Annotated in this window: 53 protein-coding genes and 1 pseudogene (1 of these 54 running past the window's edge); 39 read left to right on the top strand and 15 right to left on the bottom strand. The window is 69.4% G+C overall.

Translation table 11 applies throughout. The features are described 5' to 3' along the window. The 4 genes from VHU88_05305 to VHU88_05290 form a co-directional block, all read left to right on the top strand. Positions 1–1,174: the 3' portion of a catalase gene (locus tag VHU88_05305; protein ID HEX3611084.1), read on the top strand. It extends 290 nt beyond the left edge of the window; only the last 1,174 of its 1,464 coding nucleotides appear in the window; its start codon lies off the left edge, out of view; it ends in the stop codon at positions 1,172–1,174. A gap of 112 nt (positions 1,175–1,286) precedes the next feature. Beyond that, a complete protein-coding gene (locus tag VHU88_05300) occupies positions 1,287–2,246 on the top strand; it encodes an aldo/keto reductase (GenBank protein HEX3611083.1) in 960 nt (319 codons plus the stop codon). Positions 2,247–2,257: 11 nt separating this feature from the next. Further along, entirely contained in the window at positions 2,258–3,163 is a 906-nt protein-coding gene (locus VHU88_05295) for an NAD(P)-dependent oxidoreductase (protein ID HEX3611082.1), read from the top strand. Then, positions 3,160–4,167 (top strand): hypothetical protein, encoded by a 1,008-nt coding sequence (locus VHU88_05290; GenBank protein ID HEX3611081.1) that lies wholly within the window; start codon positions 3,160–3,162, stop codon positions 4,165–4,167. Before VHU88_05295 ends, VHU88_05290 begins: the two co-directional genes overlap by 4 nt. A 102-nt stretch (positions 4,168–4,269) precedes the next feature. Here the strand turns inward: VHU88_05290 and fdhA are convergent, their stop codons facing one another. The 3 genes from fdhA to VHU88_05275 all read right to left on the bottom strand — a co-directional run bounded on the left by fdhA (position 4,270) and on the right by VHU88_05275 (position 6,433). Further along, complete coding sequence (gene fdhA / locus VHU88_05285) at positions 4,270–5,481, bottom strand: formaldehyde dehydrogenase, glutathione-independent (protein ID HEX3611080.1); 1,212 nt, start codon at positions 5,479–5,481, stop codon at positions 4,270–4,272. A 245-nt stretch (positions 5,482–5,726) separates the two neighbouring features. Continuing rightward, the gene (locus tag VHU88_05280; GenBank protein ID HEX3611079.1) at positions 5,727–5,924 is read right to left on the bottom strand and encodes a hypothetical protein; all 198 of its coding nucleotides are present in this window, start codon (positions 5,922–5,924) and stop codon (positions 5,727–5,729) included. Continuing rightward, complete coding sequence (locus tag VHU88_05275; GenBank protein HEX3611078.1) at positions 5,921–6,433, bottom strand: sigma-70 family RNA polymerase sigma factor; 513 nt, start codon at positions 6,431–6,433, stop codon at positions 5,921–5,923. Before VHU88_05275 ends, VHU88_05280 begins: the two co-directional genes overlap by 4 nt. 287 nt (positions 6,434–6,720) lie before the next feature. Here VHU88_05275 and VHU88_05270 point away from each other — a divergent pair, with 287 nt between their 5' ends. From VHU88_05270 to VHU88_05230, 9 genes are all read left to right on the top strand, one after another. Then, positions 6,721–9,312 carry a GAF domain-containing protein gene (locus VHU88_05270; GenBank protein HEX3611077.1) on the top strand — a complete coding sequence of 864 codons (2,592 nt, stop codon included), beginning with the start codon at positions 6,721–6,723 and terminating at the stop codon, positions 9,310–9,312. A 209-nt stretch (positions 9,313–9,521) separates the two neighbouring features. Beyond that, a complete protein-coding gene (locus VHU88_05265) occupies positions 9,522–10,553 on the top strand; it encodes a 2-dehydropantoate 2-reductase (GenBank protein HEX3611076.1) in 1,032 nt (343 codons plus the stop codon). Between the two features lie 83 nt (positions 10,554–10,636). Then, a complete protein-coding gene (locus VHU88_05260; protein ID HEX3611075.1) occupies positions 10,637–10,930 on the top strand; it encodes a hypothetical protein in 294 nt (97 codons plus the stop codon). A 229-nt stretch (positions 10,931–11,159) separates the two neighbouring features. Then, positions 11,160–13,589 (top strand): FdhF/YdeP family oxidoreductase, encoded by a 2,430-nt coding sequence (locus tag VHU88_05255; GenBank protein ID HEX3611074.1) that lies wholly within the window; start codon positions 11,160–11,162, stop codon positions 13,587–13,589. A 79-nt stretch (positions 13,590–13,668) separates the two neighbouring features. After that, positions 13,669–14,643 (top strand): zinc-binding alcohol dehydrogenase family protein, encoded by a 975-nt coding sequence (locus VHU88_05250; protein ID HEX3611073.1) that lies wholly within the window; start codon positions 13,669–13,671, stop codon positions 14,641–14,643. A gap of 247 nt (positions 14,644–14,890) precedes the next feature. Further along, entirely contained in the window at positions 14,891–15,655 is a 765-nt protein-coding gene (locus VHU88_05245; protein HEX3611072.1) for an SDR family NAD(P)-dependent oxidoreductase, read from the top strand. 69 nt (positions 15,656–15,724) lie between these two features. Then, on the top strand, positions 15,725–16,417 hold the full coding sequence (locus tag VHU88_05240; protein ID HEX3611071.1) for a TetR/AcrR family transcriptional regulator: 693 nt from the start codon (positions 15,725–15,727) through the stop codon (positions 16,415–16,417). Positions 16,418–16,720: 303 nt separating this feature from the next. Continuing rightward, entirely contained in the window at positions 16,721–18,865 is a 2,145-nt protein-coding gene (locus VHU88_05235) for a GAF domain-containing protein (GenBank protein ID HEX3611070.1), read from the top strand. 205 nt (positions 18,866–19,070) lie between these two features. After that, on the top strand, positions 19,071–19,709 hold the full coding sequence (locus VHU88_05230; GenBank protein ID HEX3611069.1) for an HD domain-containing protein: 639 nt from the start codon (positions 19,071–19,073) through the stop codon (positions 19,707–19,709). A gap of 429 nt (positions 19,710–20,138) precedes the next feature. On the opposite strand, the gene VHU88_05225 is transcribed toward VHU88_05230, so the two are convergent. After that, positions 20,139–20,402, bottom strand: a complete 264-nt coding sequence (locus tag VHU88_05225) for a hypothetical protein (protein ID HEX3611068.1) — start codon at positions 20,400–20,402, stop codon at positions 20,139–20,141. A 139-nt stretch (positions 20,403–20,541) separates the two neighbouring features. After that, positions 20,542–21,837: an ABC transporter permease gene (locus VHU88_05220; GenBank protein ID HEX3611067.1), complete on the bottom strand. Its 1,296-nt coding sequence runs from the start codon at positions 21,835–21,837 to the stop codon at positions 20,542–20,544. Positions 21,838–22,188: 351 nt separating this feature from the next. On the opposite strand from VHU88_05220, the gene VHU88_05215 reads away from it, so the two are divergent. From VHU88_05215 to VHU88_05190, 6 genes are all read left to right on the top strand, one after another. After that, positions 22,189–23,022 carry an alpha/beta hydrolase gene (locus tag VHU88_05215; GenBank protein ID HEX3611066.1) on the top strand — a complete coding sequence of 278 codons (834 nt, stop codon included), beginning with the start codon at positions 22,189–22,191 and terminating at the stop codon, positions 23,020–23,022. A gap of 90 nt (positions 23,023–23,112) precedes the next feature. After that, positions 23,113–23,733: a malonic semialdehyde reductase gene (locus tag VHU88_05210; protein HEX3611065.1), complete on the top strand. Its 621-nt coding sequence runs from the start codon at positions 23,113–23,115 to the stop codon at positions 23,731–23,733. A 61-nt stretch (positions 23,734–23,794) separates the two neighbouring features. Then, the gene (locus VHU88_05205; protein HEX3611064.1) at positions 23,795–25,267 is read left to right on the top strand and encodes an NAD(P)/FAD-dependent oxidoreductase; all 1,473 of its coding nucleotides are present in this window, start codon (positions 23,795–23,797) and stop codon (positions 25,265–25,267) included. A 135-nt stretch (positions 25,268–25,402) separates the two neighbouring features. Next, entirely contained in the window at positions 25,403–26,929 is a 1,527-nt protein-coding gene (locus tag VHU88_05200; GenBank protein ID HEX3611063.1) for an FAD-dependent oxidoreductase, read from the top strand. Between the two features lie 6 nt (positions 26,930–26,935). Continuing rightward, positions 26,936–27,250, top strand: a complete 315-nt coding sequence (gene fdxA, locus VHU88_05195; GenBank protein ID HEX3611062.1) for a ferredoxin — start codon at positions 26,936–26,938, stop codon at positions 27,248–27,250. Between the two features lie 15 nt (positions 27,251–27,265). Continuing rightward, positions 27,266–28,066: a thioesterase family protein gene (locus tag VHU88_05190; GenBank protein HEX3611061.1), complete on the top strand. Its 801-nt coding sequence runs from the start codon at positions 27,266–27,268 to the stop codon at positions 28,064–28,066. 29 nt (positions 28,067–28,095) lie between these two features. Here VHU88_05190 and VHU88_05185 read toward each other — a convergent pair whose 3' ends face one another. Both VHU88_05185 and VHU88_05180 read right to left on the bottom strand, forming a co-directional pair. Next, positions 28,096–29,352, bottom strand: a complete 1,257-nt coding sequence (locus tag VHU88_05185; GenBank protein HEX3611060.1) for a cytochrome P450 — start codon at positions 29,350–29,352, stop codon at positions 28,096–28,098. Positions 29,353–29,380: 28 nt separating this feature from the next. Then, a complete protein-coding gene (locus VHU88_05180) occupies positions 29,381–31,168 on the bottom strand; it encodes an AMP-binding protein (GenBank protein HEX3611059.1) in 1,788 nt (595 codons plus the stop codon). Positions 31,169–31,264: 96 nt separating this feature from the next. On the opposite strand from VHU88_05180, the gene VHU88_05175 reads away from it, so the two are divergent. The 13 genes from VHU88_05175 (at position 31,265) to VHU88_05115 (ending at position 40,745) form a co-directional block, all read left to right on the top strand. Then, on the top strand, positions 31,265–32,044 hold the full coding sequence (locus tag VHU88_05175; GenBank protein ID HEX3611058.1) for a PaaX family transcriptional regulator C-terminal domain-containing protein: 780 nt from the start codon (positions 31,265–31,267) through the stop codon (positions 32,042–32,044). Then, positions 32,041–33,234 (top strand): LuxR C-terminal-related transcriptional regulator, encoded by a 1,194-nt coding sequence (locus tag VHU88_05170; GenBank protein HEX3611057.1) that lies wholly within the window; start codon positions 32,041–32,043, stop codon positions 33,232–33,234. Before VHU88_05175 ends, VHU88_05170 begins: the two co-directional genes overlap by 4 nt. 230 nt (positions 33,235–33,464) lie before the next feature. Next, entirely contained in the window at positions 33,465–35,072 is a 1,608-nt protein-coding gene (locus tag VHU88_05165) for an ABC transporter substrate-binding protein (GenBank protein HEX3611056.1), read from the top strand. A gap of 84 nt (positions 35,073–35,156) precedes the next feature. Beyond that, entirely contained in the window at positions 35,157–35,702 is a 546-nt protein-coding gene (locus tag VHU88_05160) for a hypothetical protein (GenBank protein ID HEX3611055.1), read from the top strand. Then, the gene (locus tag VHU88_05155; protein ID HEX3611054.1) at positions 35,690–35,968 is read left to right on the top strand and encodes a hypothetical protein; all 279 of its coding nucleotides are present in this window, start codon (positions 35,690–35,692) and stop codon (positions 35,966–35,968) included. Before VHU88_05160 ends, VHU88_05155 begins: the two co-directional genes overlap by 13 nt. Before the next feature lie 84 nt (positions 35,969–36,052). Beyond that, positions 36,053–36,310: a hypothetical protein gene (locus VHU88_05150; GenBank protein ID HEX3611053.1), complete on the top strand. Its 258-nt coding sequence runs from the start codon at positions 36,053–36,055 to the stop codon at positions 36,308–36,310. A gap of 187 nt (positions 36,311–36,497) precedes the next feature. Further along, positions 36,498–37,739 carry a threonine ammonia-lyase IlvA gene (gene ilvA / locus VHU88_05145; GenBank protein HEX3611052.1) on the top strand — a complete coding sequence of 414 codons (1,242 nt, stop codon included), beginning with the start codon at positions 36,498–36,500 and terminating at the stop codon, positions 37,737–37,739. A gap of 122 nt (positions 37,740–37,861) precedes the next feature. Further along, positions 37,862–38,266, top strand: a complete 405-nt coding sequence (locus tag VHU88_05140; protein ID HEX3611051.1) for a hypothetical protein — start codon at positions 37,862–37,864, stop codon at positions 38,264–38,266. Beyond that, positions 38,263–38,679: a hypothetical protein gene (locus VHU88_05135; protein HEX3611050.1), complete on the top strand. Its 417-nt coding sequence runs from the start codon at positions 38,263–38,265 to the stop codon at positions 38,677–38,679. Before VHU88_05140 ends, VHU88_05135 begins: the two co-directional genes overlap by 4 nt. 248 nt (positions 38,680–38,927) lie before the next feature. After that, complete coding sequence (locus VHU88_05130; GenBank protein ID HEX3611049.1) at positions 38,928–39,161, top strand: hypothetical protein; 234 nt, start codon at positions 38,928–38,930, stop codon at positions 39,159–39,161. A 56-nt stretch (positions 39,162–39,217) separates the two neighbouring features. Then, positions 39,218–39,655 (top strand): hypothetical protein, encoded by a 438-nt coding sequence (locus VHU88_05125; protein HEX3611048.1) that lies wholly within the window; start codon positions 39,218–39,220, stop codon positions 39,653–39,655. A gap of 368 nt (positions 39,656–40,023) precedes the next feature. Further along, complete coding sequence (locus VHU88_05120) at positions 40,024–40,218, top strand: hypothetical protein (protein ID HEX3611047.1); 195 nt, start codon at positions 40,024–40,026, stop codon at positions 40,216–40,218. Between the two features lie 323 nt (positions 40,219–40,541). Next, positions 40,542–40,745 carry a hypothetical protein gene (locus VHU88_05115; GenBank protein ID HEX3611046.1) on the top strand — a complete coding sequence of 68 codons (204 nt, stop codon included), beginning with the start codon at positions 40,542–40,544 and terminating at the stop codon, positions 40,743–40,745. 693 nt (positions 40,746–41,438) lie between these two features. Here VHU88_05115 and VHU88_05110 read toward each other — a convergent pair. From VHU88_05110 to VHU88_05095, 4 genes are all read right to left on the bottom strand, one after another. Continuing rightward, positions 41,439–43,625, bottom strand: a complete 2,187-nt coding sequence (locus tag VHU88_05110; protein ID HEX3611045.1) for an FUSC family protein — start codon at positions 43,623–43,625, stop codon at positions 41,439–41,441. A 518-nt stretch (positions 43,626–44,143) separates the two neighbouring features. Then, positions 44,144–44,578, bottom strand: coding sequence for an alpha/beta hydrolase (locus tag VHU88_05105; protein ID HEX3611044.1), 435 nt, complete (start codon positions 44,576–44,578; stop codon positions 44,144–44,146). 689 nt (positions 44,579–45,267) lie between these two features. Then, positions 45,268–46,347: an NHL repeat-containing protein gene (locus tag VHU88_05100; protein ID HEX3611043.1), complete on the bottom strand. Its 1,080-nt coding sequence runs from the start codon at positions 46,345–46,347 to the stop codon at positions 45,268–45,270. 642 nt (positions 46,348–46,989) lie between these two features. Next, on the bottom strand, positions 46,990–47,370 hold the full coding sequence (locus VHU88_05095; protein HEX3611042.1) for a transposase: 381 nt from the start codon (positions 47,368–47,370) through the stop codon (positions 46,990–46,992). 1,931 nt (positions 47,371–49,301) lie between these two features. Between VHU88_05095 and VHU88_05090 the strand changes: the two genes are divergently transcribed. Next, entirely contained in the window at positions 49,302–49,538 is a 237-nt protein-coding gene (locus VHU88_05090; protein ID HEX3611041.1) for a hypothetical protein, read from the top strand. A 193-nt stretch (positions 49,539–49,731) separates the two neighbouring features. After that, complete coding sequence (locus tag VHU88_05085; protein ID HEX3611040.1) at positions 49,732–49,887, top strand: hypothetical protein; 156 nt, start codon at positions 49,732–49,734, stop codon at positions 49,885–49,887. A 304-nt stretch (positions 49,888–50,191) separates the two neighbouring features. Here the strand turns inward: VHU88_05085 and VHU88_05080 are convergent, their stop codons facing one another. Continuing rightward, positions 50,192–50,533: a metalloregulator ArsR/SmtB family transcription factor gene (locus VHU88_05080; protein HEX3611039.1), complete on the bottom strand. Its 342-nt coding sequence runs from the start codon at positions 50,531–50,533 to the stop codon at positions 50,192–50,194. 81 nt (positions 50,534–50,614) lie between these two features. Between VHU88_05080 and VHU88_05075 the strand changes: the two genes are divergently transcribed. Both VHU88_05075 and VHU88_05070 read left to right on the top strand, forming a co-directional pair. Beyond that, positions 50,615–52,456 carry a phosphoenolpyruvate carboxykinase (GTP) gene (locus tag VHU88_05075; GenBank protein HEX3611038.1) on the top strand — a complete coding sequence of 614 codons (1,842 nt, stop codon included), beginning with the start codon at positions 50,615–50,617 and terminating at the stop codon, positions 52,454–52,456. Continuing rightward, positions 52,453–52,671 carry a hypothetical protein gene (locus VHU88_05070; protein HEX3611037.1) on the top strand — a complete coding sequence of 73 codons (219 nt, stop codon included), beginning with the start codon at positions 52,453–52,455 and terminating at the stop codon, positions 52,669–52,671. Before VHU88_05075 ends, VHU88_05070 begins: the two co-directional genes overlap by 4 nt. A 784-nt stretch (positions 52,672–53,455) precedes the next feature. On the opposite strand, the gene VHU88_05065 is transcribed toward VHU88_05070, so the two are convergent. Continuing rightward, on the bottom strand, positions 53,456–53,650 hold the full coding sequence (locus VHU88_05065; protein HEX3611036.1) for a hypothetical protein: 195 nt from the start codon (positions 53,648–53,650) through the stop codon (positions 53,456–53,458). Between VHU88_05065 and VHU88_05060 the strand changes: the two genes are divergently transcribed. Then, positions 53,629–54,255 (top strand): hypothetical protein, encoded by a 627-nt coding sequence (locus tag VHU88_05060; GenBank protein HEX3611035.1) that lies wholly within the window; start codon positions 53,629–53,631, stop codon positions 54,253–54,255. The genes VHU88_05065 and VHU88_05060 overlap by 22 nt on opposite strands. Before the next feature lie 355 nt (positions 54,256–54,610). Then, on the top strand, positions 54,611–55,135 hold the full coding sequence (locus VHU88_05055) for a hypothetical protein (GenBank protein HEX3611034.1): 525 nt from the start codon (positions 54,611–54,613) through the stop codon (positions 55,133–55,135). A 342-nt stretch (positions 55,136–55,477) separates the two neighbouring features. On the opposite strand, the pseudogene VHU88_05050 reads toward VHU88_05055, so the two are convergent. Together VHU88_05050 and VHU88_05045 are read right to left on the bottom strand one after the other, a co-directional pair. Then, positions 55,478–55,757, bottom strand: a pseudogene (locus tag VHU88_05050) (ATP-binding protein). Between the two features lie 276 nt (positions 55,758–56,033). Next, positions 56,034–56,711, bottom strand: a complete 678-nt coding sequence (locus tag VHU88_05045) for a TetR/AcrR family transcriptional regulator (protein ID HEX3611033.1) — start codon at positions 56,709–56,711, stop codon at positions 56,034–56,036. A gap of 96 nt (positions 56,712–56,807) precedes the next feature. On the opposite strand from VHU88_05045, the gene VHU88_05040 reads away from it, so the two are divergent. After that, positions 56,808–57,671 (top strand): NAD(P)/FAD-dependent oxidoreductase (locus VHU88_05040; protein ID HEX3611032.1); only part of this gene is annotated, 864 nt, incomplete at its 3' end.

Here is a 57,671-nt window from a genome sequence, read left to right as displayed (position 1 = left end):
GGTGGCCGGGGAGCGCGGCTCCCCCGACACGTGGCGCGACCCGCGCGGGTTCGCGCTCAAGTTCTACACGTCCGAGGGCAACTACGACATGGTCGGCAACAACACCCCGGTCTTCTTCATCCGCGACCCGCTGAAGTTCCAGCACTTCATCCGCTCGCAGAAGCGCCGCGCCGACAACAACCTGCGCGACCACGACATGCAGTGGGACTTCTGGACGCTCTCACCGGAGTCCGCGCACCAGGTCACCTACTTGATGGGCGACCGCGGGATCCCCCTGACGTGGCGTCACATGAACGGGTACTCCAGCCACACGTACATGTGGATCAACGCCGCAGGCGAGCGGTTCTGGGTCAAGTACCACTTCATCAGCCACCAGGGCGTCGAGTTCCTCACCCAGGCCGAGGCCGACGCGCTGGCCGGCTCGGACGGGGACTTCCACACCCGGGACCTGTTCAACGCGATCCAGCGCGGCGACCACCCGGAGTGGACGCTCAAGGTGCAGATCATGCCGTTCGAGGACGCCAAGACCTACCGGTACAACCCCTTCGACCTGACCAAGGTCTGGCCGCACGGCGACTACCCGCTCACCGAAATCGGTCGGATGACCCTGGACCGCAACCCGACCGACAACCACACCGAGATCGAGCAGGCGGCCTTCGAACCAAGCAACATGGTGCCGGGCATCGGCCCGAGCCCGGACAAGATGCTGCTGGGCCGGATGTTCTCCTACCCGGACGCCCACCGCGCCCGCATCGGCGTCAACTACAACCAGCTGCCGGTGAACGCGCCGAAGTCCGCAGTGCACAGCTACAGCAAGGACGGCGCGATGCGCTACCACAACGTCTCCGACCCCGTGTACGCACCGAACTCCAAGGGCGGCCCGCAGGCCGACACCGCCCGCTACGGCGAGCCCGCGGGCTGGTACACCGACGGGGACATGGTGCGCGCCGCGTACACCCTCCGCGCCGCGGACGACGACTGGGGACAGGCCGGGACATTGGTCCGCGAGGTGTTCGACGACGCACAACGTGCGCGGCTGGTCGACAACATCGTCGGCCACCTCCTCGCCGGGGTCACCGAGCCCGTTCTGGAGCGCGCTTTCGATTACTGGCGCAACGTGGACCACGACCTGGGCGACCGGGTGGAGAAGGGCGTCCGCGCAGGCTCTACCTGAGCGCATCGGCGGACTCGCGAGATCGATTCTGACGCTGCGTCAGTACGGGCCCGACGCCGGAGGGGGGCGCCGGGATGCGTATCCAACCGAACTAACACGAGGGAGAGCAGGAATGCAGCACACACAGCTCCGGACGACCCAGCTGGGGGCCACGGGCCTCGAGATCACCCGCGTCGGACTCGGCGCCTGGGCCATCGGCGGCGGCGGCTGGGAATTCGGCTGGGGACCGCAGGAGGACGAGCAGTCGATCGCCACGATCCACCACGCACTCGAACAGGGCATCAACTGGATCGACACCGCCGCCGCATACGGGTTCGGGCACTCCGAGCGCGTCGTCGGTCGCGCGCTCGAGGGGCTGGCGCAGCGGCCGTACGTGTTCACGAAGGCGTCACTGCTCGAGGGCCCCGACCGACGGGTGGTGCACAGCCTGCGGCGCGACTCGATACTGCGCGAGGCCGAAGCCAGCCTCGACCGGCTCGGCATCGACGCCATCGACCTGTACCAGATCCACTGGCCGATCCCCCCGGCCGACATCGAGGAGGGCTGGTCGGCGCTGGCCGAGCTGAAGGAACAGGGCCTGGTGCGCCACATCGGCGTCTCCAACTTCGACGCCGAGCAGCTGCGCCGCATCTCCTCGATCGCCCCGGTGGAGACCCTCCAACCGCAGTACTCACTGGTCGAGCGTGAGGCCGAGCAGGAGCTCCTGCCGACCGCCGAGCGCGAGGGGATCGGCGTGATCGTCTACTCCCCGATGGGCTCGGGCATCCTCACCGGATCGATGACCCGCAAGCGGATCCAGGAGCTGCCGGACGACGACTGGCGCAGGCACGACGAGCGCTTCCAGGAGCCGCGGCTGAGCCGGACCCTCGCCCTGGTCGACCGGCTGCGGGCCGTCGCCGACCGCCACGGCACCACGCCGGGTGCGGTTGCCGTCGCGTGGACCCTGCGCAACCCGGCGGTCGACGGCGCGATCGTCGGCTTCCGGCGCCCGGACCAGGTCGATCCCATCCTCGCCGCGGCCGGGCTCGAGCTCAGCGACGGCGAAGCCAACCTGCTGCACGACGAGACCTGAAGGAGACCCTGATGACAACCGTCGGATTCGTCGGGCTGGGCGCGATGGGCAGCCGCATGGCGGGCCGTCTGCTCGAGGCCGGCCACCAGGTGTACGGAACCTCCCGCACGCAGGACAAAGCCGCGACGCTCGTCTCCGGCGGCCTGGTCTGGTGCGCGACGCCTCGCGAGGTCGCCGCCGCGGCGGACATGACTCTCAGCTCGGTCAGCGACGACGCCGCCGTCGAGGCGATCACCTCCGGACCGGACGGGATCCTGGCCGGCCTCGGTCGGGGAGACGTCTACATCGACATGAGCACGATCGCCCCCAGCACCAGCCGCCAGGTCGCCGGCCGGGTGCGGGCGATCGGCGCCCAGATGCTCGACGCGCCGGTCTCCGGCAGCGTCCCCGCGGCCGAGGACGGAACCCTCGTGATCATGGTCGGCGGCGAGGAGGCGACCTTCCGTACCGCGGAGCCGCTGCTGCGCGTGCTCGGCCGGACGGTCACCCACATCGGCCCGAACGGCCAGGGACTGCTGCTCAAGCTGGCCGTCAACCTCAACCTGGGCGCGCAGATGCTCGCCTTCAGCGAGGGCCTGCTGCTGGCCGAGCGCGGCGGGATCGACCGCAAGCTCGCCGTGGAGGTGATGACGGACAGCGCCATCGGCTCCCCGATGATGCGGGCCCGGGCGCCGTTGGTCCTCGACCTCCCCGACGAGGCGTGGTTCGACGTCTCCTTGCTGGCCAAGGACCTCGGCCTCGCGCTGACGGCCGGCCGCGAACTCGCGGTCCCACTGCCCGGCGCCACCACCACGGCGGACCTGCTCTCCTGGGCCGCGGCGCTCGGCTACGGGCGACGCGACATCGCCGCCCTGTTCGAGGTGCTCGGCCGGACCGCCACGTCCGAGGTGACCGTCTCCAACGCAAGAGCCGGATGAGCGCCGTCGACGTGGCCGGACCGCTGGCCGGGTCCCCCGTCCCGGCCCGGCCGCGTCGGCCCGCGCACATCCGCGCTGCGATCGTCTCCGCGCTGGCGATCGCGATCGGCTCGCTCTTCATGGCCGCGTACATGCTCGCGCTCGGCGATCCCGTGCCCCACCGGATCTCCGCCGCGACCGTCGGAGACGCCCGCGTGCGGATCGAGGCCGTCACCCGGATTGAGCAGGTGACCGGCGGCGGCGTCGACTTCCGCACTTACCCGTCCCTCGAGTCCGCACTCGGCGCCATGGCACGCCAACAGGTCTACGCCGTTCTCGACGCCAGGTCGCCGACCCCGGACCTGTACGTGGCCGGGGCGTCCGGTGCCTCCGTTGCGCGCGTGCTCTCCAGCGCCGCCGATGGGGACCCGCGGATCCGCGTCATCGACACCCACCCGCTCCCGCCGTCCGACCCGGTGGGGCTCGACGTCTTCTATCTCGTCATCGCCGCGACGATCCTCGGCTTCCTGACCGTGTTCCAGGTCCGCACGAACGCCCCCGGCCTCCCGCTGGTGGGCTGGACCGCATTCCTGCTGGCGTTCGCCCTGGTGGCGTCGCTTGCGCTCGCGCTGCTCGCGGGACCGTTGCTGCACCGTCTCCCCCTGCCTGTCCTGGAGAGCTGGGGGATCCTCGCGCTGCAGGTGATCACGGTGGCCGCATTCACCTCAACGATGGCCGTGCTGATCGGGCCCTGGGCGATCGTGCCGACCTACCTGCTGTTCATGGTGCTCGGCACCACCTCGTCCGGAGGGGCCGTGGCGCCGCCGCTGCTCCCCGGCCTGTTGGCGCTCCTCTCCCAGTGGCTGCCCTCCGGTGCCACCGTCGCGGCGCTGCGGAACACCGTCTACTTCCATTCCGCCCAGCAGGTGCGCCCGCTCGCCGTGCTCGCGGTGTGGGCAATCGCGACGCTCGCCGGGATGCTGTTCCTCTCCCACCGGCGCCGGGCAAGTCCCGGCATCCCCTGACCAGCAGGGCCGGCCGCTTCGCGTCTGACGCTCCATCAGCTCAGCCCGACGGGCCCACCCTGTCTGTGTCCAGGGCGGGCCCGCCGGGTTCCTCGCGATCGCCTACGCGCTGGCGAGCAGACCGTGCGGGTCGAGCACGAACTTCTTCGCGTCTGCCCGGTCGAACTCCTCGTAGCCCAGCGGTGCCTCCTCGAGCGGGAGCACCGTCGCGTTGACGTTGCGCGCGATGTGCGCCCGGTCGCTCAGGATTGCCTCCCGCAGCACCCGGTTGTATCGCATGGTCGGGGTCTGGCCGGTGGCGAAGCTCAGCGACTTGGCCCAGCCGATCCCGAAGCGCAGGGACACCGAACCGTGCCGGGCCGCCTCGTCCTTCGCGCCCGGGTCCTCGGTCACGTAGAGGCCCGGGATGCCGATCCCGCCGGCGGCCCGGGTGACCTCCATGGCCTGGTTCAGCACGGCCGCGTTCTCCTCGGTGCCGTCGTGGTGCCCCTTCGCCTCGAAGCCCACACAGTCCACCGCGGCGTCGACCTCGGGGACCCGCAGGATCTGCTCGATCTGTTCGGGCAGCGACCCGGCCAGCGGATCGACGGTCTCGCAGCCGAAGCTGCGGGCCAGCGCGCGGCGGCCCTCGTTCGGGTCACCGACGATCACAGTGGCCGCCCCGAGGAGCAGCGCCGCGGTCGCGGCAGCCAGCCCGACGGGTCCGCCCCCGGCGATGTAGACAGTCGACCCGGTGCCGACCCCGGCCTGGACACAGCCGTGGTAGCCGGTCGGGAAGATGTCGGTGATCATGGTCAGGTCGAGGATCTTCTCCATCGCCTGGTCCTTGTCGTCGTAACGCAAGGTGTTCCAGTCCGCGTAGGGGACCATCACGTACTCGGCCTGCCCGCCCGGCCAGCCGCCCATGTCCACGTAGCCGTAGGCCCCGCCGGGGTGGTCGTTGACGTGCAGGCAGACGTCGGTACGGCCCTCGATGCAGTTACGGCACCGTCCGCAGGCGACGTTGAACGGCACCGACACCAGATCGCCGACCTTGCGGTACTCGACGTCGCGCCCTACCTCCACGATCTCCCCGGTGATCTCGTGCCCGAGCACGAGACCTTCCGGCGCAGTCGTGCGGCCGCGGACCATGTGCTGGTCGCTGCCGCAGATGTTGGTCGCGACCACCTTGAGGATCACGCCGTGTGGGCACGACCGGTTCTCGTTGATCCGGGGCACCCCGGGGCCGGGCCGCAGCACCAGCTCCGGATAGTCGATCGACTCGACGGAGACCTTTCCCGGCCCCATGTACACCACTGCTCGATTGCCTGCCACGATCCCTGCCTCCTGTGATTGTCTGATGCGGGGTCACTTCGATGTCCTGGCTGGGCTCGCCGGTGCGACCCGCACGCTCCCGCCTCGCCAGCTTCGCGACGCGGGCAGGTTTCCTCGCCGTGGCCAGCACCCCTTCCGTCCGCGGCTGACAGGCATTTCCGGGTACCCGCCAGCTGCAACCGAGGCGGGCTGTGCGTGTCGGACCGTCGATTCATCGCCCGGACGCAGCACATGTGGCTCGAGGGTTACTCCGGCTCGGGGTCCAGGTACTCGAACCGAGCGGCGATGAGTTCGGGCAGGCCTGCGGGCACGGCACGGACAGCCTTCTGCAGCGCCCGGTCGACCAGCGCGCGGATCTTGACGGACCCACGCTCGAACGCCGCGTCGATCAGCGCCTCGGCCAGACCGACCGCGTCGCGACGCCGGGCATGCCTGCTCGTCACGCCAGGTCACCGGCGGCTCGGCGGAGAAGCTCTCGCAACCGGCGCCGGCCGCGGTGCAGGCGAGCGATCACGGTGCCGGGCGACGTGCCCACGATGTAGGCGATCTCCGCGTACGCGAAACCCTCGACGTCGGCCAGGTACACGGCCATCCGGAGCTCCTCCGGCAGTTCCTCCAGCGCCGCCTTGACGGCGCCGCCCGGCAGCCGCAGCAGGGCCTGCACCTCGGCGGAAGCCAACCCGGTCCAGTTTTGCCCACCTGCCCGCACGAGCTGCCGCCCGGTCACGTCCCCCGTGCATTGCCGCCCGGCCCGGCGCCCCCCTCGTTGGCAGCGCTCGAGGTGGCCGTCGACCAGGATCCGGTACAGCCAGACGCGCAGGCGGGTGCCGGACTCGAAGGATCCGAACGCGTTGTAGGCCCTCGTATAGGTCTCCAGGACCAACTCTCCGGCCGCCGCCCGATCGCCGGTGAACCGCAGCGCCGCACCGTACAGCTGATCCAGCAGTGGCATTACGTCCCGCTCGAAACTGACGTTAGGTTCTACGCCCGCGTCCCCCCGCTCGCGGGGATCGCCCGCAGCGGGAGGCGCCGGGGCTGTCGGTTGCCTCATGTCGCTCTCCCTCGTCACGGGAAAGCCTCCCGTTGCAGCGGGACGTTGTCGTCGCCGTCAGCGCCCGTTGTCGCTACCGGTTGGCGGGAATACCCGGTGGCGCCGGCGGTCGCGTGGAATTCGGCGGACGCCGAGGTGACGCGGCCCGCGCTCGACGCCGACGGGGTCGAACCACTTAACTCAAGGACGTGAGTGTGCTGGCCGGCCTGCGCGGCGCGTGGTTGCGGCAGGTTTCACCGACCCGGCGGGTCGCCGCGTGGGTTCTCGCCGGCGCCGGCCCGGCTTTGGTGACGCTCGGCGCGCTGCCGTTGCATTGGCTGCTGCTGCGGGGCGGCTACCTGTTCTTCATGCTGCTGGTGGCCATAGCCGTGGCGATGATCGGTGGCAGCCGGCCGGCGGTCGCCTGCGTGGTGCTGGCCGCGCTGGCCCGCGAAGTCTTCTTCGGTCCCCCGTTCCGGCAGGACGCTGACCTCCGGCCGAACCCACTCTCGCTGATCGGGTTCGGGCTCGCCGGAGGCGCGGTCGTGATCCTGATCGGCGAGCTCACGCGGCTCGCCGGGGAGCAGGCCGCGCTGCGGCGCGTGGCCACCCTGGTGGCCGGCGGCGCACGTCCGGCCGAGGTCTTCACCGCCGTCGCGGACGAGCTGGGCCGTCTGATCGGCGCCGAGGTCACGTTCGTCGCCAGTGTCGACCCGTCCGGCGCCGGCGTGGGCGACCCGCCCGCAGCCGGGACCCCCGCAGAGCATGGCGAGCCCGAGGCGCATATCACCGTCCTCGGCTCGTACGGCCGGGTGAATCGAGAAGTACCGGTGGGCTTCCGGATGAGGCTTGCGCCGGAGATGACCGCCGCAGTGGCCCTGCGGACCGGGCTGCCGGCCCGAATCAACGGCGCGGGACTCGCGAACGGCCCGTTCGGGCCCATCGTCGGCAAGCTCGGTCTACGGGCCGCCGTCGCCGCACCCATCGTGGTCGGGGGTTGCCAGTGGGGCGTCACGGTGGCCGCGACCTCGCGGGAGAACTTCCCGGCAGGCACAGAGTCGCGCATGGCGGATTTCGTGGAGCTCGCCGCGATCGCGATCGCCAATGCGCAGGCCGAACAGGAATTGCGCGAACTGGGCGACACCCAGGCGGCACTGCGACGCCTGGCCACGCTGGTGGCACGGGGAGAGAAACCCGAGGCGATGTTCGGGGCCGCAACCGGCGAGGCTCTACGGCATTTCGGTGGCGGCACCGCCTGGATGATCCGGTACGAGCCGGACGGAACCGCGACCCTGCTCGCCAACGAAGGCTCGCCGGGTCCGCGCTGGCGCGCCGGGGAACCGTGGGAGGGCCATCCGCCGGACGGCGTGACCGCGACGGTCCTACGTACCGGCCTGCCTGCCCGCGTCGAGGACTACCGCGACATCCCGGGAGGGGAGAGCAATCTGCGGGAGGGGGTGCGGGCGGCCGTAGCCGTGCCGATCCACGTCAACGGCAAGCTGTGGGGAGCGATAGCCGTCAGCTCCGGGGACGGGCCGATCCCGCCGGACGCCGAGGTGCGGCTGGCCCAGTTCACCGACCTCGTCGCCACCGCGGTCGCCAATGCGCAGAACTGGTACTCGCTGGAGGCCGGCCGCGACGAACTCGCCGGTCTCCTGCAGGAGCAGGCCGCGCTGCGGCGCATAGCCACCCTCGTCGCCCGGGAGACCCATCCGGCCGAGATCTTCCTGGCCGTCAGCGAGGAGGTGCGCGGCCTCCTCGGCGCCGACAGCGCCGGCATAGCCCGCTTCGAGCCCGATGGTGCCTCCGCCGTGCCTCTCGGCGGCGTCGGGGACGTGCCGCTCAACTTACCGGCCGGCACGGCCGTGCACCTCCATGACTACACGGCCCCGGCCCGGGTGTGGCAGACCGGCCGCTGCGCACAGGTCGACGAGGATGAGTGGAGCGGCGCTTCGGACCCGATGGCACAGCGCCTGCGCGAGCTGGGAATCCGGTCGATGGTGGCCAGCCCGATCACCGTCGAAGGCCGGCTGTGGGGTGTGGCCAATGCCTTGTCGAGGCAAGGACCGTTCCCGTCCGACACCGCCGAGCGGATGGCGGACTTCACCGAGCTCGTCGCCACCGCGGTCGGGAACGCCGAGAGCCGCGCCCAGCTGGCCGCCTCGCGGACCCGGATCGTGGCAGCCGCGGACGAGGCCCGTCGTCGGATCGAGCGGGACCTGCACGACGGCGCCCAACAACACCTTCTGGCGTTGGCGCTGCGGCTGCGCTCCGTGGCGGCGGCACCGCACGAGGGCGTCGACCTCCGTGCGGAGATCACCGAGGTGGCCACCGCGCTCGCAGGCGTGCTGGACGAATTGCAGGAGATCTCCCGTGGCATCCACCCGGCGATCCTGTCCAGCGCCGGATTGGCCTCGGCCCTGCGTGCCCTCGGCCGGCGCTCGGCGATACCGGTGGACATCGCACTGCAGATAGCCGGCCGCCTCCCGGAGGCGCTCGAGGTGGGCGCCTACTACGCCGTCTCGGAGATGCTGACGAACGCGGCCAAGCACGCCCGCGCCTCGGTGGTCCAGGTCGACGCGGAAGCCTCCGGCGGCACACTGCGGATCCGCGTGCGGGACGACGGTGTCGGCGGCGCCGACCCGCAGCGGGGTTCGGGGCTGGTCGGGCTCAAGGACCGCATCGAGGCCCTCGGCGGCACCTTCTCCCTGCTCAGCCCGGCCGGTGGTGGCACCACCGCGTACTTCGAACTTCCGGTACCGGCCGAGGACGGACGGACGGCACCCGGTCCCGGCGCGTAACTCCCGGGCACTGGTTCGGGATTCGACGCGCCCCGCGGGGCTGCGGCCATGCCGCAGCCGCGGCATACCCGCCAGCAGCCATGGCGGATGGCGGCTGCCGGAGGGCGTTGACGGCCGTTACCCGCGCAGACAGGGACGCCGCGCACCGTGAGTCTGAATCGCAGCGTCGTCCTTTGTCAGAAGAGAACCGATGACCGGAGGTTGAGCCCATGTACGTGGTTTGCGGTGCCGGTGCGATCGGCGGGGTCGTGGCCGCGAGGCTGGCCATGGCAGGCCTGCAGGTAATCCTGCTGGCGCGTGGTGCGAACGAGGAGCGAATCCGAGCCCACGGGTTGCGACTGCGCACGCCTACCGAGGACGTGGTGGTGACGGTGCCGACCGTGACCTCCCCGCAGGAGCTGGGACCGGCTCCGGACGCGGTGGCACTGTTGGCGGTCAAGTCGCAGGACACTTTCGGGCTGGCTCGCGAGCTGGCCCAGGCGATCGGCGCGGGCTGCCCGGTGGTTTGTCTGCAGAACGGGGTCGACAACGAGCGCACCGCCGCACGGTTCTTCGACAACGTCTACGCCACCGCCGTGATGGCGCCCAACGCCCATCTGCGCCCCGGTGAGTTCGAGGCATACTCCTCGCCGGTCCCGGGAGTCCTGGAACACGGCCGGTACTGCGGCGGTTCGGACGAGCAGTTGGCGAAGCTGGCGGCCGACCTGGGCACGGCCGGGTTCGAGAGTCACGTCGTGCCCGACGTGATGGCGGCCAAGTACGGCAAGCTGCTGAGGAATCTGGGCAACGCCGTCGAGGTGGTCTGCGGCCCGCGGTCACGGAACGGGCCGTTGACGACGGCGGCCCAGGACGAGGGCCGCGCGTGCCTGGATCGCGCGGGAATCGCCTACCGGCACAGTTCGGCGTGGTCCGCCCTGGTGACACCGCGTCAGATCGACGGCCTGGAACGGGCGGGCAGCTCGACCTGGCAGAGCATCGAACGGGGCCGGAGCACCGAGACCGACTACCTCAACGGGGAAATCGTCATGATCGCCCGCCGCGCCGGGGCCCGGGCACCGATCAACAGCGAACTGCAGCGTCTGGTCGCCAGTGTCGAGGCCAGACCCGAGACAGTCGGCACCTACGACGAGGCCGAGGTCGTGGCCCACGCCCTGGCGGTCGAGCCAGAACTCCCCCAACCCACCGAGCCGACCGGCCCGGCAACAGAGAAGGAATGCAGATGCGCAGAAATTCAGTTCTAGCCAAGGCCGCAGGAACGACGGTGGTGTGCATGCTCGCCACAGGACTCCTCCTAGGCGGCACCGCAGCTGCCGGCGCAGCGGACGTGCCGGCGTCCAGGGCCCTGACCCGCACCGTGGCGTCCGACCCGTCCGCTCCCGGCCCCGGCGGCGGACACGCCGGCCACGGGCACGGCGGCGACAGGGACCAAGGCGGCGACGACAGCGACAGCGCCAAGTACCTCTACGGTGACGACGGCTACCACGGTGACGACGGCTACCACGATGGCGACGGCTATCGGGGCGACGGCTATCGGGGCCACGACGGTGACGACGGCTACTACGGAGATTGCGAGTACCACTACTACCGGGGCTACTACAACCCTTACGACGACTGCTGAACCAAGCGTTTCCGTCGCGACCGAGGCGGTCATCGCCCCGGCCGCGACGGCACTTCGCCGGCAGGGCCTCAGCCCGTCGTGAGCCCGGCGGAGCCGAGGAATACCCGCTGGCAGGCATGGCGGATGGCGGCTGCCGGAGGGCGTGGACGGCCGTTACCCACGAAGACAGGGACGCAGCGCACCCGCGAGTCTGAATCGCTGCGCCGTCCCTCTTGTCAGGAGAGAACCGATGACCCGATCCGCGCACGACGAAACCCCCGTTCCGCCGGGTGAGAGCAGCATGCTGGGCGGATCACCGACCGAGGCCGCCAGCGGGCGCGGACCGGCCTCGACGGCCGGGTTCGCCCAGAAGGATTACCGCCACCCGACGGCGGGCTGGGGCGCGGCACGCAGCGTGGCAAAGGTTCTGGCCCGGACCCACGAGGTCGTCGAGGGTCCGCGCTCTCTGCTGACGATGAACCACGAGAACCGCGGCTTCGACTGTCCGGGCTGCGCGTGGCCCGACGCGACCAACGGCCTGCACCTGGACATCTGCGAGAACGGCATCAAGCACGTGACGTGGGAGATGACGCCGAAGCGGGTGGATCGCGCCTTTTTCGAGGCGCACACGGTGACTGAGCTGACCGCCTGGGACGACTTCTCGCTCGAGGACGAGGGCCGGCTCACCGAGCCGATGCGCTACGACGCCGCGACCGACAAGTACGTCCCGGTCTCGTGGGCCCAGGCCTTCGAACTCGTCGGCGCGACCCTGAAAAGCCTTGGCAGCCCAGATCAGGCGGCGTTCTACACGTCCGGGCGGCTGTCCAACGAGGCGACGTTCCTCTATCAGCTCTGGGCCCGGGAGTTCGGCACGAACAACCTGCCGGACTGCTCAAACATGTGCCACGAGGCCAGTGGCAGAGCCTTGACCGCGGCCATCGGCAGCGGCAAGGGGACGGTCGACCTGGTCGACTGGGCGCACGCCGAGGCGATCTTCGTGGTCGGCACGAACGCGGCATCCAACGCGCCGCGCATGCTGACCTCCCTGGCGGAGGCATTCCGGCGCGGCGCGGAGATAGTGCACATCAACCCGCTGATCGAGGCCGCGTCCCGCGAGACGATCGTGCCGCACGAGATCCTCGCGATGGCGCGCTTCCACCCGACCAGCACGGGGACGATGAACGTGCAGCCACGGATCGCCGGGGACATGGCCCTGTTCCGCGGTATCGCCAAGGCGACCCTCGAAGCTGCCCGGACCGAGGCCAAGGCCGTTGATCACGAGTTCATCGCGCGGCACACCCAAGGCTTCGAGGCGTACCAGAAGTTGTGCAGCGACACCCCCTGGTCCGAACTCGAACGCCTGGCCGGCGTCAACGAGGCGGTCATACGCCGGGTGGCGGAGGTCTACGCCCGGTCGAGCCGCACGATCATCAGCTGGTGTCTGGGCATCACGCAGCAGGAACACGGTGTCGACACCGTCCGCGAAATCGTGAACCTGTTGCTGCTGCGGGGAAACATCGGCCGGGAGGGCGCCGGTCCGTGCCCGATCCGGGGGCACAGCAACGTCCAGGGCAACCGGACCTGCGGCATCGACCACCGCCCCAAGGCCGCCTTCCTGGACCGGCTCGCCGAGGCGTGCGGGATCGACCCGCCCCGCGAGGAGGGCCTCGGCACCGTCGCCACGATCGAGGCGATGCAGCGCGGTGCGGTCAAGGTGTTCATCTCGATGGGCGGCAACTTCGTCCTGGCCGCGCCGGACACCGCCTACACCTTCCAAGCCATGCGGAAATGCGATCTGACGGTCCAGGTGAGCACCAAACTCAACCGGAGCCACCTCGTCCACGGCAAGGCGGCGCTGATCCTGCCGTGCCTGGGCCGCTCCGAGAAGGACGAGCAGCGGTCCGGAGTCCAGGCGGTCAGCGTCGAGGACTCGATGAGCATGGTCCACCTGTCGCGAGGCATGAAGCGGCCCGCCTCGCCGCGGCTGTGTTCGGAACCCGCCATCATCGCCGGGATGGCCCTGGCCAGCCTGCCGGCCACCTCGACGCCCTGGGAGCGCTACGTCGAGAACTACGACAACATCCGCGACAAGATGGCCGAGGTCCTGGACGGCTTCGAGGACTTCAACCGGCGTGTGCACACCCGCTTCGGCTTCCGGATAAAGCAGCCGGCCCGCGAGCTGATCTTTCTCACCGAATCGGGCAAGGCCGAGTTCTCCACCGCGGCGCTGCATGACGACGAGCTCGCGGAGGGCGTGCTGATGCTCGGCACGATGCGCTCGCACGATCAGTGGAACACCACCATCTACTCCAACGACGACCGCTATCGCGGCGTCAGAAACCTGCGCACGCTGGTTTTCATGAACCACCGCGACATGGCCGAGCGTGGCGTGCCCGACTTCGGCCTGGTGGACGTCACCAGCTATGCGAAAGACGGGTCGACGCGGCACGTCTACGCCTACCGGGCGATCGCCTACGACATCCCGGCCGGGAACGTGGCCGGGTACATGCCGGAACTGAACGCCCTGTGCCCGATCGGCGACTTCAGCTCCCAGAGCGAGCAACCGCTCACCAAGCACATCAAGGTCCGCATAGTCCCGAGCCACGTCGGCGCGAGTTCGCAGGTCGTGCGGCAGAGCGCGGGTCGGCCGCGATGGGCACCGAGTGGCGTGCGGGCTTGATGCCCATTCGTTCGACGGGTCGACCTGCGCGGTCGGCATCGGTGGGAGCAGAACCAACCCAGGACAACGGAGGTATCCGGTGCGTGCATTGCGTTTCGACCACTTCGGTGGTCTCGATGTGCTCGAGGTCGCGGAGGTGCCCGATCCGGTGGCGGACAAGGGTTTCGCGGTGATCGCCGTGAAGGCCGCCTCGGTCAATCCCTCGGATGTGAAGAATGTGGCCGGGGCGATGGATTGGACCGTGCTGCCCCGCGTGCCGGGGCGGGATTTCGCCGGGGTGGTCGTGGCCGGTCCGCCGGAGTGGGTCGGGGCGGAGGTCTGGGGTACCGGCGGGGACATCGGGTTCACGTTGGACGGCTCGCACGCACAGTTGCTGCGGGTGCCGGTCAGTGCGCTGGCCCGTAAGCCGGAGTCGCTGAGTTTCGACGAGGCCTCGACGGTGGGGGTGAACTTCGTGGTCGGTTGGGTCGGTGCGGTCGAGACCGCTGAGCTGGCCAAAGGCGAGACCATCGCGGTGTTCGGGGTCTCCGGTGGGGTGGGTGGCGCGGTGGCGCAGATCGCCCGCTCGCTGGGCGCGCGGGTCATCGGGGTCGACGTGGTGTCGCCCGCGCCCGCAACTCCGGCAGCGGCGGCCATCGATGAGTTCGTCCGTTTCGAGGTCGGGTCGCCCGACACCGCGGCGGAGATCAGAGCACTGACCGGCGGCGCCGGCGCGGAGGTCGTCTACGACGCGGTGGGTGGGGTGACCACCGCGTCCGCCCTGGACTCCTTGGCCCAACGGGGCAGGCTGGTCGTGATCAGCGCGGTGGGTACCCGGATCGTCGAGATCGACCTCGTGGACCTCTACCACCGGGAGCTTCGGATCCTCGGCGCGGACAGCGGAAAGCTGGATGTGACCGCCTCGGCCGCTCGCCTCTCGTTGCTGGCCACTCGGTTCGAGACCGGCGAGTTCCGTCCGCTCCCGGTGGCCCTGCATTTCGAACTGGCCCAGAGCCAACTCGCCTACCAGGCTGTCGCCGACCACACGCCGGGCCGCGTCGTCATCCGGCCGTGACCCGCGCCCCGATGAGCAGGACAAGGAAATGACGAGGACCACCGCAGCGCAGTTCACGATATCGCTGGGGATCGGAGTAGTGGTCGGCATCGGCTACGGAATGCTCAGGGTCCGCTCGCCCGCGCCTCCGCCGGTTGCCCTGGTCGGACTGCTCGGAATGCTCGTGGGACAACAGCTCATCAGCTGGTTGAGCCGGTAGCCGATCAACGTTGGGACAAGGCGGGGTCGAAGCACAGGGGGTGGAGCGATGCGAACGGTGTTCATCAGCGGGGCCAGTGCGGGGTTCGGAGTGACCGTGGCGGAGCGGTTCGCCGCGGTCGGGGACCGAGTGGTGATCGCGGCCCGGCGGGCCGACAGGTTGACGGCGTTGGCGGAGCGGCTGGGGTCGAATGCGCTGCCGCTGGTGCTGGACGTGTCCGACCGCGACGCGGTGCAGCGGGTCGTCGTCGGGTTGCCGGCGGCGTTCGCCGAGATCGACGTGCTGGTCAACAACGCCGGACTGGCGGCCGGTCTGGAGCCGGCGCAGGACGCCGACCTGGACGACTGGGACCGCATGGTCGACACCAACTGCAAGGGCCTGATGTACCTGACCCGCGCGGTGCTCCCGTCGATGGTGGCGCGCGGGCGCGGGCATGTGATCAACATCGGGTCGATCGCCGCCACGCACCCGTACCCGGGTGGCAACGTCTACGGGGCGACGAAGGCGTTCGTCCACCAGTTCAGCCGCAACCTGCGCACCGATCTGCACGGCACCGGGGTGCGGGTTACCTGCATCGAACCGGGCATGGTCGGGGGCACCGAGTTCTCCGCGGTGCGCTTCGGTGGAAGCGTCGAACGGGCAGCCGCGGTGTACGCGGGAACGACACCGCTGACCGCAGTCGACGTCGCCGAGGCGGTCGTCTGGGCGAGCGATCAGCCGCCGCACGTGAACATCAACCTGATCGAATTGATGCCCGTCGTGCAGAGCCCCGGGCCGTTGCGGATCTTCCGTGACGACCCCGGTGCGGGCTGAGCGACGCCCTCACTGCTGCCATATGGGCATCTGCCAATTAAAGCGGGGCGGACTCGGTATCGTGCTTACGTGCCCGCCAGTTCCCCGCCACCCTCCGAAGGGCGACGCAGCACCCGTCCCCGTGGTCGCCCCCGTAAGGACGACGGGGCGACGCCGGCTCCCGCGCCCGACGAGCAGCTGGCCGCCGCGCTGCACGCCTTCGCCACCCACGGCTATCAGGGCGTGTCGGTGCGCACGCTCAACCGCGAACTCGGCGTCAGCCACAACCTGTTGCACCAGCGATACGGCTCCAAGGATGCGATCTGGTACGCCGCTGTGGACTGGGGCTTCGGGCTCCTGGCCAGCCGGCTCGCCGAACGCATCGAGGCACACGAGGACCCGGGCACCCAGCTACGCGCGTTCGTGCGCGAGTTCGTCGCCTTCTCCGCCCGGCACCCGGACCTGGCCCGGGTGATCCACCAGGAAGGCAGCGAGCCGTCGCCGCGGTTGAGCTACCTGCTGGACACCTACGTGCGCCCGGTCATCGCCACACTGGCACCGATGTACTTCGAACTGGTGGGGTCCGGCCTGGCCCTACCGATCCCACCGGAAGCGTTCTACTACCTGGTCACCTCAGGTGGCGGCGCGAAGTACGCACTGCACAGCATGACCGCCGAGCTGTTCGGCGCCGCCGCGCTCGAGCCCGAACAGATCGACGACTACGCCGATGCGATCGCCGATCTCATCGTCCGCGGCATGGGCGTCAGGTCACAGACCGGGTAGTCGCGGATTCGCGGCCACTGGGCACGCGCCGTTGGCGATTCATGCAGCCGGAACACGAAGTTACAAACATTTAATTGGCAAATGTCCATTTGCCAGTAGCGTTGCACCGTGCGCTGCAGCTCCGCCCAGAGGCGCCGGTCGCCGCGCACGCGACGACGATCCCCGGTTCGCCCGGTCGCCGCGGCCTTCGAGCGTGGCTTCACGGTCACGGCGGTGGGCGCAAGGCTCGGTTGAGCCAGGTCGAATCACCGGCCCACTGATCCAGCGGGCTCCCACCACGTGCCCGAAGGAAGGCGGCCCGAGATGGGTGGCACCCCTGACCGGAGCGACCCGGCCCGTGGACGGCCGCGGACCTGGCGAGCGGGCCTGTCGGTGCACCGCAGCCTCGCCGGCGCACTGACCGGGGTGGTCCTTCTTTCGCTGCTGACCGCGGTTGTGGTCCGTCTTCGCGGAGTCCTGGAGCTGCCCAGCCAGATGCTGCTCTACCTGCTCGCCGTCGTGGTGGTGGCGTTGGTCGGCGGCGTGATTCCGGCGCTGGCCGCGGCGGTTGCGGCTGCGGTGTTGCTGGATCGCTACTTCGTCCCGCCGTTCTACGACTTCGACGTCGAGAACTCCATCAACATCATAGATCTGGTGGCGTTCGTCCTAGTCGCGGGCGTGGCTGGTTCGGTTGTCAGCCTGGCTGCCCGCAGCCGGGAGGCCGAGGTCCGCGCGGCCGCGAGCGCGCTTGACCGTGAGGAGTCCCGCCGACTCGCCGACGAGCAGGCTGCGCTGCGTCGAGTTGCCATAGCGATTAGCCGTGGGGTCAGTCCGGCAGAGATCTTCCCGATCGTTGCGCGGGAGGTCGGGACCCTCGTGGGCGCCGATGCCACCAACATTGTCCGGCTCGATCCTGATGGCGCACTCACCGTCCTCGCCCGCGTGGGCGACGGCCCCGACGCGATCCCGATAGGGAGCCGCTGGACGCTGGATCCGCCGTTGCCCTTGGCGGTCGCGTTGCGCACCGGCCGCCCGGCTCGCCTCGATGACTACAGCCAAGCCCCCGGCCCGTACGGCGAGCGCCTTCGTCAGTTGGGGATCCGGGCGGGCGTCGCCGCGCCGATCACGGTCGAGGGGCGTTTTTGGGGGGCAATCGCCGTTGGGAGTCGCGACGGGATTTTCGAGGCCGAGACCGAAGAACGGATGATCGGTTTCACCGAGCTCGTCGGCACGGCGATCGCGAACGCAGAGAGCCGCACCCAGCTCGAGGAGAGCCGCGACGAACTGCGCCGGTTGGCCGAGGAACAGACAGCACTGCGACGGGTGGCCACGCTGGTCGCCCAGGGGGCGCCCCCCGCCGAGGTGTTCCCCGCTGTCGCGCGGGAGGTCGGCGAACTTCTCCGGGCCGACGCCGCGTGCATCTTCCGCCTTGATCCCGACGGCGCGGTGGCCGTCGTCGCCCACACCGACGCCCGCTCCAGTGGGTACCCGGTGGGGAGCCGCTGGAAGCCTGAGCCGCCCCAGGCCCTGGCGGCGGTCCTGCGCACCGGCCGGCCGGCGCGCTGGGACGGGCACGGCGAACCCTCCGACGCGTTCGGTGAAGCCGTCCGCCGGATGGGAATCCGGTCGTCGGTCGTGGCACCGATCGTCGTCGAGGGGCGGGTGTGGGGCGCGATGGGCGCCGGGAGGCAGGACGGGCGTTTCCCGGGCGACACCGAGGAGCGCATAGCCGACTTCACCGAACTCATCGGCACCGCGATCGCGAACGCCGACGGCCGCGCCCAGCTCAGAGCCTCCCGAGCTCGCATGGTCACAGCCGCCGACGAGGCCCGCCGCCGCATCGGACGCGACCTGCACGACGGCACCCAGCAGCGACTGGTCGCGCTCGGCCTCGAGCTGCGCCTGGCCGAGTCCACCGTGCCAACGCAGCTGCCCGAGCTCCGGACCAGCATCGGCCGACTCGCCGAGGAGCTCACGGCGGCGAACGACGAGCTGCGCGAGCTGGCCCGCGGCATCCACCCGGCCATGCTGTCCGAGCACGGGCTCGGGCCGGCCCTGCACGCCCTGGCCCGCCGCGCGGCGATCCCGGTGAAAGTCGACCTGCGCACCCGCCGCGCTGCGGATCCCATCGCGGTGGCCGCCTATTACGTCGTATCCGAGGCACTGACCAACACCATGAAGCACGCGAACGCCTCACACGCCCAGGTCGCGGTCGAGGAACACGACGGGCAACTGCGGCTCTGCATCCGCGATGACGGGGTCGGCGGCGCAGATTCCTCGCACGGTTCAGGTCTGATCGGACTCCACGACCGGGTGCAGGCCCTGGGCGGGTCGATCGAGGTCCACAGTCCGCCCGGCGGTGGCACTGCCGTCCTGGCCACCTTTCCGCTGGAGAGCGACCTGCCGATCCCACTCGGGGTCGCCACGAGCCCCGGATCGCGGCGAGTCGGCCCGTTCTCTTCCTGCTGACCGGCACCGCAGGACTGGGGCCAGCGGGAGGGTGGGTTTGACGTCAGCCGTGAAGGCGTAGCGGCGGGTGGCGGTGATGCTTGAGCCGTGCCTCCCAGCGCGACCGGCAGGTCCTCCGCAGCCCACGCGGTGGCCGGTACCACGGGCTCGCCGGAAGCCGGGATCGGCCTGGCCGGCCCAACAACCACCTCGACCAGGAGGACCCGTGTCCATTCGCATCGCCGACATCGAGATCCCCGACACGACGCTCGTCGCCGAGGCCACCGAACTCGTCCGCGACGTGGCGAGCCCGTTGATCTTCCACCACTCCCGGCGGGTGTATCTGTTCGGCGCACTGCGCGGCCGCGAGCAGGGGCTGCACTACGACCCCGAACTGCTCTACGTCGGCGCGATGTTCCACGACCTCGGGCTGACCGCGAAGTACCGGCGCACCGACCAGCGGTTCGAGATCGACGGTGCCGATGAGGCGAGCAGATTCCTGCTCGGCCACGGCATCTCCGAGGAGGCCGCGACGCGGGTGTGGACCGGGATCGCGCTGCACACCACCCCGGAGATCCCGCTGCACATGGCGCCGGAGATCGCGCTCGTCACCCGCGGGGTCGAACTGGACGTGCTCGGTATCGGCTACCACGCGATCACCGATGAGCAGCGTGCGGCGGTCGTCGCGGCGCACCCGCGACCGGATTTCAAGCGGCAGATCCTCGAGGCGTTCACCGAAGGCATCGCCGGTCGCCCCGATACGACCTTCGGCAATGTGAAGGCCGATGTGCTCGAGCACTTCCTGCCCGGTTTCCGTCGCGGGGACTTCGTCGAGGTGATCCGAAGCTCCGACTGGCCGGAATAGCGGCTCGATGACGGGCCCGGATGGGCGTTGGAGCTCCGACCGAAGGGCCGCCACCCGCATCGGCATTGCGTCCGGCGGACACCTGTGTTCCCGCCCGCCTGCGGACCACAGACGATTGCCACAGGACAACGCGAAGGGTGCGGTGCCGCGATTTCCGTCCGGGCCCGCGCTCGCCACGCCGAGCAGCCGCTCGGGACCAGGGATCTGTATGCCGATGACGCGTCCGTGGTTGCCGGCCGGATCGGCCCGGCCGGCACGGCATCCGGGTGCACTCGTCCGGCCCGGCGGATGAGCGGTGCCTGTCCGCGGTGGCCAAGCTGCCTGCCCCTTCGGGGTTCGCGTGGTTCTGAGGCACACTCAGAATTGCGGCGCATGCAAGGCAAGGGCATCGTGACCACGCGGACCGACGGGTGGCCGTACCCGCCGAGTTCAGTCCGGCGAAGCGACGGCCGGCTTTTCGTGGTAGTGCTGGCACAGGTACCAGTAGGGGTCCTGCTTGCAGTAGTCGTAGTTCTGGCCCGGCGAGGGCGCGGGAGTCACCTCAGCCGTAGTAGGCGACTGGGGGTGGCCGGTGGTGACCGCCGGAGCCGACCAGGCCAGTGCGGCGGCGCCAAAGGTGCCTGCCGCGGCGAGCGTGGCGATGACACCACGCCGCATGAATGTCTGGATCCGGACAGGGCTGTTCGTGTTCACGCTGGCCACCTCTCGTGGTCGGGGTATGGTCTGTGCGCTGGAGCCGATTTCCCGGTACCGGATGGCATATGAGATCGGGAAACCCGGGCCTTGGGGACGAACAGCGCCGCCGGCAGTTCGGGCGGCTGGCACTCGGGATTCATTGGTAGCGCAGGGCTTCTATGGGTCGTAGCGCGGCGGCGCGGTGGGCGGGGTAGAAGCCGAAGAACAGGCCCGTGAACAGCGAGACGCCCAGGGCCAACCAGATCGACCAGGGGGCGACCACCGGCTGGATCCCGGCGATGGTGAACCGGGAGGCGACCAAGCCGATCAGCACTCCGAGCATCCCGCCCAGCATGGAGACGATCACCGCCTCGGTCAGGAACTGGGCGACGATGGTGCGGGCCTGGGCGCCGATCGCCTTGCGGATACCGATCTCGCGGGTGCGTTCGGTGACCGAGACCAGCATGATGTTCATGACCCCGATTCCTCCGACCAGCAGGGAGATCCCAGCCACTGCCGCCAGCAGGATGGTCAAGGTGCGGCCGGCCGAGGACGAGGCCCCCAGGATCGCCGCGGAGTTGAACACCACGACCTGGCTGTTCACGGCCGAGACGTGGTCGCGTTGGTCCATCAGGATCTGGACCTCGTCCTGCGCCGCCTGCAGGGTGGCCGGCGAGGTCGAGGAGACGGCGATCGCGCTGAGCTGGCCCTCCCCGGCCGGCGCGTAGCCGTACAGGGCGTCCTCGGCGGAGGTGACGGGGGTGACGATCTTGTCGTCGAGATCGGTGTTGCCGGAGTACCCCTTGGAACCGAGGATGCCGATCACCGTGAAGCCCTGACCGTTGATCAGGATCTGCCTGCCGATCAGCTCGGAGTCCGCGCCGGTCACCAGGTCGGCGGCCACGCTGGTGCCGACCACCGCCACCCGGGCGTGCGCGGCGTTCTGGGCGGCGGTGAACATCTGCCCGGCGCTGACGGTGTCGTTGTCAATGCCGAAGTAGTTGGCCGTGGTGCCGAGCACGACCGCTGTCGTGTGGGAGGAGTTGGCGTCGGTGGTGGCGACGTTGTGCAGCACGACCACCGGGGCGACCTGGGACACGTCCGGGACCGCGGCCCTGTCGGCCAGGGCCTGGGCGTCACTGAACCGCAGCTGGGGCAGGCTGTCGTGGGTGGAGTTGTCCGGCTTGGAGTTGATGCCGAGCATCCTGCGCAACCGCTGCTGCAACGCGCTGCCGTGGCCGCCGGTGCCGGTGGGCATCGGCAACACGTAGAGGGTGTTCGAACCCAGCCGACTGATCGAGGCCGCCACGGCCTGGTTGGACCCGGTACCGACCGCGATCAGCGTGATCACCGAGGCAACACCGATGACGATGCCGAGCATCGTCAACGCGGCGCGCATCTTGTTGGCGACGATCCCGCCCCAGGCGAAATTGACCGTCTGGCCGATCCTCATCGCGGTCCCTGTCCGTATGCCGCACGGGACTGCGCCTTGACCTGGCCGGTGCCGGGGCTGCTACCGCCGACCACCTGCCGCACGGCGGTGTCGAGCTGGGCCAGGGCCGTCACGCTTCACCTCCACGAGTGCGATCGAGACGGCTCAAAGCCTTACGGCGCGGCCGGCGCCTGTCATTGCGACCAGCGTCCCTTCGCACTGCTTGCGTGCCGGAACCCCCGCTACCGGCTAGCCGGCCGAGCGGATTCCCCGCTGCCCGCGATGCCTGCGGTCTGTGGGTGGGCGATCGTTTCGGGTGAACGTCACAACCGGTGGACCCGCCGCTTGCGCGGGAGGCAAGGAGAGCGAGCGATGCCCTACCTCTGCGTCGGCGAAGAGGACTACGAACCCGTCGAGATCTACTACGAGGATCACGGCCAGGGCAGCCCGGTCGTTCTCATCCACGGATTCCCGCTCAGTGGGCGCTCGTGGGAGAGGCAGGTCACGGCCTTGCTCGCGGCGGGGCACCGCGTGATCACCTACGACCGCCGAGGTTTCGGGGAGTCGAGCCGGCCGATCCACGGCTACGACTACGACACGCTCGCCAACGACCTGCACCAGCTCTTGGCGCACGTCGGCCTGTTCGACGTCGTTCTCGTCGGCATGTCGATGGGCGGCGGCGAGGTCGTTCGATACCTGGCGACGTTCGGATCCGAGCGTGTGCGCAAGGCCGTCATCATCTCGGGCGTTCCGCCGTTCCTGCTCAAGACCCCCGACAACCCGGACGGGGTCGACCGGAGCGTCTTCGACGGAATCCAGGACGCGATCCGGAGCGACCGACTCGCCTACCTGACGCAGTTCCTGGCCGACTTCTACAACCTCGACACGCTGCTCGGGAAAAGGATCAGCACCGAGGTCGTACGAGACAGCTGGAACATCGCATCCGGCGCCTCACCCGCCGGCACCCTCGCGTGCGTGCCCGCGTGGCTGACCGACTTCCGCAAGGACCTTCCTCGAGTGAACGTGCCGACCCTGCTCCTGCACGGTGACCAGGACCGGATCCTGCCGATCGCCGCTACGGCCCGGAAGACCCACGAGGCCGTCCAGGGCAGCGAACTCCTGGTCGTCAAGGGCGCTCCGCACGGCCTGCTCTGGACGCACGCCGCCGAGGTCAATGCGGCGCTGCTGCCCTTCCTCGAAGCCTGAGCCGAGCCACGCGCACATCATTTGGTTGACGGATCAACCACCTCAGTTATAGTTGACGTATCAACAGTTCGGTCCTACGGGGGCGCAGACATGACCATCCAAACCGACACCGCAAGGGCGCTGGGCAAGCTCGACGACGCCGGGCGCGCGGCGCTTTTCACCGAGGCCCGCACCGCGAACACGTTCGCGCCGACGCCGGTCAGCGACGCCGAGCTGTCCGAGATCTGGGAGCTGGCCAAATGGGCACCCACCGCGGCCAACACCCAGCCACTGCGGATTCTTTATGTGCGCACCCAAGCTGGACGGGACCGGTTGGTGCGGCACATGAATGACGGCAACAAGGCCAAGACCGCCTCGGCGCCCGCTGTGGCCGTCCTCGCGATGGACACCCGCTTCCATGACCACATCCCCACCCTGTTGCCGTTCCGGCCCGAGATGAAGGACGTCTTCGACGCCGACGAGGACATGCGGACCGGCACCGGGAGGTTCAACGCCATCCTGCAGGCCGGCTACTTCATCCTCGCGGTTCGGGCTCACGGCCTGGCCGCCGGCCCGATGGCCGGCTTCGACGCCGCCGGGATGGATGCCGAATTCTTCCCCGACGGCCGCTGGGGTTCCATCCTCGTCGTCAACATCGGACACCCCGGCCCCGACCCATGGTTCGAGCGGCTGCCCCGCTTGGCCCCCGAGGACACCATGCGCTGGGCATGACACGAGACACGACCAGCGGGATAGGTCCGCTCGCCCGCGGGTTCGTGGTAGAACGCCACCCGTGAGCACCCGTCGGGCCTGCGTCATCGGCGCCGGCATCAGCGGCATCTCCGCCGCCCGCGCGCTGCGTGGCCGCGGATTCGAGGTGGTCGTCCTCGAACGTGGCCGCAACCTGGGCGGGGTGTGGGACCCGGACCGGTCCTATCCCAACATCTCGACGCAGACCAACCGGGACCAGTACTCGTTCACCGAGCACCCGATGTCGGCCGACCTGCCCGAATGGCCGCAGGGCGCGCACGTGCACGCATACCTGGAGGACTACTCCAAGCACAACGGCGTCACCGACCTGGTTCGCTTCGGCCGCTCGGTCGTCTCGGTCCGCAGGGAGGGGACCGACCAGTGGACGGTGAGCCACGAGGGCGACGACGGAACAGAGCGCGAGCGGTTCAGCCACGTCGCGGTGTGCACCGGCATCTTCAACCGGCCCAATTTGCCGCAGGTGCCCGGCATGGACGAGTTCCGCGTCGCGGGTGGGCAGATCCTGCACACCTCGCAGGCCACCGACCCGGCGTTGTTGGTCGACAAGCGGGTCGTGGTGGTGGGCTTTCAGAAGTCGGCGACCGACGTGGCGTCGTACGCCGCCGAGCGCGCCCGTTCCACGACGTTGGTCTACCGGCGCGCGATGTGGAAGGTCCCCCGGTACTTCCTCGGCTTCGTCAACGTGAAGTGGTTGTTCTACTCCCGGTTCGTGGAGTCGATGTCCAAGCCGTGGGATGCCCGGCCGGGCGAGCGCCTGCTGCACTCGGTCGGCAAACCGGTGGTGTGGGGCTTCTGGCGGCTTGTCGAGTTGGCGATGAAGGCGCAGTTCCGGTTGGGCAGCGCGGGACTGGTGCCGGAGCACCCCTTCGAGACCCAGATCGGGTGCAACCTGTCGGTGTGCCCGAAGGGCTACTACGGCGCCGTCCGCGAGGGTCGGATCCGCGCCCTTCACGGCACCGTGGCGGGCTACTCCCCCGGTGCGGTGGTGCTCGCCGACGGTAGCCGCGTCCCCGCCGACCTCGTGGTCTACGGCACCGGATACCTGCCCACACTGCCGTTCCTGGAGGAGTCGACCCAGGTCGAGATCATCGGCGCGGACGGGTACTTCCGGCTCTACCGCAACATCCTGCCCCCGACGCAACCCACGTTGGGCTTCGTCGGCTACAACTCCAGCCTGTTCTGCCAGCTGTCCGCGGAACTTTCCGCCCACTGGCTGGCCGAGCTCTGGTCCGGGGGGTTCTCCGTACCGAGCCGGGACCTGATGCAACGTCAGGTGGAGGACCGACTCCAGTGGTACCGGCAGAACCGCCCGATGGACCTGGCCTCCTACAAGAACTCCTGCGTGGCCCCGTTCAACTACCGGCACTTCGACGAACTGCTCACCGACATGGGTGCGCCCACCCGGCATTCCGGTAACCGGATCGTGGAGGGTCTGCGCACGCTGACGCCCACTCACTACGCCGGACACCTGCGCCGTGTGGCCGGGCGGCATTGACGGTGTTGCCGGAGATTGCGGCTCGGCGAGCACCAGCCCAGTCGATATTACACTTTGTGGTCTCGTGACCAAACAGTGTATTATCCGTCCCAGGACGGTGGCGCACGGCCGCTGCACGGCGATCCGGAGCTCAACATGGACCAGCACGATGTCGTGATCATCGGCGCCGGAATGGGTGGGCTTATCACCGGAGCGCTCCTGGCGGCGTTGGACAACCGCAAGGTGCTGGTGCTGGAGAAGGAGTCCGAGATCGGGGGGCGGATCATCTCCTTCGGTGGTCTTCATGGCAGCTACACCGAGAAGGAGTACCGGCGGCTGATGCAGGGCGCCGCGGGTGTGCACATCGTGCGCAGCCGGCCCTCGGTCGGCGAGATCATCACCGAGCACAAGCTTTTCGAGAACTTCATCCTCGACTCAGCCTGGCACGGGGTGTCCGCGGGCAGTCGGAACCGGTACTCGGTGCTGGCGAAGGCGTTCGGTAAGTCGATCCCGACGGTCAATCAGGTGGGTCTGCTGGTCCGGCACGAAGGTGAGTTCGTCGAGCTTTCGGAGATCGTCAGGAGCTGGCCGGAGGAGTCCCGTCGGGAGAAGAACCGGGTGGCCGCCGCGCGGTTCCGCCTCTCTGCCAAGGAATCCGCGATCTACGACCACGTCGACATCCGTACCTACATGGAGTCGATGACCTCGGACAAACTGGTCCAGGACTACTACGTCACCCTTGCCAGGTTCCAGATGTGTGTGAACGGGGAACGCGACGCCTCGGCCGGTGAGTGGATCCGGTGCAACAACATGACCAGCGCCACCGGTTCGCACCTGACCGGAGGCGGGGGGATGGGCGACGTCGCCGGGGGTTTCAAGAACGTCGCGATCGCGTTCGCCGAGGTGATCACCGAGAACGGCGGGGAGATCCGCACCGACGCCCGGGTACGCCAGGTGTTGATCGAGAACCACCGCGCGGTCGGCGTCGAGGTCGAGTACGGCCGACACGATCGGACCTTGGAGACCATCCGCACCAAGACGGTGATCTCCAACCTGCCGATGGACACCGTGCATCAGATCATCCCGGCCCAGCACTTCCCGGACGAGATGAACCAACGTCTGGAGCATCTGCAGCCGATCGGCGGGATCCTGGCGCACATCTGCCTTTCCGAGCCACTGGAGAAGCGCTGGCCCAAGGGCTTGTTCCTGGCCCAGCTGGATCGGCCGCAGGTCCGGGGCGGCACCCCGTTGATGTCCTACGAGCAGACCTCGTTGATCGATCCCGATCGGGTGCTCGACGGCAGCGAGAAGGTTTTGCTGCAGACCTGGTTGGCGCTTTGGCGCCGCGGACCTGACGAGGCCCACGACCGCGACCTGGTCGACGCCCTGATCGACTCTCAGATGGAGTTCCTGCGAACGCAGTACCCGCAGTTCGACGATGTCGTCGAGTGGTACATGTGGGTACTCACTGACCGCGAGTACGGCGTCGCGCCTACCCCGGGTTTCATCGGCGACCGGCGCCCCCCGGTGTTCCACCCGACGATCCCGAACCTGTTCTTCACCGGCGACACCGTGACCCAGACCGACGTCGGCACCAGCGCCGCAGCGCATGGCGCGATCCTGTGCGCCAACGCGGTCACCGGCCGGGACTTCCTGACCCTGCTGCCCGAGTTCATGCGCTGATCGCCGATGACTTATGTGATCACCGAGGCGTGCATCGACTGCGTCGACGGCTCGTGCCTGCCGGCTTGTCCGGTCGACTGCATATACCAGGGCGAGCGGATGTTCTACATCCACCCGGACGAATGCGTGACCTGCGGGGCTTGCGAGTACGCGTGCCCGGTCGAGGCGATCTTTCATTCCGACGAGGTCCCCGCGGCCCAGGCCGGATACACCCTGATCAACGCCGAGTTCCTGCTCCCTTTGGGCTCCCCCGGCAGCGCCAAGCGGTACGGCCCGCTGGGTGGTGACCACCCCTTGGTGGCCGCCCGCCCCTGGACCTGACGTACCGTCAGCGCCATGTCCACGCTGAGCCTGGACGACTTGGCCCTGGATGCCACCGAGGCCGGGTTCAGCCGGGTGATCGGCCCGGACTGGACCTTCGCCGACCGCGTGTTCGGCGGCTACACCGCAGCGCTTGCCTTGAGCGCCGCGCGAACCGTCTCGTCGCATCCGTATGCGGTCAGCACGCACGTCATGTTCCTGGAGGCTGCGCGGCCCGGTCCGATCTCGCTGCACGTCACCGAACTGCGCACCGGCCGCAGCTTGTGGGCCGGCCGGGTGAACGCCGAGCAGGCCGGGCGTCCGATTCTCGCCTGCGACGTCTGGTTCGGCGACCGTCCGCCGGCCTCGCCCGCGGCCGCACCGCGCGGCATCGAGCCCAGCCCGGAGAACTGCCCGTCGTTGGACTGGCTCCCCCAGATGTGGCCCTGCATGGGCTTCCTCGACGAGCGCGCCGTCGACTATCCGGCTGACCCCGACCAACGCGGGGGCGGACGACGCGTGGCGCTGTGGGCGCGCCCCGGCAAGGAGATCGGTCCAGACATGTTCGCCGGCCAGGTCCTGGACCTGATGGTGGCCGACGCCCACCTCATGGACGCCGCCCTGCGTGAGACCGGGTTGCGCGACACCCTGGGGTTCAGCCTGGACATCAGCGTGGCGTGGGAAAGCCCGCGACCGAGCACCGGTTGGCTCCGGTTGGACGCGAAGGCGAGAACCGGTGACGACGGATTCGTCACCTGCGGGGGCACGGTGCGCGGGCAGGACGGAACGTTGCGCGCGACAGCGCTGACCCAGGGCCGGATGTTCGGTGGCTCATGACCGAGGTGGCTCACCTCGGTCGCCGACCCTCAGACCTTCGGCGGCGTCCAGGTGGCGGGCAGTTTGTTCATGTGGTTGAACAGGTTGGACAGGCCCTCCTCGGGCTCGCCGATGAGGATGTCGGGCAGCTGGGTGTAGACCTCTCGCAGCGCCGCCCGCAGCAGGGCCTTCCCGAGCGCCTGGCCGAGGCAGTAGTGCACACCGCCGCCGCCGAAGGACAGGTGACGGTTGGGTTTGCGGGACAGGTCCAGCCGGTCCGGGTCGCTGAACACGTCGGCGTCGTGGTTGCCCGAGTCGTACCAGAGCACGACCTTGTCCCCGGCCTTGATCGTCCTTCCGCCCAGCTCGTAGTCCTCGGTCGCGGTCCGCCGGAAGTGCACCAACGGTGAGCGCCAGCGCAGCAGTTCGTCGACGGCGGTGTCGATGCGTCCCTCGAAGTCCTCCAACAGCCAGGCCTTCTGCTCCGGGTTGCGTTGCAGTTCCAGCAGCGAGTGGGCGATCGCGTGCCCCGTGGTGTCATTGGCGGCTCCGGAGAGCATGACGAAGAACGAGGAGATCTCGTAGTCCTCCAACTGCCGGCCGTCGATCTCGGCCTGCACCAGCCAGCTCACCATGTCCTCCCCGGGTTCCTTGCGCCGCTTCTCGGCCAGCTCGAGCGCGACGTCGGTGAGGATGTCCGCCGCGTTGCCGAAGACGTCGAGAGGCTCCATGGTGGCTGTGTACTCCGGGTCGTTCCACGATCCCAACTGATCCGCGGCCCGAACGACCTTGTCCCGAAGCTCGGGGTCCTCCACGCCGATGTAGTGCGCGTAGATCAGTCCGGGCAGCAGTTTGGCCAGCTCCTTGACGATGTCGCCCGCACCTCGCGGGGCCATCGCGGCAACCACGTCGTGCGCGTGGCCGCGGATCCAGTCCTCCATGGTTCGCATCCGGGCGGGGCTGAACGCCTTCACCACCAGCGCGCGGAGCTCGTCGTGCTCGGGGTCGTCCATGGCCAGGAACGACATCGCCCCGTAGAGCACCACCTCAGGCATGTCCTCCATGAAGATGCCCTGCCCCGAGCAGAACACCGGGCTGCGTGCGGCCTCCAGGATATGGCTGTGCTTGGTCAGCGCCCAGAAGCCTCGGGTGTTCTCGTCCGGGGGCAGCAAGGCCGACTCGGCGGGCGGGTGCCAGGACACCGGGTCGTTCTCCCGAAGCCAGCGGAATCCCGCCATCCGCTCGCTGCGGGGCAGGCCCCAGAACGCGAAGGTCTCGACGTCGGTCCGCTGTGTCGTGGTCGTCATGTCGGGCTCCCGATCAGGTGACGGTGGTTCAGGCGTAGAGGCCGTCGATCTCGACGGCGTACTTGGCGGCGATCTCGCGGCGTTTGAGCTTGGCGGTGGGCGTCAGTTCCTCGCCGCCCAGCGGCCAGTCGTGGTCGAGGACCACGAAGCGCTTTATCTGCTCGACCCGCGACAGCCGAGCGTTGCCACGAGCGACGGCCGCATCCACCGCGTGCAGGATCTCCTGACGCCGACTCAGTTCAGCGAATCCCGGGTCATCGATGCCGAGGGTGGCTGCCAGGGCGACGAGCCCGTCACGATCGAGCACGATCAGGGCGACGTTGTAGGACCGTCGGTCGCCGAAGGCATACACCTGGGCCAGCAGTGGTTCCCCGGTCTTGATCGCCTGCTCGATGTTGGCCGGCGACATGTTCTTGCCTGCGCTGTTGATGATCAGCGCCTTCTTGCGGTCGACGATGCGCAAGTATCCGTCGGGATCCAGTTCGCCGATGTCCCCGGTGTGGAACCACCCTTCGGCGTCCAGAACCTCTGCGGTCCGGTCCGGGTCGCGGAAGTAGCCCGGCGTCACGGTCGGCCCGGACACCAGAATCTCCCCGTCCTCGGCCAGCCGCAGCTGCGCCCCGGCCAGCGCCGTCCCGGCCGTACCGAGCTTGACCCGCTCGGGCGGACCAGCGGTGACGATGATGACCTCCGAGGAACCGTAGAACTCGTTGATCGGAATGCCGAGCGCCGCGATCTGCTCGAGCACCTCCAACGTGCTCGGCGCGCCGGCCACCACGGCGAAGCGCGTCTGATCCAGACCCGTGATCTCGGCCAGGACCCGAACGGTCTCCCGGTCGGCCGCGTCGTCGCCGGGAGGAAGCGGTCGTCCGGTCTGCTCGGCCCGTACCCGAGCGCATCGGGCGTCCCACGCCTCCTGCAATCGCTTGCCGTCCGGGGACTCCCCGAGGAAGCGGTGCAGGCCCGACAGCACCTTCTCGTAGAACCGCGGGGTGCCGAAGTAGCGGGTCGGGCGCACAGCGCACAGCGCTTCAGACATCCGACCCAGGTCGGCCAGTGAGGTGACCTCGTAGCCGTAGACGAAGGCCGCGTAGTGCCCGTAGATCCGCTCCGCGACGTGTGCCATCGGCAGGTAGCACAGGGCCCGGTCCCCGGCCGAGGTCGGGAATCGCTGCCGGATCGAGGCCAGGCAGTGCAATATGGCGCCGTGCCGGAACTGCACGCCCTTGGGTGGCCCGGTCGTGCCCGATGTGTAGACCAGCGTGCAGATGTCCTCCCGCGTGGCCAAGGCGCCGTGGGCCGCCGCGTCGAAGCTCTCCGGGCACAGGAGTTCCAACTCGGCGAGGCTGTACTCACTCGGGCCTCCGGCTCTGTCCCCCAGCACCACGACGTGCTCGATCGCCGGGCACCCGGCCGCCAGTTCGCGAGCCTTGTCCGCCAACGCGGCCTCGGTCACGATCACCCGCGGCGCTGCGTTGGCGGCGATCTCGGCCAACTGCACGACCGGAGAGGTCACGTACATCGAGAACGGGACAGCCCCGAGCAGCAGCGCGCCCATGTCGACCAGGTGGAACTCCATGCAGGTCGAAAGCAACAGCGCCACGCGGTCTCCGGGTCCGACGCCGAGCCGCACCAAGCCGCCCGCGATCGCCCGGGACCGGCTCGCCCACTGCCCCAACCTCAACGAGCGGTCCGAGCCGAACTCGCGCAGGGCAATCTGGTTCGGCGCCGCGGCCGCCCGGCCGAGAAAGGCCGTCGACAAGGACGAAGCACCGAGTGCAACGTCGATGGCGTCGGGGACGACAGGGGTGGCCATACCGGCAACCGGCCTCTCCGGGCGGATACGCACAGCAGGAACGAACGCGCCGGCAACATAACACAATTTCGTCGCGTGGTGTAATACTGTGTGACCATGACTCAGCCTTTGGCCGCGACCACCACGCTGACCGCTCGTTCGGTGGTGATCAGCGCGCTGCTCGGCTACCACCCTCCGGAGTTGCCGATCAGTGCACTGGTCCGGATCGGGGGGCTGTTCGGCATCGCCGACGGCACCGTGCGCGTGGCGGTGGGCCGGATGGTGACCGACGGGGACCTGGTGTTCGCCGACGGGGTGTACCGGCTGACCGAGCGACTGATCGAGCGCCAGGCAGCCCAGGACGAGAGCTGTTCACCGCGCACCAAGTTCTGGCGCGGGAGCTGGGAACTGGCCATGGTGACCGCACCAACCCGTCCCAGAGCCGAACGCGACGCGCTGCGCAGGATCATGACGCAGCTACGCATGGCCGAACTGCGCGAGGGAGTGTGGACCCGCCCGGCGAACCTCGTCGCCGCCCGGCCGCAGGAGGTGCTGGCCCAGTGCACCTTCTTCAGCGGCCGCCCCGAGGAAGACCCACGGGAGTTGGCCGCATCTCTGTGGGACCTGGAAACCTGGGCCGGCACAGCGCGAGGTCTGCACGTGGAGCTGGCCACCTGCACCGGACTGGTGGAGGGATTCCTGCTGACCGCCGAGATCCTGCACCTGCTGCGCGCGGACCCGGTACTGCCGCCCGAGCTGCTGCCGGCCGACTGGCCGGGCCCGGAATTGCGCGCCGACTACGCCGAATTCAGCGTTGCCTACGCCGAACTGCTGCGCGACTACAGCCTGGGTGGAACGGCCGCCAACAGCACCACAGACCCTCCCGGACGACGATGAGCGAGACAGCCGCGCGCGACTGGGTCGGCGCCGGGCCGCTGCTGGACCCAGGCCTTGACGCCGAGATCACCTCGGTGCTCGAGGAACTGTCGAACTTGTTGCCCGAGCTGCGTTTCGGCCCCCCGGTCGACTACGCGACCTCGGTCGCCGCTGCTCAGACGGCAGGGCGGGAGTTGGACCGGGTAATCGGTGCGCTCGTTCCGGGTCCCGCGCACAGACTCCTGCTGGCCGCTCGTGCTCTGCATCGCACCTGCCAACGCCTGAGCCACCTGCAGATGACCCGGTCTTACGTGATGAATCAGATCCTGATGCGGGTGCTGACCAGGCTGGAGGAGGCGGCCTGTTCGGTCTCCGAACTGGTCGCGGTGGCGCCTGAACTGATCTGCGAACTCGGCTTCGACCGGGCCATGATCAGTCGCGTCGAGGGCGACGTCTGGTACCCGGAACTCATCTACGCCATCGGTGATCCCGGATCGGCCGAAGACTTCAACCGGGCGGATGCCGCTATCCCGCAGCGGCTGCTACCGGGCCTCTACGAGACGGAACTGGTCCTCGAGCGCAGGCCGATCCTGGTCACCTCGGTGCGCGACCCGGCCGAGTCCCGTTGGGGACATCCGACGTTGGTCGAGGCCACTGGCGTCCGAAGTTACGTCGCCGCCCCGATCCTGTCCGGCGGCGAGGTCGTGGGCATGCTGCACGGAGATCGTTACGGTCAACGCAAGGACGTCGACGAATTGGACCGCGATCTGCTTGCAGTCTTCGGCGAGGCATTCCGACTGGGATTGAGCCGAGCAGCGCTGAACGATCGGCTTGTCCTCGCCCAGGAAGCGACCCGGCGCGCCTCGATCTCGCTGTGCAACGCATCCGACGCGGTCCACCGGATGCCGCCAGTGCGGGTCGATCGCCGACCCGATGAGCAGCCCGAAGGACTGCTTGTCCGCACCGGCAGACGCGTCACCGAAACGCCGAGCCTGCCCGACTCACTGACGTCTCGCGAACTGGACGTCCTCAAGCTCCTCGCCGAGGGACGCACGAACGCCGCCATCGCCCGCCGATTGTCGATCACCGATCACACCGTCAAACAACACGTCACCCATGTGATGCGCAAACTCGGGGTGCGAAACCGCTCCGAGGCAGTCGTTCGTTGGTTCCTTTCCGCCGAGGCCCGCGACCACGCCGTAGTCCGGTGAGAGCACGGCCGCTGAGTGCCCGGCAGTGCTGGTTCGGCGGGAGGGAAGCAGGAACCAACATGTAAGGCTGAGAAAGATAAGCGGTTCTTCGGATGTGGCGGAATTCTCCTCGAAAGAGGATTGACCTACAGCCCCGAAGACTCGCCCCGGTGTCGCAGTCCATGCCGGGGCCGCCGCGCCGAATTGGAGTGCCCATGGGTTCGATACACAAGCGTCGGTGGATCTCCGCTGTGCCCCTAGGAGTGAGCGCGGCGCTGGTGCTCACCGCCTGCGGAAGCAGTGGCGACGCCAACGTCACACAGGCCCAGTCGAACACGAGCCCCGCGGCGGCTCCCGCTGCAGCTGCCCCGGCCGCCCCTGCCGCACCGGTCACCGCCACGAGTTCCGGCAGTTCGACCGAGGCTGCCGTGACCTCCGCACACACATCGACTAGGGCGACCAACTCCCTGCCGTCGTCCTCGACAACCGCCGCCGCGACCACCCAATCCACCGCGCTGAAAGCGCCGGCGGCGATCAGGGCAGCTGCGCTTCCTGGAAAGGCCGCCAAACCGGCGAAGGCCGACGCGGCCGCAGTCGCCGCGACCGCGGGCGAGAACGGTACCGCCCTGCGAGCGCTGGACTCCGGATCGGCGGTCGCCGAGAACCAACGCATCGCGACAGCCAAGGGCGGCGCCACCGACATCGGGGTGGCCAAGGACGGAATACACATGGGCACGGTGTCCATGCACGGGATGGCATTGGGAAACGTACTGATCGAGCCGATCGTGCGGGGTATCGAGTCCGAGTTCTCCGCCGAGAACGACCGCGGCGGGATCCTCGGCCGGCGGCTGACACTGACCGATTGCGATGACGGTCCCGGTGAGGTATCGCGAACCAAGGCCTGCATCAAGAAACTGGCCACCGTGGACCGGGTGTTCGCACTGCTGAACATCACATCCTGGGGCGCCGCCTCGGCGCACGACGATCTGAAGCAGTACCACTTGCCGTCGGTCGGCCAATGGGCCTACTCGCAGACCGAGTGGCAGGACCCGTTCATGTTCCCGACCCACATGTCGATGATCCACGAGGCCATGGCCGGCGGCCACTGGGTCGTAAACGTGATCCGACCGAAGACCTACGGACTGATCTGCCTGGAGTCCCCGGAGATGCAGCTGGCCTGCAACCAGGTGCAGAAGATCGTCGACTCCTCCGGGGCGAAGATGGTCAAGCGCCTGGACGTTTCGATCGCCGAAACCTCGATGAGCGCCTACGTGCTGGCGGCCCGGGCGGCGAACCCGGAGCACATAATTCATTACGTCGTGAACCCGGCCACCATGGCCAAGTTCGTGGTCGAGGCCGCCCAGCAGGGGTACTGGCCACCGAAGGGCATCAGCGGCAACCACCTGGCCGCCGAAGTTCTCGGCTCGATCTTCGGGCACTGGCCGGCCGGCAGGTACTGGACCAACACCACCTACAAGATGTGGGGTCCGGAGTTCATGGCGACGATCTTGAAGTACGCGCCCAGCAACCGTGGCGTGAACCACCACGTGGTCCAGTCGACATACGTGGGTGCCCAGATCCTGGCTCAGGCCGCCCGCGCGGTCGGCCCCAACCTGACCCGCGACCGGCTTATGGCGCAGCTCGGAAACGGTGACACCTACCGCTCCGAGGCTGCGATGGACCAGCGCTTCTCCTACCGGCCCACCGAGCGGTACGGGGACAACTGGAACCACGATTACGGGCAGGGCCGGGAGTTCATGTACAAGTACGTGAACGAGAACACGACCGCCAACCCCGACGGGTCACCGAGCGGCTTCGAACCGGACCCCGACCAATTCGTGCTCTACACGTGGAAGTAAGCCGAGCGACGATGAACGCGAGGAACGAGCGTTCGATCTTCCGAGGCGTCTGAACCGGCGGCCGCGCTGCGCTGCCTGGACCGCGTGCCGCAGGTCCGGGCGCAAGCCGGCCAGACTCTCGAGGGCATCCGTGACCTGGCCGCCCTGACGCGCGCCTTAGCGGTCGTGCTGACCGCCCGGATCCGATTGCCGGGGCCGGCCGCGCTGACGGCGGTGTGCGCGGCGATCTGCGCGGCCGCCGGGCCGGAGGAGGTATTCGCCGAACTCGCCGACTCCTCCGACCCGCTGCTGCGGCGCTGGGCGTTCGCCCACGCGCGGGACAACGGCCTGCTGGAGACCGCGGACCTGATCGGCCTGCTGGAGCGGGACGGCGACCCGCGCCTGGTGACCATGGCCGGCCGTTGGCTGCGGCAGGACGAACCGACCGCGCAACTGGTGGCCCTGCTGCGCAGTCGGCGTTCCGGGGCGCGGCTGCTCGCCGTCGAGCGACTACCCGACCCGCTGCTGTCCGAGCAGGACCTGCGCGCCGCGCTGGTCGACCGTTCCGGGCCAGTCGCAGGACGGCGCAGTACCGCGCCGGACGCCGCGGCATCGACGCCGCCGAGGCCTACCGGGAAGTGCTCCGCGTAGAGACCCCGGGCCGCGGGCAGCAGGCTGCGGCGCTCGACGGCCTCGCCGAGACCGGCAGCCGCGACGACCTGCCCCTGGTCGAGGCCCGTTTGTCCGCTCCGGGACCGCGGGTGCGTGTCGGCGCCGTGCGCGCCGTGTGCAAGCTCGCCCCGGCCGAGGCAGTCGGGCGTCTGCTCGCGCCGCTGCTGCTCGACCCGGTCGCCCGGGTCAGCGCCTCGGCCGCCGCGGGACTGACCCGCGCCGGCGTCACCCCGTACACGCTGTAGGCGGCGTGGACGGGCGAACACGCCTCCAACCGCACCGCCGCCGGGCGCCTCACGAGCGCGGCGGGCGGGTGGACGGCACTGGTCGTGCACCTGCGCGCCGCCGGCGACCCCGACGACCGTCTGGCCGCGGACGGCCGTAAAGGCCTGCACGACTGGGTGAGCAACCAGGCTCCGACCGTCTACCGGACGCCCGCCCCGGAGCAGGCCGAATCGATCAGCCGAATGCTTCCCGGCCTCGACCTTCCGCCGCAGGTCGCGCGCCGCATCTGCTTCGCCGCAGCCCTGCCCTACACCGCACCGCACCGCACCGCACCGCTACCGTATGCCCGCGACGACCGCTGACACCGAGGGAACTGACGCATCGTCAGCGCGAGGGTGTGGCGCGGATCCAGGAGACCCGCATGGACGCCAACGCCCCGGTACTCGGCCCTCGAGTTGAGACTGGTGGCGACGCGGGACGGCGGGCGCGGTCCGCGCCGGAGCGGGCCGGGATACGCTCGCCTGTCGGGCCCTCGACGAAAAGTGGATGATGACAGTCACCGCCGACCTGGTCGACGCTGCGGCGGCGCGCATCGCGGATCGCGTCGCCTCCACGCCGTTGCATCGCAGTGAGCGGTTGTCCACCTTCACCGGCGCGGAGATCTGGCTCAAGCGCGAGGATCTGCAGGCGGTGCGGTCCTACAAGGTCCGTGGCGCCTACAACCTGATCAGCTCGTTGGACGATGCGGCGCGCGCGGCCGGGGTCGTGACCGCCAGCGCCGGTAACCACGCGCAGGGTGTGGCGTTCACGTGCGAAGCCCTCGACGTACGGGGCCGGGTCTACCTGCCGCACAGCACGCCTAGGCAGAAATGCCGGCGCATCGCGGAGCTGGGCGGGGCGCGCATCGAGCTGATCCTCACCGGCGCCACCTACGACGAGGCAGCCCTCGCGGCCCGGGAGGACGCCGAACGCACGGGGGCCACCATGGTGCCCGCCTTCGACGACGTGCGCACCGTCGCCGGGCAGGGAACCGTCGCGCGCGAGATCGTGGCCCAACTCGGTCGCGAACCCGACGTTCTCGTCGTCCCGGTCGGTGGCGGTGGGTTGCTGGCCGGGTCGATCGCCTGGCTGGGCAACCGCGCTCGGATCGTCGGCGTCGAACCGATGGGCGCGGCGTGCGTCGCGGCCGCACTCGAGGCCGGCGAGCCGGTCGACCTGCCTCACCTGGACACCTTCGTCGACGGCGCCGCCGTGACCCGGGCCGGCACGGTCCCGTTCGCCATCATCCAGAATTCCGGCGCCGAACTCATCGACGTCCCCACCGGCGCAGTGTGCTCGGAGATGCTCGAGCTCTACCAGGTCGACGGCATCATCGCCGAACCCGCCGGCGCGCTGGCCTGCGCCGCCCTGACCGGCCGCCTGGTCTCCGGCATCACACCGGGCACGACCGTGGTCTGCGTGCTCTCCGGGGGCAACAACGACATCAGCCGGTACGCGGAGATCATCGAACGCGCAATGCTGCACGAGGGCCGCAAGCTCTACTTCCTGGTCGAGTTCCACCAGGAACCCGGTGCCCTGCGCAGATTCCTCGACGAGGTCCTCGGCCCCGACGACGACATCGTCTTGTTCGAATACATAAAGCGAAACAACCGCGAGACCGGACCGGCCCTGGTCGGCATCGAACTGGCCCGCCCCGAAGACGCCCCCGCACTACTCGCCCGCATGCGCACCACGCCGATCAACGTCGAGCAGGTCGACCCCGCCGGCCCACTGTTCCAATTCCTGATCTGAAACCCCGTCAGATGCCCGGGACCGCGGTGCAGGTGAGCCGGTCGCGGTGCGAGCCTGGCTGCTGCTCGGGGCCCGGGCAACCGGCTCCAGCCTGTATCACAGTGATGTGGTACATTGCTTGTGTGGATGCGCTGACGAGGATCAACGGGTTGCTGGACCGGACTGATGAGGAGACGGTCGGGACCTCGATGCGGATTCCTGCCGCGTTGCGGGACGCGGCGGCGCTGGCTGTCTCGGAGCTGGCTGTGGCGGCTTCGACGACGGCACTGACCACTGATGCGTTGCGCGGCCGACTTGAGGCGATCGTGGTCGAGGCTGCGCTGGAGATGCACTACGCGCAGTATCCGCTCGCCCGGCCGGACCTGGCCGAGTTGGCCGTCGCGGCGGCCGAGCTGGACGGGAACCCGTTGGCTGCGACACCCGAACTGATCCGGGCCGCGGCCATCGCCATCCTCGAGCGCCACCCGGGCGCGGATGCCGACGACGTGCTGCTGTGGGCGGAGGCCCGGGCCTCGAGCGCGGCGTGAGCCGCACCGTCCTGCTGGACAACGAGGCGGTGCAGGCCCTGATGGACCCCGACCATGCCAAGCATCGTCGGGCCCTCGCGTTCGTCCAGGTCACCGCCGGCCGGAAGAAGAAAGCCACGGCGATCGAGGTGGAGGTTCCGACAAGTGTCCGGGTCGAGGCGGGCTGGGACCGAACCGCACCGGAGGCCGCTTTCATCAACCTGCTCCGGATCCGCGACGTGGCGCTGGACACGAAAGCCGCCGACCTCGCCGCCGGGCTCGCCAAGACCCACGGCGTATCGGTGGCCCGCGCTCACATCGGCGCCGCCACCCGTGGCCGGGAGGGATCGGCGGAGATCACGATCCTCAGCAGCGACCCCGGCGACATGCGCGCTGTCGCCGGAACCAGCAACGTCACCGTCGTCCGCCTCTGACCCGACCCACCACCGGCGCCCACGACCGATGCGCGGGCCTGGACGGCTATCGGCTTGCCCATCGATCTGAGCATCCGTCAGAACAGTCTGAGGTCGGGTTGTCCCGTCGGTGCGGCGTCCACCGTGGCCTGGCACAGCGACGGCTGGGCGCCGCTGGCACGGATCCCCCAGTTCGGGCCGCGCGCCTGTTGGACAAAGGGCGCCCGGCCGGAGACCTTGATCGGGTCTGGTCCAACCGGGAGGCAATTGTGGCAGAAAGTCGTGCGCTCGCAGCGGCGGTCGTGTTGACGAGCCTGCTCGTCGCGCCGCTCGGTGGGGGCCGGGTTGCCGACGGCGCGCCCCCGGTGAAGCCGCCCGGCGTCCCGCTCGGTGTTTGCTCGGTCGTCGACTCGGTCGCCTCGGAACAGCAGCACCCGTGCCCGGATCAGGACCCGGACGGCCAGGACGACGGCGGCGGCCCCCTCGGGAGTCAGGGCACGTAAGGCCGGGCACCGTCGGAAACAATCGCCAACCCGGGATCCTCTGGTAGGAACGATCCATGGGGATCGGGATGCGGGTCGCGCGGTGGTTGTCGGTGGCGGTCGTGTGTGCGGGGTCGCTGCTGGCCATGTTGCCGGCCGGGGCGGCGGTGGCGTCGGCGAAGGGCTGCACGGGTCGTAACGGCCCGGGCGCGGTCAACTCGACGTGCATCACCGTGCAGGGCAGTGGGCTGCACGTGGATTCGGTGGAGGTGGCGATGAACTCGACCTCCCCGGGCGGGCCGGTCCAGTTGTGCGAGGTCGGCGCCGACCTGACCGGCACCCTGGCCGACCACCAACCATTCCACCGCCACGGGCAGTCCCGCTGCTCGAAGGTCGGGCACGCCTACGTCGAATTCCCCGTCAACCTCGACCTCGCACCCCAGAGCCTGCTCTGCGCCACCACCACCTTCGAAGGCCGCACCGCCTCACCGGCCTGCGAGAAGATCGAACCCTGAACCGCGGGTCTGGACCGCACCGCGACGTGGCATGCCCGACCGGGCTGTTGACGCTGGGTGCCGCCGAACCGATCGCCCGACCCGGCCTGCGGCGCCCGGGCGCGTCTGCGTGGAGCCTGCGCAGGGAGCAACGGCTGCGCCCGGTGATCGGTCAGGCTCGCGTCGCTGGAGGTGAACCGCCTTGCGGCGGGTTGTCGGTTCGCGGCGCCGACCATCGCCGTCTGCTCCAGTTCTCGTGCAACAGGGCCGAGGGTCGCGGGGTAGCCTGCCCGCATGAATCGAATGTGTGTTCGACTGCTGTTGTGACTGCGGGGCCTGGACAGTACAGCGCCGCAGAGTCGGCGTGGTGGGTCATCACCGATCAGTGGGTGATCCTGGCCGGCCCGTTCGCCCGCCGCGCGGCCGCCGACCGTGCCGTCGACGAGGTTGTCGAATGCCTGCTCGCCGGGCTGGTGCGGGAGCGCCGGTCGACCGCGTTCATCACCGCCCGGGTCTGCGCGGTCCGCGTCGCCCACGGGAGGAGGGCGTGGCCGCACGGGCACTTCGAGGCGCCCGGCCCCTGACCGAGCCCCTGGACACGCTGCGACGTCCGGCGCGGCGAGCGCCTCGACGGGCAGGTCGAACGCGTGACCGCTGCCCTGCCTGCGCAGGTACCGGTGTCGGCGGCACTGTGTTCCGTCGGCGCGGACGTTTCGACTGGCGGTCAGGCCATCACTTTCGACGGTGCTGGCGGTCTCGCAACCACGCCCCCACTCCCAGATAGGTCAGGCTGAGGATGGCGAACGCACAGATGACGATGAGCCCGACCTCCACCGGGCGACAGTAACCCTGACCCGCCGGCCGAATCGAGATCCGGTGTGGATCGCAGCGGGGTTACGCTGCGCAGATGCGGGACGTCTTCACCGGGTTCCTCATCCTGCGACTCATCGCGCTCCTCGCGCTGCTGACCCTGGGGTCAGTGGCGCTGGGCGTCTCCTCGCTCGCCCGCGGCTCGGACGCCGTCGGTGTCGTGCTCCTCGTCACCGCCGTGCTCCTGGCGGCAGCGACCGCATGGCTCCTCACGCATCGAACGACTGGGCGGTCGGGCTAGCCGCATTTTTGGGGCGGACGGGAAGCGCCCCGCCGACGACGGGACTGCTTCGGCTGTCACCCGGCGTCGGCGGATCGTTCTGACGTGACGTCAGAATTGGCTCGCCGGGGTCTGTCACGCCGCTGGTGCCAGACGGCACTGGTCCTGCCCGGCCCGTTGGGGCAGTGTGCGCCGCCATGATGCTGTTGAACTTCACGCTCGATGCCCTGGTCCGGGTTGTTCGACGCGCTGTCCGTTGCCGTTCAGGTCGTCCTGAAAGCTCACGCCAGGGCAAGCCGCAGTTCTGAACGCACTGGTGCGCACCGGACCTGACATGACCTCAGATCGTCACCTCACGGGACTCGTCTGACACCCCGTCAACTCGGAGGAGCAGCACCATGCCCGGAGCGGGCATCCGACGTACCGGCTCGAGCTCGACCGCCTGCCGAAACGTGCAGTGCCGAAACGTCCAGGATTCGAACCTGACGTTCCGACCGGTTTCAACCCGGCTCGGAATCGCGAGCAGGCACGCAAACTCGCTTGTCGGAGCAAGGCCCGCACCGACCGTGAAGCGGCTCAGCCTTGACGTGCGGAGTGCAGGTCACACGATCGACGGCGCAGGGTTCGACCGCTCCGGCCTTCCCTGTGTCGAGAAAGCCGTGTGCGAGCATGAGCGCCTGCCAAATCCGGCACCCAAGCCGGGCCGACCGGTTCTCAGCTTGCGGCGCCATCTGCCAGCAGCGTGATCCGGATGGCCGGCTGGCCCGCTGCGCTGGGTGCTTCGTATTCGGCGGGGGTGAGGATCCGATTCAGGTCTGCCCCTAGGCCTTCCAGCCAGACCCGCAGGTCGGCCAGGTGATAGAGGTTCTGGCCAAGGTCGGTGGGCCAGTCGGTGGGCTGATGAGCCGGGGGCGGGGCCCCCGGGGGCGGCTGCCGGTGCAGCAATCGGTCGGAGAGGTCCTGGAATCGCCCGGCGACGTCCTCGGCGGTGGCGGCGAGGGTGGCGACGCAGGGCAACAGCCCGCCGGCGGGGCAGGACCGGACCAACGCCTCCGCGCCACGGATTGCATGGTGGCCGGCGATCAGGGCGGCCTGCCAGTCAGTGCGACCTGGCGGATGGCGTTCGTTCTGGTACAGCGCAAAGGACGCCTCGGCCAGCTGTCCGGCCGCGCGGGCCCGGGGCAACGCCTCCCCGGGGGCCTGGCCGCGCGCCAGCACGGCCACCGTCTCGCGCACCACCTGCGCGGCCGCGGCCAGAAACGTGCCGGTGGCCCGGTGCAGCTCACCGGACCCGCCGCGCGGCCAGGCCAACAGCCCCATCACCGCACCGATCCCCGCGCCCACCACGACGTCGACCACCCTGGCCTCGGCCAGCCGCCAATCCACCGGCGACACCTGGGCGAACACCAAGGCCAGAACCAGCGTGAGCAGCGCCTGCGCCCAGCCCAGCCCGAGCAGCGGACCGGCCGCGAACCCGACCAGCATCGCCACCGGCAGCACCACCGCGAAGACCCCAGCCGGGATGCCGATCACCAAGAGGCCCGCCGCCAGCACCGACCCGGCCACCGTCCCGACCAGTGCCGGGCGCAACAGCATGCGAGTCTCGGCGGCCGAGGTGCGCGACAGGGTGAGGACGGTCAACAGCACCCAGAACCCGTGCGAGAGGTCGAACACACCGGCCAGCAGGCGAGCCACCGCCAACGCGCCGGCCAGCCGCAACGCGCCCTGGAAGTACACCGAGCGCGGAGTCAGGTGCTCGCGCAGCCGATGCCACCACAGCGACGGTGTGCAGCGGTAGGCGTACCAGAACTGGCCCGGCTGTGCCGAAGCCGGAGTGTGGTCCGGGCCGATCGGTTCGCCCGCCGCGATCCGGATCGCAGTCACCAGGGACTTGGTCCACTCCCCCAGGCTCAGCGCCAGCGAACCGACCGCCAGCCGCTGCGGCGCGAGCCCGTCCGGGGTCAGGGCCGCCCGCGCGCTGCGGAACTCGGCCAGCGCGGCGGCGACCCGGTCGGTGTCGGGGGCTTCCCCGCCGCCGTGCAACCAGTCGGCGGCGGTCCGCGCGCACGAGGCCGCCTGGCGCAGCAAGGCGGCCGCCGCCGGCAGCTGCACGGCGTCTCGGTCCTCGGTGCCGGCCAGCTCCGCGGTGCGGCCCAGCAGCAGCCGTGCGGTGCCGGCCGCCGCGGTCAACGCCCGGTCGCGCCGGTTCGCCGACGCCGGTCGCTGCCCCAGCGGCAGCCGCGAGGGCCGCAGCACCTCGGCCGCCTCCACCGCGCTCGGCAACAGCCCGGCCAGCCGCTCCCGGGCTGCGGGATCCCCCGACCAGCCGGCCGCGAGGGTATCCAGGCAGTCCGCGAGCGCGGCGACCGCGTCGGCCAGCCGCCGCTCGTACGGCAGCGGGGTTGGATCCGGCCAGAGCAGCAGCTCGGCGGTCGCCAGGAGCAGCACCGCCACCGTGAGACCGGCCAGCCGCCACCCCAGCGCGCCGGGTTCGTACGGCGGGAAACACGGCAGGATGTACAGCAGCTGCATCCCGGCGGCCAGCCCGACCAGTCGGGGACCACCGACCCCGACCAGGCTGACCACGAACCCCAGCACGAACATCCCGGCTACCGCGCCCGCGGTGCGCACCGACAGCAGCGTGCCCAGCGTTACCAGCACCCAGCCGACCGGCAGTACCGCGACCAGCGTGCGGGCGCGCTGCGCGGGACTGCCGGGAATCTGCGCCAGCGCTCCGAGCGCTACCACCCCGAACAGCGCATAAGGGGCCATCTGGGCGTTGCCCAGCGCGTACCGGCAAAGGTAGAACGCGGCGCACCCGACCAGCGTGACCCGGGCCGCCCGCCGAACCACTGCCAGTCCCGGATCACGCCGCAGCAACCACGCCGGTGGACAGGGCACCGTCCCATCCTGCGCCAGACCCGTCCCGCCGGCCAGCGGGGCCGCGCCCTCCAACCAAGGTGCCCCCGACCTGTCTGGGCCACCGCCTCGTCAACGACTGCGCAGGACCCGAGGCTGCACCGAAGCTTGCGGCACGGCGGGTGATGGACGCCGCGGTCGACGGGAACAGGTTCGGTGTGCGCGCGTATCTGGGCCGCTACTGCGACAACGACCCGAAGGCCGTGTCGAAAGCCGCCATGCAGATCAGGCGGATGGCCGGGCCGCGTGGTGGCCGACCGTGACTCCACATTGGTGGTCGGTCAGGTCGACCGAGCCGGTGGTTCCTGGTGGCTACAGCAGGTTGGTAGTGAGCCAGGCGAGTACTGCGTCGGCGACTTGCCGCCATCCGCTGTCGATGGCCAGTGAGTGTCCGCGGCCTTCGAACTGTTTGAGTTCGGTGACCGCGGTGGAGTCGCGGTATTGCTTGAATGTCGAGCGGGTCACGACATCGGGGACGGCGTGGTCTGCGGTGCCGGAGATCAGCAGCGGCGGACCGCGAGTGTTGTTCGCGGTGTCGACCTTGGCTTGGGAGTGCAGAACGAAGTTCGCCGCGGCGTCTTGGAACAGGGGCCGCGCGGGTGCGGGATGGTCCACTTCTCGTACAGGGCAAGGGATTCTTCTTCGCTCACCGCGTTGCCGAAGCCGAACCGGGATTCCTTCTCGGTGAGGGAGTCGGCCTTGTGGAGGTTGGCGGGGTTGCCGAGTCCGGGAAGACCCGCACGTACCTGCGCGAGTGGCAACGGCAGCACGCCTTTGATCTGGGCGGGATCGATGGCGACGCCGGCTGCACCGAGACCTTGGCCGAGGAGCTTTTCGCTGAACAGCCCGCCGAAGGAGTGCCCCACGATGATCGGCGCAGCGTCGAGGTCGGCGATGTGCTGAACCACATCGCGACCAGCGGCGGCCACGGACACGGGGGCCCGCAACCTCGAACGCTGAGGACACGGACCGGTCGGTTCGTGGACGCTGCCCGGCACCGACCCGGGTTCGGGCTCAACCGGGTCGGTGGAGGAGCGATGCAGATTGGCCGGCGGACGGCCGAGGGGTGATGCGACCGGCTTCGAGCCGCGCTGCTCGGTGACCGGCGGGTGGCCAGGATCAGGCGGAGGACTCGGGCAGCGGACAGGCGACCTGAGCGTGCAGCTTGGGAGGTGGGCGAACCCACGGATCCCGGCACGCACGGATCCGCAGCCACCTTTCGCAAGCGCACCCCACGCAGCCGGCCACGTAGCCCCCGCCACCGTCGCAGCCACAACGGCCCCCGAAGGCGCAGGTGGCGGATACAACTCTCCTGTCAACGGCGTCGCCCGGCCCGGCCCGGCGTCAGCAGCCCCCGAAATACAGGCCGCTGCTTGTTCAGGAGGGAACGGACGGGCTGGTCGTGATCGTTGGAGGCGCAGGTTGCAAGTGCCGCTTTGCACTCGGTGTCGAGGGCCTCGCCAAGTTCGGCCCCGGCGCCATTGGTGTAGGAGGCCTCCTGTGCCGTGGCCTTGACCGGCTGCAGACCGCGTGCCTTCCTGAGCCGGCAGTAACGGAAGACCCTCGCGCGCGCCGGGGGCAGTTCGTCGCCGGATGGAGAACCGGTGTGTTCAAACCTGCTCGATCATGAAGAAACACGCGGGGCCAGCTCCATCTGCCGCACCCGTTGGTTGCTGCGGTCGGCGATGTAGAGGTTGCCCTCACCGTCTACCGCCACCCCGGACGGGGCGTTGAGTTGGGTGCTGCCGGACGGCCCGCCGCCGCCGTTGTAACCGGCGGTGCCGGTACCCGCCACCGTGGTGATGACCGGGGGCGTGGCGGTCAGATCCACCATCCGCACCCGCTGGTTGCTGCGGTCGGCGATGTAAAGGTTGCCCTCCCCGTCTACCGCCACCCCGGACGGGGCGTTGAGTTGGGTGCTGCCGGCCGGCCCGCCGTCGCCGTTGTAGCCGGCGGTGCCGGTGCCCGCCACCGTGGTGATGAGCCCCGCGGTGCTCACCATCCGCACCCGCTGGTTGCCGCGGTCGGCGATGTAGAGGTTGCCCGCGCCGTCCACCGCCACCCCGGACGGGTAATAGAGATCGACGGTGCCGGCTGCGGCCGGCCCGCCGTCGCCGTTGTAGCCGGCGCTGCCGGTACCCGCCACCGTGGTGATGAGCCCCGCGGTGCTCACCATCCGCACCCGCTGGTTGGCGGTGTCGGCGATGTAGAGGTTGCCTGCGCCGTCCACTGCCACCCCGTACGGGTTATACAGTTGGGCGCTGCCGCCCGGCCCGCCGTCGCCGTTGTAGCCGGCGGTGCCGGTACCCGCCACGGTAGTGATGACCGGGGGCGAGGCGGTCAGATCCACCATCCGCACCCGATGGTTGGCGGTGTCGGCGATGTAGAGGTTGCCCGTGCCGTCCACCGCCACCCCGTACGGGTAATAGAGATCGACGGTGCCGGCCGCGGCCGGCCCGCCGTCGCCGTTGAGGCCGGCGCTGCCGGTACCCGCCACCGTGGTGATGAGCCCCGCGGTGCTCACCATCCGCACCCGCTGGTTGGCGGTGTCGGCGATGTAGAGGTTGCCTGCGCCGTCCACTGCCACCCCGTACGGGTTATAGAGATGGGCGCTGCCGCCCGGCCCGCCGTCGCCGTTGTAGCCGGCGGTGCCGGTACCCGCCACCGTAGTGACGGCCCCGATAGCGACAGGTGGTGTACCCATGAAGGCTCACCTCATCAAGTTCCATAAACATTCAGGGAAAACGGTGCACGGATGGCTGATTTCGTCGACCCAAGTTGGTCCCACCTCGCTTGAGAAAATCGGCTCCACCCAGGGCGTCCGACCTGAGGTGACGGGTCGTCAGGTGCGTTTCGGCCTCGCGTGCGTGGGCCAAGGTCCTGTCTGGGTCTGGACAATATCGCGGGTAATCTCAGTAGTGATGCGCCGGTCTCCCGCGCGGGTTCGGTCGCGGCATCGTGTGGCGACTTGCGGTCCTCCGAACCACCGGGCCGGGCCGGCGCCGCCTTCGGCGTGCAGGACCTCGTAGGCCTGCCAGAGGGCTTTGTCTGTCAAGCGGCTGGATTGCCGTCGCCGTAGGGTTTCTGGTGGCGGGTCCGGGAAGTGACTTCTCCGAAGTGCTGGCCGTCGGGGTTGGGCCAGCCGCGCCGGATTTCGTAGTCGCCCCCGCTTGTCCTCCCGGGCCCGTCCCGGCGCGGCGTTCGTCGGCGAGCATGATCCGCCACACGTGGTCGGCCAGTCGCCGCTTCGAACAGCGCATGACCTCGCTGTGCGTTTTTCCGCCGATCTTCTTGTCGTAATAGGCCCGGCCGGTGCCGGCGCGCATCCAGATCTGGGTGACTGCCATCAGGTGCAGCGCGGGGTTGAGTTGCCCGTCCCCGCCACGGGCAGGCGATGACGTTTGCGCTCAGCGCTCAGCGCTCTCCGCTCTGCGCTGGCGGCTTCGACCGGTGCAGCACCGGCGTAGTTCACGAACGCCGACGCGGTCGGGAACCGGGCTGCGCCGCGCGTGCGCCCGAGCAGCCCGGCGGCGATCACCGGCCCGATCCCGGTCACCTCGACCAGGCTGGTGCCGTACTCGGCAAACACGACCGAGATGCGTTCGGTCAGCTCCTGCACGCTCTTGTCGCAACCCCGGATCTCGGCTACCAGGTCCCGGCACATCTGCTTGCGGGCAGTCTCGGCCGGCCCGACCGGCCGCACGCTCGCGAGCACCGCGGTGGCCACGGCGGCGCTCAGGTCGGTCTTTGCCCCGCCAGGCGGTCGGGGCGTCGGTGTTCGGCACGTCCTGGACCACCTCACCTCGCGCGAGCAGCCACTGGGCCAGGTGCCCGGCCCGGGCCACGGGCGTTCTCCACCGGCCACCGCCGGTGCGGGAACGCCTTTGCCCAACGCAGCAAGCTGCGATAGCCGGGCGCGCCCGCCCAAGCCACCTGCGACTTTGGTCAGCATCCGGGCCAACGTCGTCGTGCGACGCCCATGACGCAAGATCAGATCGTCGGCTGCTCGGCAAACGTCTTGCGCGTGCAGGCGTTGTTGCCGCAGAAGAACCTGCGCATCCTCAGACGTAGAAGTACCGGCCGGCCGCAGATCGGGGCATCGTCCAACGTTCGCCGGTACCGGCTGTGCACGGGGGTCGACGGCACACCGCATATGGGCCACGCCCCGATCTGCGCCCGAAGGCTCGCGTCGAGGACCAGTCCGGAACGGCGGTCCTGGACCGCGTCGACGCTCCCCGACTTCAGGTGCGGCAGAAGCTGACCCAGATCACATGACCGAACTCAAGCCGGCCTCGGCTCCGGATCCGCGGACACGCCGTGCCGTCGAACACGCAATGTGCGCCAGAACCCGAAAATTGAGCAGGTATCGACCCGTTGACATCTTTCGAGCTCTCGGGCACCCATATCGCCCAACTGGCCCTCATCACATCGGCCAGGAGGCTGGGTCTCGGTCGACCGGGTCGCGGTGCCGGGGCCCGTGCGGCCGTCGATTGCCTCCTCACCCCGAACGCAGTGCTCTCGGGGTGTTGGGTGAATCCGACGCACGCTTTCTGGCCGCGAACTGTGCGGGTTCTGCAGCAACGGGCGCTTGTGTGGCCAAGACCGCACCCCTTGGCGTTGGTGTCGTGCCGAATGCATGACGCACTCCATACCTGTGGGTAACGCCGCCTTATCCGCAGCCACGTTCGATGGGCCGTGTCTCCCCAGAAAGTCCACGGAGCCCCGCGCGGCCGACCCTGATTCGGGTCCGAGGGGATGCGATCGCGGACCGAGCACCGCCCCCAACACCCGGCCGGGCGGAGGTTCTCGACCGCTCGCCCGGCGACCGTCGCCGGGCCCGTACGGGGAGGTGCCCAGCGGGCCGGGCCCGCTCAGAAATGGACCTGCGACCAGAAATCGATCCCGCGGGCCAGGGAGAACACGGCCCGCAACCCGCAGAGCAGCAACATGTGAGGACCACCATGAACGACCCGCTCTCCGCCGGCACTGCGTTGATCGTGTTCCTAGCTGTCACCGCCTCCATCCTTGGGATGACACTGATGTGGGCCACCGCCAACCGGCACCCCGTGAGGCCGCGCCACCGACAACTGCGCGACCGACCCGCCTTGCCAAACGCGCACACCCGCGTCGGCTCGCCCGGCGTATCCGGCACCCGATCTCGCACAGTGGCATCCCCACCCACCGTGCCCACGTCCGGGGCCTGACCCTGCGCTCAGGGATGCCCGGTCCGGCCCGCACCACGCAGGCCCCGCACCACGCAGGCCCCGCACCACGCAGGCCTGAGACACCCGCCGGTGGCAAACTCCGTCAGTGAATCTGTCGCACAGTCAGATCGGAGTCGGCGCCGCGGCGTCGAGGCCTTCGCGGGGTCCGCCGGTGCAGGGGATGCGCCCTTTGACCCGCCCGGGGCGCCTGCCTGTCGGCTCAAGCGAGTCGTCGTTGTGACACGACACGACCAGCAAAGTTACTGACGGTGCGTCACCCAACAGCGCTAAATGACGCGAGGTCCGCGGCAGCTTCCGAGCCGCCCATCGACCTTCTGGCCGGATCTCGATAGCCGACGCCGCGGCCATGCGGTGAGTGCCGGCCGCGCGCCTGTTGGACAAAGGGCGCCCGTCCGGAGACCTTGATCGGGTCTGGTCCAACCGGGAGGCAACCGTGGCAGAAATTCGTGCTCTCGCAGCGCTGGTCGTGTTGACCGGCCTGCTCGTCGCGCCGCTCGCCGCCGGCCGCGCCGGCGACGGCCCGCCCCCGGTGAAACCGCCCGGCGTCCCGCTCGGTCTTTGCTCGGTGGTCGACTCGGTCGCCTCGGAACAGCAGCACCCGTGCCCGGATCAGGATCCGGACGGCCAGGAGGACGGCGGCGGCGGCCCCCTCGGGAGTCAGGGCGCGTAAAACCGGGCACCGTCCGAACCGACCGTCCGACCCGGCCTGCGGCGGCCGGGTGCGTCTGTGCAGAGCCTGCGCGGGGAACGACGGCTGCGCCCGGTGATCCGTCTCCAGTTCGCTGAAGCCCTCCCCGTCGTAGGAAACCGCGCCGAAGGCGCGAGGAGCGTCGTGGGGTAACCTGTCCGCATGATTCGAACATGTGTTCGACTGCTGTTGTGACTGCGGGGCCTGGACAGTACAGCGCCGCGGCGTCGACGAGGTTGTCGAATGCCTGCTCGCCGGGCTGGTGCGGGAGCGCCGGTCGACCGCGTTCATCGCCGCCCGGGTCAGCGCCGCGATCGCGCGACTCGGGTGAACATTGTCGCCCTTGGGGGTCAGTCGCAGCGTCAGGTTGACGAGGCGCGACCCCAGCAGGTCACTACTTAGGCAGGTTGGAGCGCCCCACCCTGGGGTGCGACCGGGAAGCAGCCATCGACAGCCGGCGTGGGCGGCGGTGCGCAGCTACGGCTTACCTGCGATGTGACGGGTGGTCAGTTCGACGAATGCTTCCCGCGTCCCGGCGACGAGCATCCGGCCGGACGACGACAGCGGACCCGCGATTCGGGCGTGGGCGTCGCGGCCGGTTCGGCGCTGAGGCCGATCCGCCGGATTTGGCGGGCTCACGCGGACTTCACCAAGGACTCCCGCAACTGCTCCAGCAACTCGTTGCGGTCGGCCAGCATCTCGGTGAGAATCCGCCGAGCCGCCCGCAGCAACTCGGCCACGTCCCCACCGGCCAGGGCATAGACCACCGTCGTGCCCTCCCGGGTCGAGGTGACGATCCCCGAGCGCCGCAGCACCGCCAACTGCTGGGACAGGCTCGAGGGTTCGATCTCGATCTCGGTCAGCAGGTCCCGCACCGGCTTCGGCCCGTCCTGCAGCAGCTCGAGCACCCGGATGCGGACCGGGTGCCCGAGCATCCGGAAGAACTCGGCCTTGGCCTGGTACAGCGGAACCGGCACCGAACCACCTCCTGGACACATTGTACTCTTCCGAATATACAGAGTTGCAGGATTCTTCAAGTGCAAAGGACGGAACACGTGGTGAGTGTCGAGGCGGTCCTGGACGCCGCCGGGCTGAAGAACCAGCACGTCCGCGACTTCGTCGAGCATTGGGCCTGGCACACCGGCTCAGCGGCGGTCGAGGTCGTCGAGGCGACCGACGACGCGCGCCTGCTCTCCGAAGCCCTGGCGGCCGGGGAGATCCAGTCGGCCGGCGAGGGTCGCTACTACGCCCGCAGCCATCGCAAGGACACCGCGCGCTCGGAGGAACGCACCTTCGTGGCCAGCGGGGACCTGGCGGACAAGGGCGTCTACAACAACTGGCGGCCGGCCGGCCAGATCCAACCCCTGGTCCTGGACCAGATGCGCGGAGCCTGCGCCGGTCGCACCCTGTACGCCATCCCCTACCTGATGGCCCCGCCCGGTTCACCGCTGCAACGTTGGGCAAGCGGCGTCGAACTGACCGACAGCCGCACCGTGGCGCTGCACATGATCCGCATGGCCCGGGTCGGCGTGGAACACGTCAACAACCTTGAGCACCCCAACGACTTCGTGCGGGCCGTGCACGTCACCGGCGAGCTGGACGAACTCGGGCAGGGCACGCAGCAGGACCGACGCCACTTCGTCACCGTCGCCGACCAGAGAACGATCCTGCACTACGGCTCCTCCTACGGTGGCAACGCGCTGCTCGGCAAGATCGCCCACGGGCTGCGGCAGGCCTCCTACGACGGCCGGCGCTCCGGTGTGTTCCTGGCCGAGCAGTTCATGCTGCTGGGCGTCACCGACAAGCAGACCGGCCGCAAGTACCACATCTGCGGCGGCTTCCCCTCGGCCTCGGGCAAGACCAATCTGGCGATGATGCTGGCCCCGGACGAGCTCGGCGATCGCTACCACGTCGAGTTCTACGGTGACGACATCGCCTGGCTGTGGGTCGACGAGCACGGTGTCCTGCGTGCCATGAACCCTGAGTTCGGGGTGTTCGGGGTCGCCAAGGACACCAACGCGATGACCAACCCCACCGCGATGCAGGCCGTCGGACCAGACACCGGGGTGCTGTTCACCAACGTGGCCCACAACGAGTCCGACGCCGATGTGTGGTGGGAAGGACGAACCACCCATCCGCCGGCCAACCCCGCCGGCTGGCGGGACTGGACCGGGCAACTGGTATCGGCCCGTCGGGCCGACGAGCCGTGGGCGCACCCCAACAGCCGGTTCACCACCACCCTGGCCAACGTGCCGAACATCGCCACGGACTTCGCCGACCCCAAGGGCGTGCCGATCGACGCGATCATCTTCGGCGGCCGCACCCGCGACCGGGAGCCGCTGATCCGGGCGATCCACGACGTCGCCGAGGGCGTTTACGACGGGCTCACGCTGGGCGCGGAGGCGACCTTCGCCGCCGAGGGTGTCGAGGGCCAGTTGCGCTACGACCCGATGTCGATGCGGCCGTTCCTGTCCTACCCGGAGGCGGACTACGTGGCGCACTGGCTCAGGATCATCGGCGCGGCCGCGGAGAAGCCGATCTTCGCCCACGTCAACTGGTTCGCCCGCGGCGCCGACGGCCACTTCCTGTGGCCCGGATACCGCGACAACCTGCGGCCGCTGCTGTGGCTGCTCGCGCTGAAGAACGGTGAAGTGACGGGGCGCCAGACCCCGGTCGGCATCGTCCCTACCGCCGAGGAACTCGAACTGGCCGGGATGGAACTACGACCCGGCGACCTGGACCGGCTCCTGTCCATCGACGTCGAACGCTGGCGTCAGGAGATGGCGCACCGCCAGACCCACCTGGAGCAGTTCACCGGGCTGCCCGAGGAGATCTGGGCCGCACACCGCCGCGTCACGGCAGCGCTGGACGCCGCGGCGACCGACCGGGAACCGACATGAGCGAACTGACATCCCGTCAGGTCCGGGAAATCAGCAACTGCCGATCCCCGCACGCGTCAGTTCTCGCCGTGGCCGAGGCCGACGGCTCGGGACTGGCGCTGATCGATCCCGACGGTTGGGGCGCACGCATCGTGGTCGAGCACTACATCCAGGACGAGCAAGCTTCGTGGCACCTAGCGCGGCAGCGCGCCGAAACCGCACCCTCCGATCGGTAGCTCACTTCAGCCCGCGGCTGCCGAGCACCGGACCCCCGGCAACGTCACGATCCTCCGACGCAACCAGCCGACGAGGAACCCGGCAGCACCCTGCACTGCGGCCTCCGCCCGCCCGCCTTCAGGGCGGAGGCCGAGCTACCGCCTGACACGAACCGGACCGGTGCCCTTGGACGAACCACAACGACCGCGGCGGCGCATCCGACCGCAGCCCGTGCCAGGCCCCGGTCCTCACGTCCTGCCGACCGTCACCTTCAGTCGACCGTGTTCGCACGCCTGCTGGCCATCGAGGCTGCGCTGAACGGCGGCCCCACCGAACCTGCGCTCGAGGACCTCACCTGGCTGAGCGATGACATCTCGGCCTTGATGGACCACTACGAGGCCCGGCCCGGCGAGCACGGCATCAAGTGCCCTGCACTCCCCGCCCCGTCGTGGCACTCCGGAAGAGCAGGCCAGGAACGACCGCGACTGATAAGCCGTAGCGCAGAGGTGAGGCTCGAAAGGCACATGTCGTCCCGAACGGCGCCGAAACCCGCAAGGATCCCTGGATCGGTTGCGTGGCTGAGGAAGGCGGAGATTCGTAGGCGCGGTAGCTAGCGTCCACCTCGGCTGCGGTAGCGGGCCGGCAGTACAGCGAGGGGTTGTGCCGCGGGGACGGCTCGGGCCACCATCGCCGCGACTGCCGCGGTTGCAGGCTGTGTAGGAGCTGATCTCGACGAGATCGCCGACGGGATCACAGATGTATAAGCTGGTCATCGGACCCATAACCCCCGGCGCGTTCCACTGGTCAGAGTTCCACGGGCACCTGATGGACGGTCAGATGCGCCGTGGTGTCGTCGGTCCGACGGTCGGCTATCAAGCAGATGTCGGCGCTGCCCGGCACGGGGTGGGTGGCCTCGGGTTCGGACTCCTGCGCGGCCTTGTGCAGGTTCAGCTTGCTCCAGGGTTTACCGTCTGCCCATGGACTGGGCGACCTCGGCATCGCTGGCCACCGCGGCGGGGACGCTGGTCCTGGCCATCGCCACGTTCGTGTCGGTGCGGTCGGCCAACCGGGCGGCCCGCGTTGCGGAGCGGGCCCTGCTGGCCGGCATCCGGCCGTTGCTCGTCCCGTCCCGCGCCGAGGATCCGGAGCAGAAGATCGGCTTCCAGGACGACGTGTGGATCCGGGTGCCGGGCGGGCAGGCGGCCACCGCTATCACCGACGAGGTGGTGTACCTGGTGATCTCGCTGCGCAACGTTGGCAGCGGCCTCGGTGTCCTCCACGGCTGGCGGTTCCACCCCGAACGGATGATGGGCGGCGGTCCTCCGCCGCTGGAGGGGTTCCACCGGCTCATGCGGGACATCTACATCCCTACCGGAGAGATGGGCTTCTGGCAGGGTGCTTTCCGCGACCCGTCCGACCCCGACTTCGCCGGGGCTCGGGAGGCTCTGTGCGGCCGCCGGCAGTCGACCGTCGACCTTCTTTACGGCGATTACGAAGGCGGGCAACGGGTCATCGGCCGCTTCGCGCTCATCCCCGCCGGCGACGACCGCTGGTTGGCAACGGTCTCACGCCACTGGAACATCGACCGTCCCGAGCCACGCTGACAGGAACCGATCATCGGCGGAAAACCCCATCCACCATGAGTTTCCGTTCGGCCGGCCGCGGGACGCTCGAGGAACGCCTGCCCGGCAGCGCTGATGGCCAGGGCCCTGTCGCCGGCTCGGGCGGAACGCACATCGGGCGAGGGAGCGCCGGGCAAAGGGGGCCGGGGCGAGGAAATATGAAGGGGCCCGCGCAGCGGGAGGATCTGCGTGCCCGAGCCCGACAGCACCTCGGACCGACTGGCTCATCGGCGAGCTCAAGGACCTGCCGAGGGATGTGCCGTTGATCGTGACCCTGCACCACCCCGCCGTACTCCGCGGACGATCACCATTCCGGGTCCACGCACATGATCAAGGCTTGGATGAGGCGACCGCCGCGTCGGGCCGGCGGCCGGAGCTGGTGATCGCGGGGCAGGTGCACAACTACCAGCGGCTGACCCGGACCCTGCCGGACGGGACGCAGTGGCCGTACCTGGTCACCGGCGCCGGCGGGTACCACAACCTGCACTCGATCCAGAAGGTGAACGGGAAGGCGATGATCGCCCCGGTCACCTTCGAGACCGACCCGGACGGTGACCCGATCGCCCTGGAGACCTACCTGGACGACCACCACGGCTTCCTACGCCGGTGTCGGCCTGCCCCCGAGCCCGGTTATCCAAAGACTGAATCCTCCGGTGATTCCGGAGTCTCCGGACACGTCGGGGGGATTCAGGCCGCAGCGGCCATGCCCTGTGGAGCAGCTGAACCGCCGGACGAACGCGGACGCTCGCGAACACCGGCGATCGACGGCATGACCGCGCGTCTGCCGCGCAACCTCGCCAAACGCAACTGCAACCCTAATTGCAACCCCGGCAATCGGGCCCGACCGGCCGCAACGCTGTGATTCATGTTCCTGCACGTGAGAGACGTGCCCGGGACGGGATTCGAACCCGTACGACCTCTCGGTCAACGAGGTTTAAGCTCCTCAGGCGCTTGGTCGTCGGCGGTCGTCGGCACCCGCACAGACGGGACTGGCGGCCCGGGGACCGGCACCGGGCGGCCGCGAATCTCGGCGAACTGCAACCACAATTGCAACCGCCGCGGCGTTCGGTAACTCTCCCAGCAGCGCGGATGTGTTGAAAGTCCTGTAGTCGATGAAGGGAAACACCCTCGGCTGTGTCAACGGCACTCGAATCTTGCCCCCCTGACGGCAGGCGAATTTTGACCCCCGGCCCGTCAGATTCGGTTATTCCTGTGGTCGTCCGGCCGGGACTCGGCCGAGGTCTCGGTTCTTGAGTCGGTAGCTGTCTCCCTTCAGTGAGATGACCTCGGCGTGGTGGACGAGGCGGTCGATCATGGCGGCGGCGACGATCTCGTCACCGAAGACCTCGCCCCAGTGGCCGAAGGGTTTGTTTGGAGGTGACGATCAGCGAGGCGCGTTCGTAGCGCGATGAGATGAGTTGGAAGAACAGGTTGGCGGCTTCGGGTTCGAAGGGGATGTAGCCGACCTCGTCGATGATCAGCAGTGCTCCGGAAGCTCGATCGGTTGCGCCAGGCGTGTTCCAGCGCGTCGTGGGTCAGGTCGTGGGTCGGCTGGCGTTGATCGGCGTCCAGGCTGAGCCCGTCGATCGGGTCTTCAGGTGGGGGCTGGTCATCGAGAGGACGGTTCACCACCATTTCTTGGCCTCCTCGTGGGCGTCGAAGACGCCCAGGGGGATTACCTGCGCCAACTGGCCGCTGTCCTCGTCGTCGTCCCAGATCGGCGGGGTTTGTGGTTGCTGCCGCGCCGCCGTTGACCGCTACTAGCGCGCTTGATCGGCATCGTCGCCCGGGGCGGGGCGTCGAAGGGCTTCCCAGGCGGCGTCGGCGAGGACTCGTTCGGCGTGGGCGAGGTGTGCGCCGAGGGCGTCGGGCTCCGGTGCGGTGGAGCGCCCGGAGGGTTCGATGGCGGCCCGAACGAGCTGTTCGGCGGGCCCGAGCCAGAGCGCAAGGCTGTGCTCGTGCGGCAGCGCTCGTAGCTCCCCAATTGCGGCGCGTTCGTCGAGCCAGCCGGCGAGCCGACCGTCAAAGTACTGCTTGAGCCGAGCTTCTTCGCCTTCGGCGATCTCGGCGACGTTGGGCTCGCGGCACTGATGCAGGTAGCCCATGGCGCGCGGATCAGCCCCGGCCCACCGTAGGTAGGCCAGCACCAGCCCGCGGACGGCGTCCTCGGTGCGCGCGTGGCGGTCAAGCTCGACGAGCAGGTCGCTCTGGAAGCGCTGCAGGTGTTCCAGATAGACCGTGGCGGCCAGGTCGAGCTTGTCGCGGAAGTGGTGGTAGAAGCTGCCCACGCTCACGCCGGCCGCGGCCAGGATGTCTTCCACCCGGGTCGCCGCGACACCCCGGTCGACGAACAGCTCGATCGCGGCGGCCGCGATGTCCTCGCGGCTCGAACCGGGCCTGGTCCGATGGCCCGTGCCTGCAGTGGAGGTCTTGGTCATCGCGGTCCATCCTACCCGGGGCTAGAACAATCCTCGGTACCTGTGCTAGAACTTTCCTCTAGAGGTTTCGTCGGGTGAGCGTGCGGAGGGTGAGTTATGGCGGAGTACGACGTGGTGGTGGTCGGTGGCGGGGTGGCTGGGTTGTCCGCGGCGATGATGCTGGGGCGGTCCCGACGGCGGGTGGTGCTCGTCGATGCCGGCGAACCGCGCAACGCCCCGGCGGCGCACCTGCACGGCTTCTTGTCCCGCGACGGTATGGACCCGGCCGAGCTGCTGGCCACGGGCAGGCGAGAGGTCGTCGGCTACGGCGGGGAGCTACTGGCGGGCCGAGCGGTCGGCATCGACCGCCTCGACGGGGCGCGGTTCGCCGTGCGCCTGGCCGAGGGCGGCCGGCTGGGCGCACGCGCGGTGGTGGTGGCCACGGGGCTCCGCGATGAGCTCCCCGAGATCCCGGGCCTGCGCCCGCGGTGGGGCCAGGATGTGCATTTTTGCCCGTACTGCCACGGCTACGAGGTACGCGACAGCGCGCTCGGGGTGATCGGAGGGGAGGACCGTCCGTTCAGCCTGCGCCAGGCGCAGCTGATCCGGCAGTGGTCCAACGATGTGGTGTTCTTTCCGCACCGGATCGACCTGGAGGCCCACGAGCGGGAACTGTTGGTCGCTCGCGGCGTGCGGATCGTCGATGGCGAAGTGACGCGGATCGTGTCCGACGAGACCGGCGTCCGCGGTGTCGAGCTCGCCGAGGGGCCGATGGTCAGACGCACGGCGCTGTTCGTCGGCCCACGCTTCGTGCCGTCCGACGAGCTGCTGACCGCCCTGGGCTGCGAACTCAATGACGAGGGCTGGGTCGCCACCGACCGCACCGGTCGCACCAGCATCGACGGCGTGTGGGCGCCCGGCAACGTCGTGGACCACACCGCCCAGCTGATCAACGCCGCGGCCGCCGGGTCCGCCGCCGCC

The sequence above is a fragment of the Sporichthyaceae bacterium genome (genome assembly GCA_036269075.1).
Taxonomy (GTDB): domain Bacteria; phylum Actinomycetota; class Actinomycetes; order Sporichthyales; family Sporichthyaceae; genus DASQPJ01.
Note: the sequence above shows the minus strand (reverse complement) of the source record. Positions and strands in the feature narration are given on the sequence as shown.

What these genes read in the sequence shown, in the direction of transcription:
- VHU88_05125 (HEX3611048.1), top strand. Translation starts at nt 39,218, where the DNA reads ATGGGGATCGGGATGCGGGTCGCGCGGTGGTTGTCGGTGGCGGTCGTG.
- VHU88_05070 (HEX3611037.1), top strand. Translation starts at nt 52,453, where the DNA reads ATGAGCGAACTGACATCCCGTCAGGTCCGGGAAATCAGCAACTGCCGA.
- VHU88_05235 (HEX3611070.1), top strand. Translation starts at nt 16,721, where the DNA reads ATGGGTGGCACCCCTGACCGGAGCGACCCGGCCCGTGGACGGCCGCGG.
- ilvA (HEX3611052.1), top strand. Translation starts at nt 36,498, where the DNA reads ATGACAGTCACCGCCGACCTGGTCGACGCTGCGGCGGCGCGCATCGCG.
- VHU88_05265 (HEX3611076.1), top strand. Translation starts at nt 9,522, where the DNA reads ATGTACGTGGTTTGCGGTGCCGGTGCGATCGGCGGGGTCGTGGCCGCG.
- VHU88_05295 (HEX3611082.1), top strand. Translation starts at nt 2,258, where the DNA reads ATGACAACCGTCGGATTCGTCGGGCTGGGCGCGATGGGCAGCCGCATG.
- VHU88_05180 (HEX3611059.1), bottom strand. Translation starts at nt 31,168, where the DNA reads ATGGCCACCCCTGTCGTCCCCGACGCCATCGACGTTGCACTCGGTGCT.
- VHU88_05290 (HEX3611081.1), top strand. Translation starts at nt 3,160, where the DNA reads ATGAGCGCCGTCGACGTGGCCGGACCGCTGGCCGGGTCCCCCGTCCCG.
- VHU88_05065 (HEX3611036.1), bottom strand. Translation starts at nt 53,650, where the DNA reads ATGCCGAGGTCGCCCAGTCCATGGGCAGACGGTAAACCCTGGAGCAAG.
- VHU88_05245 (HEX3611072.1), top strand. Translation starts at nt 14,891, where the DNA reads ATGCGAACGGTGTTCATCAGCGGGGCCAGTGCGGGGTTCGGAGTGACC.
- VHU88_05200 (HEX3611063.1), top strand. Translation starts at nt 25,403, where the DNA reads ATGGACCAGCACGATGTCGTGATCATCGGCGCCGGAATGGGTGGGCTT.
- VHU88_05045 (HEX3611033.1), bottom strand. Translation starts at nt 56,711, where the DNA reads ATGACCAAGACCTCCACTGCAGGCACGGGCCATCGGACCAGGCCCGGT.
- VHU88_05215 (HEX3611066.1), top strand. Translation starts at nt 22,189, where the DNA reads ATGCCCTACCTCTGCGTCGGCGAAGAGGACTACGAACCCGTCGAGATC.
- fdxA (HEX3611062.1), top strand. Translation starts at nt 26,936, where the DNA reads ATGACTTATGTGATCACCGAGGCGTGCATCGACTGCGTCGACGGCTCG.
- VHU88_05190 (HEX3611061.1), top strand. Translation starts at nt 27,266, where the DNA reads ATGTCCACGCTGAGCCTGGACGACTTGGCCCTGGATGCCACCGAGGCC.
- VHU88_05115 (HEX3611046.1), top strand. Translation starts at nt 40,542, where the DNA reads ATGCGGGACGTCTTCACCGGGTTCCTCATCCTGCGACTCATCGCGCTC.
- VHU88_05175 (HEX3611058.1), top strand. Translation starts at nt 31,265, where the DNA reads ATGACTCAGCCTTTGGCCGCGACCACCACGCTGACCGCTCGTTCGGTG.
- VHU88_05275 (HEX3611078.1), bottom strand. Translation starts at nt 6,433, where the DNA reads ATGCCACTGCTGGATCAGCTGTACGGTGCGGCGCTGCGGTTCACCGGC.
- VHU88_05100 (HEX3611043.1), bottom strand. Translation starts at nt 46,347, where the DNA reads ATGGGTACACCACCTGTCGCTATCGGGGCCGTCACTACGGTGGCGGGT.
- VHU88_05255 (HEX3611074.1), top strand. Translation starts at nt 11,160, where the DNA reads ATGACCCGATCCGCGCACGACGAAACCCCCGTTCCGCCGGGTGAGAGC.
- VHU88_05220 (HEX3611067.1), bottom strand. Translation starts at nt 21,837, where the DNA reads ATGAGGATCGGCCAGACGGTCAATTTCGCCTGGGGCGGGATCGTCGCC.
- VHU88_05170 (HEX3611057.1), top strand. Translation starts at nt 32,041, where the DNA reads ATGAGCGAGACAGCCGCGCGCGACTGGGTCGGCGCCGGGCCGCTGCTG.
- VHU88_05185 (HEX3611060.1), bottom strand. Translation starts at nt 29,352, where the DNA reads ATGACGACCACGACACAGCGGACCGACGTCGAGACCTTCGCGTTCTGG.
- VHU88_05300 (HEX3611083.1), top strand. Translation starts at nt 1,287, where the DNA reads ATGCAGCACACACAGCTCCGGACGACCCAGCTGGGGGCCACGGGCCTC.
- VHU88_05210 (HEX3611065.1), top strand. Translation starts at nt 23,113, where the DNA reads ATGACCATCCAAACCGACACCGCAAGGGCGCTGGGCAAGCTCGACGAC.
- VHU88_05060 (HEX3611035.1), top strand. Translation starts at nt 53,629, where the DNA reads ATGGACTGGGCGACCTCGGCATCGCTGGCCACCGCGGCGGGGACGCTG.